Raw genomic sequence first — 57,671 nt, 5'->3', positions numbered from 1 at the left:
GCCCTATCTGGCGCGGGCCAACAGCGATGGCGCAATCCTGATCGGCTTCCTCACCGAGACTCGCGATCCTGTGGGGAACTGGAGCATTGTGGGGCAAGGGTTGCGCAGCAATCAAGTGCGTGTGGCGACCTTTGTGTTGCAACGCTAATGCGCATCCAAGGAACGCTCATCGCGTTCCTCGGAAGCAGTTTTTTTGACGCAAAGGCGCAAAGGCGCAACGTTTTGAGCGGAGATGCGCTCACCCTTCGCGGCTTGGCATGAACTTCTTTGAGTGGTATTGAGCCTAGAGACCTGGAAACACAAAAACGCCAGCTAAGCTGGCGTTTTTGTGTGCAAAGAGCGGCTTTAGGGACGAGCTTCGAGCAACAGTTCAACCTCTTCGGTAGTACCATTGGCACGGACAACCGTCAGCACCGCCGTATCGCCGGCACGGTAATTGAGATCGAGCAAGCCAAGCAATTGATCGCTGTCAGCAACGGGCTGGCCACCAATAGCGATAATAATATCGCCACCGGCCTGGAGCGGCATCATGCCTTCAATCGGTTCACCGGTACCCGCCCGCAAGCCTGCCCGCTGCGCAGGGCTAGGCGAACGCACATCGGTAATCAACACGCCACGATCGACCTCAAGACCAAGCCGTTCAGCCATCAGCGCATCAAGTGAAAGCATTGCGATACCCATCCAGGGATGGTCAAAACGGCCTTCACTGATCAGGCCAGGCACAACCTTGGCCACAGTGCTAGCGGGCACGGCATAGCCAACCCCTTCAAACGAGCTATTGCCCTGACTGACCGCAATCGCCGTATTGACCCCAATGACTTCACCCCGAATATTCAGCAGTGGGCCACCCGAATTACCGGGATTGATCGACGCATCGGTCTGAATAATATTCGGAATGCTATAGGTACCAATCGAACGAGTTGGACCACGAAGCGTACGGCCAAGACCGCTGACCACCCCAACCGTCAAGGTATTTTGCTCACCAAAGGGGCTACCAATCGCGACGGCTGTCTGACCAACCTCAACCACACGTGACTCGCCAAGCGTGAGGGGGCCAACGCCTTCAGGCAGACGACGAACTCTGATCACCGCGAGATCGCTATCAGGATCAGTGCCCACCAGTTCAGCGAGCGCCGTCGTCCCATCAAAAAAGCGCACCTGCAACTGTGACGACCGGGCAACCACGTGATTATTGGTCACAATATGGCCCTGATCATCATAAAGAAACCCAGAGCCCTGACCGGAACGGGCATCAGGCAAGCCAGGAATAGGCGGATGATCGCTAGGCAAACTACTGCCCAGCACATCAATACTCACCACAGCCGGATTAGCGCGACGAAACAACTCAACCAGCAAGCGCTCCTGACTGAGCAATGGTTCAGTCAGTTCAGCGCCAAGGGTCGGCTGAGGCGAGACTGGAGGAAGCGTTGGCAGCACAGGTAATGGCGGGCGAGGGGTCGGGGTTGCCTCAAGCAGCAGCAACTGTTCCTCGGCCATCAACGCAACCTGGGTCTGAATAGCCTCAACCGTCGGATCAGGGCGTTGTCCAAGCGGCATCGACGGGAGAGAACACCCGACGAGCACCAGACACAACCCGCATAGAAGCAAAAAACGCACGATGCAGCCTTCCAGACTATGCAGCATACCCATGGCGGGCGGGGGTCCACATCCCGGGCCAGATCGAGCAGAAGAAGAGACCGGCCGCAAACCCAGCCTGCATGCCATTGAGCAGCAGAAGCCACATCGGGGCAAACCAGACGCCCTGATAATGGCCGACAATTTCAAGGGGCCAGAGCAAAAACGGGAGCGTACAGAGCAACAGACGGACTTGCCAGGGCAGATCCAGGAACCAGCCGACCACGGCTGGAGGCCGGGCACCATCAGCGGTCCAGCGGCCAACGAGCAAGCGTGCCCCCCAGAGACCAATCGTCGCCCCCCAACAGCGCGCACAGACGGCCATCGGCAACCCAAAGAGCAGATACGACCGCTCAGGGGTTGGACAGACATAGATAGAGAGCACATCGCGCGCGAGCACCCCGGCATCGCTGACCAGCGGCAACCCGGTCGCCCGGAAGAGCGGCGAGATAATTGGGCCAAGCAAGAGCACCCACAAAAAGGTATCAAAGAGCCACCGTGGCCAGACCTGGGGAGCCTTGCTACGATTAACGGCAACCATCGTCGTCATAGAATTACTTAAATCTCCTCACACCCCACCAGATCCGGGGCATACGCACCAACTTCTCGTGGAGCTTCAAATAGGCCCGACGGGTATGAGCGTCGTAATGGTTCAAGACAATTTTATCAAGAATGCCCTGATAGACCCGGCTCGCCGCAGCAACAGCAAAACGGCTCTCAGGGGGCAAGAGCGCAATACCGGGCCAACTCTCCTCATAGAGGCGATGGGCGCGGTCAATTTCAAAGCGCATCAGATCGCGGAAGCGGCGATTATAGACCCCGGCCAAGATATCATCGGCGGTCAAACCGAAGCGTTCCAGATCTTCCTGGGGCAGATAAACCCGGCCACGGCGTGCATCATCGCCGACATCGCGCAGAATATTGGTCATCTGGAGGGCGACCCCAAGCTTAATCGCGTAGGGTTCAGCCCCAGGAGCGTGGCCGGTAATACCCATCACCAGCAGACCAACAACCGAAGCCACCCGATAGCAATAGAGCCAGAGGTCAGCAAACGTCTCGTAGCGATTGATGGTCAAATCCATCGCCACCCCGGCGAGCAACTCATCAACCAACTGGGGGGCCAATTGATACCGCACACGGGTATCGTACCAGGCAACAAGCACCGGATTATCGGGAACCGGGCGTGGTGCGCGCACCTGTTGCACCCAGGCAGCGAGCGCACGAGCCGGATCACTCGTTGCCATATCAACCGTATCATCGGTCATACGACAGAACGCATAGAGGGCACGTACCGCCTTGCGCACATCAGGGGCAAGAAACTGCGAACTAAAATAGAAACTCTTGGAATGCTGGCGGATAATGCGTTCACACTCGAGATACGCTGCAGCCGTTGCATCAGGTGGATGGGGCGGCCATTCATCAGAGCCAACCTGGGGAGCAAGATCAGTCAGATGAAACAACAGCGCGAGCTGCTCCTCCGCAGGCAAAGGTTGGGCTCGACGCGTACCGGTTGCGTGAAGCGCCAGTGAGGGCACGGAGTTCAGCGACACGCGGCTCTCCTTCAAACTTGAGATACACACAAAGATCACAAAGTGTTCTCTTTTCATAATACGTGAATCAGTGCCAGAAGGCAACCCACTTCTGGCCCTTGCGTAGGACAATTGCCGCTTCCGTTGGTGGGTGCCGCCCTGGGCTAGGTCTAATACCTTGCAAAGAAGTCGGTTGTTTTGACGCAAAGGCGCAAAGGCGCAAAGGTTTTCGCGTAGGCGAGCTAACCCTTCGCGCCTTCGTCATTGAGCTTCTTGGGGAACGCAGGCGCTACACATGACGGTTTTGCAGGCACAAAAAAGCCAGCGTCGCTGGCTTTTTTCGATCAAACACAACATGTTGGTGCAAGGAAGGCTTAGCGACTGGCACTCAGCAGATCGGCAATTGTATCAACTGCTTCCTGGGCATCGCGACCAAGGAAAGCGCCAGGCATACGCTGGATCAGCATCGGATTCAGATTAAAGGCACGCCCACCATAGCCAAAGTGAGGAGTAGGCGGGGGAAGCGCCGTAATGGCTCGTCCCGCTTCGAGGAGTTGGGTCGCCGACTCGGTGGTCGAGGCTGCAACTGCAACAATATCAGGTTGCAAATGACGCACGGTGTCAATCAGATCACGAACGGGCACTTCAGGGCCAAGATAGATCACCTGCCAGCCGTGACGCACGAGGAAGACCGCGAGCATCAGAACGCCAAGATCGTGCTGCTCGCTCGGCGCACAGGCAAGCAGGACGAGGCCACGCCCATCGGTAATATTGTAGGTATTGAAGAGACTCGAAAGCTTGCGGCGCACAAATTGGGTCGCAAAATGCTCTGCGGTGACGCTGATCCGCCCGGCGTGCCACTGCTCACCGATCTCGACCATCACTGGCTGAACCAGTTTGAGAAAGACCTCTTCCATAGGATAAAGGGCAAACCCTTCACCGAGGATCTGTTCAGCACGCGTTGAGTCAAAATCGGTCAGAGCTGAAAAGAGCCGGCTGTTCAGCCGCTCCCAGGTGTGTGGTTCCGTATCAACCGCTGTACTCAGCCACGAAAGATTTGCCTCGTTGCCGTCGGTCATCAACGCGATCGCCTGGCTAATTGTCAGGCCTTCAGCAGTACGATCACGGAGCCAGCGAATCGTGGCAATATCACGCTCAGAGTAGAGCCGGTGCCCACCTTCAGTACGTTGCGGCCGCGGAACACCGTAGCGCCGTTCCCAGGCACGAAAAGTATCCGCCGGGACACCTGTCTCCTGAGCGACGGCCTTGGTGTTGTAACGTGGCTTGTCAGAGAATTGTGTCAAAAAATGTTGCTGGGCCATGACTGGCTGCCTTCCCGAAAGGTTGAGACCCTGGACAAAAGGTGTTCCTTTGTCTTTGCACATTGTAGCATGATGCACAAACGGTGTCAATGAAATGCACAATAGATTGTATGGCTTCAGAATGCGCCAGACTGGTCAGGAGGGGTGGGATTATATTGTAATCTCGCAACAAAAGTTGTGCATATATCACCTATCCGACACTGTGCGAAGGTTGTGCATCAACTCAAGGCGAAGGATCGGGCGACCGCGGGCCTCCCAGCGCTGGTAGTAATGTGATTTGATCATACCAGTCAGGGCTGGGGACCAATGCTCGGGAGGCAGGGGGCGCAAACCCGGATGGTGAAGCAGCAACGTTTCGCATTCGGCAAAGAGGGCCGGCTGATCAGTCATGATGCTCAAGCGGCCCTCAGGGGCAAGGCAGCGCTCCATCTGGGTGAACAGGATTGGCGAAATGAGGCGCTGATTGCGTTGGCGGTTGCGCAAGAGAGGGGCAGGAAAATACACATAGGCCATGGCGAGACTCACAGCAGGAATCTGGCGATAGGCCAAGCGGGCATCAGCCTGGATAAAACAGACATTGCGCAGATCCGCTGCCACAGCGCGTTCGACAGCGCGCCAGAGCGGCTTGGCCACAATGTCGAGTCCGACATAGTTTCGATCGGGGTAGGCGGCGGCAAGGGCCAGCACGAGATCACCTGTGGCACACCCGATATCGAGGGCGAGCGGCTGCTCGTTGCCAAAAAGACCCGGTGATGAGAGGGGCGGAAACCGTTCAGCGTAGGCATAGAGCGTATGTCCAGGCCAGACGTGCAGATAGCGTGCGGCAAGTTCTTCGGGCGGCGGCACTACTTTTAGCCGCGCCGGATAACGTCCACGTCCCATGTTGCTTTCCTGCTACCGTAGAAGTTGACATTTGCCAATGAAACCACGCGATTATACCCCATGGCTTGCAATTTTGTTATAATAGCCTGCAATGAAGATACGTTGCCGTGAAACGAGGACGAGCCGATGAGTGACATTATCGGCAGAGAGCCAATCCTGATTGTAGGCGGCTTTGGAAGCAACTACTCGTTATACAATCAGTTGCAGCAATTGCTGGGTCAGGTCAGCGGGCGCGTCGTCAAAGTTGCGCCGATTACTCTCTTTGAATGGACTGGCGTCATCGCCAGTGATAGCTATGGAGCGCTGCTGCGCGTGCTCGATCTGGCTGTTCGTGATATCCTGGCCGAACAACACACCCGCAGAGTCATCCTGGTGGCCCACAGTGCAGGTGGGGTTCTTTGTCGGATCTATCTGGGCGATCAGCCGTATGGCCCACGACGCCTCGTGTACAATGGGTTCAACCACGTCAGCGCCCTGGTAACCCTGGGGACGCCCCATACGACGACTCGTCTCGGGCGCCAGGGAGGGCTCAATCAGATCGCGTTTGTGCAGGCACGCTATCCTGGGGCGTACTGGCGTTTCATGCATTATATTAGCGTGATGGGGCGAGGCATCTATGGGGTGCAACAGGGCCAGCCACCAGAACGCGGGGCATGGCAGAGCTATGCAATGATCGATGGGTCGGGTGAACAGTGGGGTGATGGGGTAGTGCCGCTTACAGCCGGGCTGCTTGAGGGCTCACGCAAAGTTATTATCCCAGGACTGCGCCACGATCCACGCCCTGACCTTCCATGGTATGGTACGAATGCCGCGATTGTGCGTGGCTGGTGGGAACAGGTAGAACTGGCTTTACAAGAACCAACTCGGGGCCAGCGTACCTGAACGTGTCTCATGTTCGTCTCCTCTAGATAGGGTCTCCATGCGCATCCTTTTTTATACTGGCAAAGGCGGGGTCGGCAAGACAAGTGTTGCCTCCGCAACCGCGCTGCGCTGCGCCCAGCGTGGCTATCGTACGATTGTCTTGAGTACTGATGCAGCCCACTCACTTGGCGACTCACTCGGGGTCGAGTTGCGCGCCGAGCCGATCCTGGTTCATCCGAATCTCTGGGCGCAAGAGATCAATGCGCTGCACGAGCTCGAGTCAAGTTGGGGGCAGGTGTCACAGTACCTCGCGGATCTGCTGGCATGGCAGGGCGTCGAGACGATTGCCCAGGGTGAGCTGTCAGTCATTCCTGGAACCGAAGAGCTCTTCAGTCTCCTGCAGATCAAACGCCACTATGATGAGCAAAAGTATGATGTGCTGGTCGTTGACGCCGCCCCGACTGGTGAGACCTTGCGCTTGCTGTCACTGCCCGATATTATGCGCTGGTGGATCGGGCGGCTCTTTCCGATTGCCCGTGCGTTGCTCAAAGTCGTGCGCCCGGTCGCCAAACGGGTGACTGATATGCCGATCGCCGCCGATGATGTGCTCGCGTCGGCCCAGCAGGCGATTGATGCCCTTGTTGATGTACGCCATATTCTGACTGATCAGCAGGTGACGACCGCACGCATTGTGATGAACCTCGAAAAGATGGTGATCCGTGAAGCACAGCGGAGCCTGACTTATCTGAGTCTTTTTGGGTATGCTGTTGATGCGGTGGTCGTCAATCGCATTTTGCCGACAGACGTAGATCGTCACTTTACCTCGTGGCGGAATATGCAGCAAGAGTATGCACCGCTCGTGAATGAAATGTTCGAGCCGCTGCCGATCCTGCGTGCGCCTCACTTTGAGCGTGAGATTGTTGGGATCGAGAACCTCAGCCGCCTGGCCGATCATCTGTTTGACCAGCAAGATCCGGCCGAGTTCCTTTATCGTGGGCCAGTGCAACGGGTCGAAAAGATGGCCGGTGGGTTTGATCTGATCATTCCGCTGCCGTTTGCTTCAGAGGATCAGGTACACCTGGCGCAGAGTGCCGACGAGTTGCTGATCTCGGTAGGCTGGCATCGTCACCGCATTATGCTGCCCCAGAGTCTCGCCCGGTTGCGTGCCCAGGATGCTTATTTTGAAAACGATGCACTGCGGATCATCTTCCGTAAAGCGGAAGTAACGGCCCCGCTTGCCGGTGCTGAGAAATAATGCTACAATGGCCGGTAGTGTGCCAGAAGGCGCGTTTTGCTGTGCCAGAGAGGAATTGAGCTATGGCTTCGAAAAAGGGCAATCGGATCGTAATCAAGTTGAAGAGCACCGAGAGTGGTCATTCGTATACAACGATGAAGAATCGGCGGAATGATCCCAGCCGGATCGAACTCCGCAAGTATGACCCCCTGGTGCGGCGTCACGTGACTTACCGCGAAACAAAGTAAGTTGCGACCAGGCGAGGGCAGGCTGATGAGCCTGCCCTCGCTGCTTTTTCCTCTGTATGCATCTCTTTTTTGTGCTGGTACTGCTAGCCCTTGCGACGACGGTGGTGAGCCTGCCGTTGCTGGCGTTGACGACGCTGACAGCCCCGTGGCCACTGCTCTTCCTTGTGGTAGGCCTGGGTTGGCTGAGCGAACATGCTACGCGACAGCGAAGCCTGGGGCTGCGTCGTGGGTTGCTTGCCGTGATCGCCAGTGCCAGTGCGCTGCTGGTGCCACTCTTTGCGGCGGGGAACGTCGCTACGCTTTTCCAGCGCCTCCAGCCAGGTCAACCCGGTTTTGCCGGGGCGTATACGCTCTTGCTGGTTGGCCTCGTGCTCTTCTGGCGCGGGATGCAGATCGATCACCGTGACGGCAATGCCGTCGGGGTGCTCTTCGGGCGTGGTGCCGCGCTGGCCGTAGCAAGTTTGCTGCTGGGCACCTTGATGGGCACGGGCAGACCGTTGAATGCTCCGGTGATGCTGGCCCATATTGTGGCTTTTGGGGCAACCGGATTGCTGGCACTGGCACTGACGCATGCGCAGGCCGCGAACGCTGAGCGCAACACCTTGAACTGGCGCTGGCTGGCAACGATGCTCGGATCTGTGGCGATGGTGCTCGGCCTGGCGATCCTTGGCGTAGGGCTCATCGGTGGCGATGAACTGCTTGGGGCGGTTGAGTTTGGGCTGCGCATCGTGATCTTACCGTTTGCGCTCATCGGCGGAATCCTTGTCTGGCTCGTGTTGACGATCTTTGGTGAACCCCTACGCTGGTTGCTCGAACGTATACTCGACGCCCTCGACGGATTCAACTTACGCCCTCTAGCACCACCCGAGTCCGGTGAACCGGGGGTTGAGGTGCTCGCGCCAGTACCATCGATCGGAGCGCTGGTGGAGGGAGCAAGTCTGCTGCTGGCGGTCATCCCGCTGATCCTGCTGATCATCGCGATTATGCTCTGGCGTCGACGCACCGGCACCAGCACCGAGACAAACGAAGAACGTGAGTCGCTCGGCGTGCTGCAGAGCCTTGGCGAAGACCTGCGAAGCCTGTTGAGCCGCCTACGTCATCCGTTTGCCGCTCATCGCACCGGCTTACGGGCAAGGCTAGCCGATCTAAAGGGTGATGATGCCACCACACGCACGCGGCGAGCCTATGTACGGATGCTCTTGCGCCTCGAAGCGAAGGGGGTTGTGCGAAAGAACGCCCAGACACCCACCGAATTTGCGCACACCACCGCGCCCCACAGCCCGTCCGAACCAGCCCTCACCACGCTAACCCGCCTCTACGAACAGGCACGCTACCACCCCGAGGGAGTTGGGCGTGACGAAGCCGAGCAAGCCGAGGCGACCCTCCGGATCATTGAACATGAGCGCAAACCAGAACCGAGCTAAGACAAGCATGCGCGGGCTCGTCGTTGTGCTTCTGATCAGCCTGCTCAGCACGACCGCGCATAGCTTCAGCCAGCATCAGCCTGGAACCAGCAGTACGGCTTGCCACACGCCCCTGAGCATTGCCGGGATACGGCTCAAAGACCACAGCCTCTTCTTTTTCGACGGCTGGTACTACATTGTTGCGATCCGGGTCGAACCGGCCAGTGGGAGCAGAGCGCAAGGCGCAGCAAGCGCGCCACTGCGCTCAAGCGAGCGGCTTGAAGGGCGCTTTGCGTATGCACGAACCCGCGATTTTTGTACTTGGGAAGAGCTCGCGACGCCGCTTGAGCATGGGGAACCAGGTGAACCCGATGAGTGGGAGATCTGGGCACCTCATGTGATTGAGCGTGACGGAATCTTCTACATGTACTATACCGGGGTGAACAACCAGATCGCCCAGACGATCATGCTGGCCACAAGCACCAATCCAGCCGAACCAGCAAACTGGCAGAAAGAAGGCGTGATCTTTACCCCAGACCATCCTGAGGCCTTTTATCCAGGCCCAGATTACTGGTCAGACTGCCGTGATCCGATGGTAGTCTTCTATCAGGGCCGCTACTATCTCTACTACACCGGGGTGAACACACACGGGCCAATGGTTGGCCTCGCCTTTGCCGAGCAACCCAAAGGCCCGTGGCATGATCTTGGAGCGGTGTATCAATCACCAGAGCGTGACCGCATACCTGAGTCGCCATATGTTGTTGAGCACGAAGGCCTCTTCTATCTCTTCTACAACAGCTCAGGTCGCGATGGAGCACGTCAGGTATGGCGCTGGTCGGTCTCACCTTTTGGGCCGTGGCAGCCCGAGGTACGCGCTGGATATGGGTGGGCTCATGACTTTTACCGTGACGAGCAAGGCTGGCTGGCTTCATACCTGATGGGGTACGGCGAGCGCATTGGGGTGCAACGGGTAGCGTGGCATCCTGAAGGCTTGCATATGATCCCACGCATTGGTACGCAGGTCTATGTACCGATTATGAGCAGGTAGAAGCGTCACGTGAAGAGGATCTGCGTAGGTCTGTGCAGACGACTAGCTTTGCTAGTCGTCTGCACAGACCTACGCCTCACTACGTTCGCATGGTTGCACCAAGCTCGCGTTCGAGGCCCGTGATGATCTTGCGGCGCACGCGGGTCAACGCCTCATCGCTGAGGGTGCGATCGGGGGCACGGAAGGTCAGGTGATACGTAAGACTGCGTTTGCCTTCGCCAACCTGGGGGCCAGTGTAGACATCGAAGAGCGTCAAGTCTTCGAGTAGATCGCCGGCACCCCGCCGGATAAGCGCAGCCACACGGGTTGCCGAAACCTCGAGGGGCGCCACGATCGAGAGATCTTGCACGGTCGCGGGGAAGCGCGAGATCGGGCGAAAGGTTGGCGGTTGCGCTGCCGCAATGAGCGCATCGAGGTCAAGCTCGGCGAAGACCGCCCGCGCCACCCCGAGTTCAAGGCGGACACGGACGGCGGGATGCATCTCACCAAGAGCCCCGACAGCCACCCCTGGAGCCTGACCATTGTCGCGCTGGGGGCTCGCCTTGCCTCCAGCTATGTCCGGCATGAGCATCAGCGTAGCGGAACGACCGGGGTGGAACCGCTCGTCATCAGTCAGCGGCACAAAACTGACCCGGTCGGTCAGCCCGAGGCGGGCAACAAGCAACTCAACCATGCCTTTGAGATCATAAAAATCGTAGAGATCGCGGTGAGCCGGCCCCCAAGCTTCGGCCTCACGCGGGCCAGCGAGCGCAAACGCAAGTCGACGTGGCTCGGCGGGGAGCCAGGCGTCTTTGAGCTTGAGGTAGACACGTCCGATCTCAAAGACAGTCACCCGCTCGCGTTCACGGAGATTCATCGTCAGCGCGGCCCCAAGCGAAGGCAGGAGCGAACGGCGTAAAAAGGTCTTTTCGGGAGTATTTGGATTCGTGAGCTTCAGATAGTGGGCCTCAAGCGCCTCAGAGGGGGCCACAGACGCAACGAGGTTCATATCAATAAGCGAATGGGTAATCAACTCAGTCAACCCCGCGCCAACGAGCACCTCGCGGACGCGCTGTTCAACAGCAAGCTCGGGCGACTGCATGGCCGGGGGCAACTCATCGGCAAGGCGGGTAAGCGGGATCTGGTCATAGCCATAGACGCGAGCGACCTCCTCGCAGAGATCGGCGCGGATGGTCACATCCTGGCGAAATGAAGGCACCTCGACGGCCACATAGGGGGCAGGCACCTCGTGGGGTATACAGCCAAAACCGAGGCGTTGCAGCAGACCGGCGAGCTCGGCAGCCGTCAGATGAATGCCAAGCATACGAGCGACCTCGGCGGTTGGAAGGTCGAGGATCAGTGGCTGCCAAGGGCGGGGATAGACATCAACAAAGCCCTGAGCAATCGTCGCGCCAGCATAGCGGCGCATCAACTCGAGGGCACGTCGCAGCGCGATAGGAGGCAGCGCATAATCCACCCCGCGTTCAAAGCGGCGAGAGGCCTCACTGGGCAACTTCATACCGCGGGCCGTCTTCCGGATCTGCGTTGGTTCCCAGATTGCCGCCTCAAGGAGGACGGACGTTGTGGTCGGACTGACCTCACTGGAAGCGCCGCCCATCACCCCGGCGACCGCAAGCGAACCCGAGGCATCACAGACCATCAGGGGCGTCCGTTCGAGGCCACTGGCCGCGCCAGGGGTCAGATCGCGATCCTTGTCATCGAGAGTAACGAGGCGTTCACCAGGCTGAGCAGGGCGCACGATCAAATGACGGTTCACGACTTTAGCCGCATCGAAGGCGTGGGTTGGCTGGCCCCACTCGAGCATCACATAGTTGGAAATATCGACCACATTGCTAATTGGACGCATCCCGGCATTGACGAGGCGGCGCTGCATCCACTGCGGGGAGGGGCCAATCTGCACCCCTTCAGCGAGGCCGACCGCAAAGCGGGGGCACAACTCGGGGGCCTCGATCGTCACCGCAGCGCGGCCTATGATGGACGCACCTTCGGCGAGCAGTTGGGGATCAGGGATAGTCAAAGGCGCACCGGTCAACGCAGCGACCTCACGGGCAACGCCAACGATCGAGAGTGCGCGGGCATAATTCGGAGTGATCTCAATTTCAAAGATCACCTCACCGAGCAGATCGCGGAGGGGGCGACCGACAGGCAGGTCATCTTCGAGCAACAGAATACCATCGTGCTCTTCAGAGATACCGAGTTCCTTTTCGGAGCAGAGCATGGCATCGCTGAGCACCCCGCGGACGGGGCGCGCCTTGAGCGTCGTAAGCACCCATCCTTCGGCGTGGCCATCGTAGAGGCGAGCGCCCTCACGGGCAAAGACCGCCTTGAGGGGATGGGCGAGGGGCCCAAGGCCGCGATACGGAAAGAGATTAGGCGCACCGGTGACAACCGTATGGGGCTGAGCGGCCCCATAATCAACGGTAGCGAGCACAAGGCGATCCGCATTGGGATGGGGCAACACCTCAAGAATATTGCAGGTCACAATCAGATCAGGATCCCAGGGCAACTCAGCGCCTTCAAGGCCGAGATAGCGCACCTGGGCAACCTCAAGACCACCGAAGGTAAGGCGATGGGCCAACTCATCAGGCGAGCACTCAACCGCGACAAACTCTTTCAGCCAACTCAACGGTACTTTCATGACGACCCCGCAAGGCAAAACAAACCCACGGCGGATTGTAGCCGTGGGTTGAAGCGGTGTCAAGCGGGAGGATCAATCACGCCCAAGGCCAGCTTCAGTCAACAGGCGCACCACGCGTTCGATCTGATTGAGGGAACGGGCAAGGGCAAGCGAAAGATCGGCAATCATCGCATCGCAGAGCGCCGGATTTTTGGTTACTTTTTCACGGAGTGGGGCGAGGCCCCGTTCGCCATCATAAAGAAGGTCAATCGCACGATCAAGGGCTTCTTCAGCTTCTTCGCGCTGGCGGGAAACACCCTGGGGCCAGCGGCCATTGATAGACTTGCTACGGGCGACGGAGAGATAGCGGCGCACGCGTTCGGTACGCGTAAGTGCATCGGCGAGATAGCGCTCGGTATCAGTCACCAGCACCAGAGCAAAGCTCTGATGGGCATTGACCTTTGCCCGAGCGCTATCAAGGGTCGCCTGAGCTTTCTGAAGGATCTGAGCCGCCTCGTTAGCTGAGCGAATTGCCTCCTCGCGCTCGCTCTCCACTTCGATGGGCCAGCGGCGTGGTATCGTAGGCATAGGCATCTGGCCTTTGTAACTCACGTGCCGTCGTGTAATTCAGGAGTTCCATCTGACGGAGCATTGCCTCACCGATCTGCCAGAGAATGATCGGCGTCCCGGACGCAATAAAGCTACGCCAGATAGTCCCTTCATAGACCCGCCAATCCAGATGGGTGGACTTGCGGGCGATCAACGCAACCGGCACCAACGAAATAAGTACTCCTCCAGCTACTTCAGCCCAGATATGGTCAGGCTTAATGGGAAAACGTCGTTCAAGGTAGCTCAGGATAGCTGCATAGGCAGTAGCAATGCCAAAAACTTTGAGCGGCACCGTCACGGCCAACTGCTCCTCCGAAGCCTCATTCTGGGTTTCGTCACGAGACGTAGTCATTACCGGGTTCCTTTCAGGGTCTCGTCGGGTCTTATTCTAGCATATTTCGGGCGATTTGTCTATACCTTATCGGGCTCTTATTGGCGTACATTCAGGACATCCTGATGTCTGGGTGTCGGACAACAACTTTGGGGCTCGTTCCACCTCCTCAGATCTGTCTAGCCCAACGAGCGGCCTTAGAAGCGGATTTGAAGGGTCAAAAGCGGGCGTATAGCTTGCATATGACCCTGGCATACGTTATACTACAACACATCGTACTACTTTGCAAGCGTCAAAACCGGGCAATTCTCCCCGAAAAGAACCCGAAAAGAACCCGCGAGAGGGACTTAACAAAAAACTTACTATGTGCTATAGTATAGTTGATTAGCAACCTGATAAGAAACTCATAAGACGCCAACAAGAATCGAATGGGCTACACTGAGCGTTCTGAAGAGCTGGGAGGTACTGCAATGTTGCGCCTGTCTCGCCCTGTGTATGTTGAACCAGAGGTCGGTAGTGCTACCACGGCCCGTACACGACTGCGCGGTATCCTCCAGGCTGAACGTGGCCTCTGTGCCGAAACGTCGTCCAGCCCGGCTGCCAGGCCGCCCGCCCGAGCGATGTCGTCGGATGAGATGTTGCGCCACCTGCTTGACGAGCAGATCCCGGGCGGGAGGGAACCATAATGAGCGACCTGGCCCGTGCCCTGGCCGCGACGCTGGGGGCCGTTGCGCTGGAACTCGAAGACCAGACCGCAACCGAGGCCACACCTGCAACGCTGCACGAGCGTTTGACGGCCCTCGCGAGCCTCGCTGAACCGCCGTTGATCGCACCATTTGCCCGTGCCGTGACCCGTGCAACCGAACGCCTGGGTCAGGAAGAGGCTGATCCGGCGGTTGCGTTGCTGCTGACGCTGCTCACCGACGAGGCACCCGTGGCCGCCCGGTTTCGGGCGGCTGCGGTGGAAGAATTGTTACTCGCTGGTGAGCCTGATCTGAATCGGCTCGTTGAGTTGTACCGGCGTGAGGTACGACCCTGCATGGCAAACGCCGAGGTGACGTTGCCCCCGTGGCGGGTGGCCGGGCCCGCGCTGATCCGTCTCCTGGGCCAACTCGTGCCACAAGCCCTGGCCGATCACGCCCGCCTGCGACGACTTTTGCCGAGCCCTGATGAGCGCACGGCGATTGATCTGCTGCGCAGTGCCAGAGTCACGCCAGTCGCACCGCTCGCTGAGCAGTTTGCCCAGGGTATTGTGGCGACAAATGGGGCCGCGATCCACCACGTGCAGCAGACGATTGTCCGGGGTAACCTCTATACGGTGCCAGCAGCATCTAGCCCCGATCTTGCGCTGCTCTATGCGCGCTATCGGGCGTTTATCAACGAGAATTTCAATCAACTCGATTTTCGTGGGCTGCTTCAGATCCAGACCATCAGCCGGATCAATCTAGAACAGATCTATATTCCGGTTGAGGCACTTGGGCCACAGGGCAATGGCGTATCGTTACATACCTTTGTCTGTGAACAACCCCTCCTGGTTGTACTCGGCAATCCAGGCAGTGGCAAGAGTACGCTGGTGCGCTATCTGATGCTGGCGCTGACCCGCAACGATGCCCGCGAGCGCCTGGGGCTCGACCCGATCTGGTTGCCAATCTTCTTTCCGGTCGCGGCCTTTGCGGCGGCTCGCCGTCGCCCCGGCAAAGAAGATCTCTCGCCCCTCGCATACCTTGGTGACTACTACTGCGGCCTGTCCCAGCCCGATTATGGCCCACTCTTTCAGCGCGCCCTGACAACCGGGCGGGCCATGGTGCTGCTCGATGGCCTCGATGAGGTGCGAACCGACCGGCAGGCGACGATTCGGGTGCTTGAAGCCTTTGTGCGCGAATGGGATGCGCCAGGGAACCGGTTCCTCGCGACCTCACGGATTGTGGGCTACGATGATGCGCCGCTTGATCCAGCGCTCTTTGCGGTGGTAACGATCCAGCCGCTCAGTGACGCCCAGATTCGTAGTTTTATTCAGCGCTGGAGCCAGGCCTATGCCGCGAGCAGCATGCCCCCGGTTCCTCCGGTTGACGAACTCTTGCATGATCTCGTGCGTGAGTCGGTTGCGGTTGAACACGAACGGCGCGTAGCGGCCTACAGCGCGTCGCTCACCGAAGCGGTCTTTGCGGTTCCACACGTGACTGAACTGGCCCGGAACCCGCTGCTACTCACGATTCTCGCCTTGATCCACAACCAGGGCGCACGCCTGCCTGATCGACGGGTCGAACTCTACCGGCTCTGCGTCGCCGCGCTGGCCGAAACATGGAACCGCGCCCGCTCGCTGAGCGGACGACCCGTCGAGGTCTATCTCGGAGATGAATTGCTCGACGAACGCTTTGTCGTGAATCTGTTGGGGCCGCTGGCCCTCTGGATGCACAGCGAACACGCCGAGGGCTTGATCGAACAGGTTGATCTCGAAAAACGTCTAGCCGAGACGCTCGAACAGGCGGATGGGATGCCACGGCGCCGGGCTCGACGGATGGCCCTGGCCTTTGTCGAGCTAATGCGCCGCGATACGGGGCTGTTACAAGAGCGCGGTTTCGGGAAGTTCGCGTTTTTGCACTTGACCTTTCAGGAGTACCTGGCCGCACGCGGGTTGCTCGAGTCGGTTGCGATCGAAGATCCGGCCCTCTTGCTGCAAAACTATGCCAATGATCCCCGCTGGCGTGAGGTCATCCGTCTCGCGGTCGCCGCAGCACCCCAGCGCGAAGCCGGGCGCCTCTTGCTCGCGCTGCTCGAAGCCCCGCCAGGCGAACGTGCTGGCATCCATCCCGTGGTGCTTGCGGGTGAGTGTCTGCTTGATGTCGGGCGGAATGGTGCCGGCGGGCGAGCCTGGCAAGCCGTGACTGGCGCACTGGTGCAACTGGCAACGGATCCGGCGACTCTGCTTACGGCCCGCGTCAGCGGAGGAATCGTGCTGGGGCAACTCGGCGATCCACGCCTGCTCAACCTGAGCGATGGCCGGGCCACCGGTGGCATTGAAGCCCGGATTGCCGATTACTGGTGTGATGTAGCCGCGGGACACTTCTGGTCGGGCGACGAACGGCTCAAACACGGGCGCAGCAGTGGTCTGCACCAGACCTACCTTGGCTATAGCTTTCGTCTGGCCCGCTATCCAGTAACCAACAGCGAGTATCAGCGGTTTATCGAAGCCGGCGGCTACCGTGACGAGCGCTGGTGGACCCCAGAGGGGCGCACCTTTCTGGACTACGGCGGGCGCATGCCTTCGTCCGACGACATGATCGTCCCGATCACCCAGCCAGCCCTCTGGACGAATGGGCAATACAACAACCCCAACCAACCCGTCGTTGGCGTCTCGTGGTACGAAGCGAGTGCCTACTGCGCCTGGCTCACGGCGCTCGGGCGCACGGCTGGCTGGCTCTACCCGGGCGAAGTCTTGCGGCTGCCAACGGCCATGGAATGGGAACGGGCGGCACGCCATACCGACCAGCGGACGTTTCCGTGGGGCGACGAAGCAGTCACCCCAGAACGAGCCAATTATACCGACACTGGCGTGCGCGCCCCATCGCCAGTCGGCGTCTTTCCCACCGGGGCGGCCTGCTGTGGAGCCCTCGATATGGCCGGCAACATCTGGGAATGGACTGCCAGCGTCGCCGAGCGGATCAACGAACGCACGCCCTGCCACGATGTCTCGCCCGAGCATATGCCCGCGATCAAAGGAGGCGCCTTCAACTGGGACGGCGACGCCCTGCGCTGTGGCACGCATTACTGGTTTCATCCCGCCCAGCGCTATAACCTCCTGGGCTTCCGTATGGTCTGGACAACCGAAGAGGTGACGTCGTGAGCAACGCACTGGAACCAGTAGCCCTGCGACTGATCTTCCTGCCCCGTGGGGCCGGGGCGACGGTACGCTGGGAAGCCGACATCATTGGAGTGCGTCAGAGTCGGATGGTGCCACCGATTCCAGCGAGTGAACTGGCGCTCGTCTTGCGTGCGCTTGATGTGCTGCAAGATCCCGCCTACCCCTATGCGCGTACGGCGATGCAAGAACGGCACTTCAGCTTTGCCCCCGAAGAACGAACACGCCTCGAGACCCTGGGGCTCTGGGAGAGCAACGAGCGGGTGCCACTGGATGCCCCACGACGGATCGGGCGACGGCTCTACACCGCCTTGACGGCCGATCCTGCCGGTCGCGAAGCGCTCGAGAGTACGCGCAATCACGCGACTGCGACGGGGGTGCCGCTGGCGATCGAACTCTGCTTTCCGCCCGACGCCGTACGGCTTGCGGCGCTCCCCTGGGAATTGCTCTGGGATGACGGCTCAGCCCCGTTGCTCCTCGGGCGCGGCGAAGCGGGCAGTCTTACGCGCCGCCTCGATCTTCCGCAGGCCTTGCCGCCGCTACGCCGCAGACACGGCCCGTTGCGCATCCTCGCCGTCTCGCCTGAAGCCGGGATCAGCACCGAACTACGTTATGTCGAGCGAGCCGCTCGCAACGAAGCGCTTGCGCCACTGGTAGAAAAAGGGCAGGCGATCATCGAAGAGTTAGAGCCAGCCGATCGCACAGGACTAGTACGCGCGTTGGAAGGCGAGCCACCTGACATTCTGCACTTTTACGGACACGGGCGATTGCGAGGCGGCCTGGGCGAACTCTTGCTTGATGATACCAACGGCCCAAGCTGGGTACCGGCTGAAGCCTTTGTCGCCCTGCTCGGCAAGGTCGGGTTGGTCGCCCTCTATGCCTGCGAAGGAGCCAGTGTCGGTGGAGGGATGGGTGATCCGCTGCTCGGCGGCGTCGCCCAGGCGCTGGTGGGGGCAGGCATACCAGCAGTGCTTGGCATGCAACTGGCCGTGCGTTCAACCGCAGCGAGCCGGGCCGCTGCGGCGATCTATCGCACCCTTGCCGACGGCAGAAGCCTGCAGGAGGGCGTTGCCCAGGCGCGGCGGGTTCTCTTTGTCGAAGAAGCGGACGGGGCATCGTGGTATGTCCCGGCGCTCTACCTACGGAATCGCACCGGTGGCCCCTTTTACCTGCGCGAACCGGCGCGCACCCTCGCGGCAGAGGCGGCCAAACCCGATGATGTGCGTCAGAGTGTGCTGGCCCGTCGGGGGGCGGTCATTCGCTCACTCAGCATTCAAGGGCGGCCCCACAGCAACCAGCGGGTCATTGCTGATAGTGGGGCTTCGATTCAGGATGTCACGATGCGGGTGGTTGGGTAGGAGCGTTGGGTCGGTTGGCGCAGCGGATCTTGGTTGAACGTAGAGGCACAGAGGCGCTGAGAGGTCAGATGCGGCTCGAACCGTTGTCATGAAATAAAGCGAGAACCAGGGATGTTCAACATTACGTGGGTCGGGATGACCCGTCAACATTTTCAACGTGGCAGCGCCGAGCGGATTCGGGCCGTTGTGATCCACGCCACTGCGGGCCGGGGTCCCGGTGATCTCGGGTGGCTCCGCAAAGGTGGTGACGAACGCAGACCAATCTCGTGCCATTACTACATTGATAAAGCCGGACGGATCAGCCAGTTAGTGAAGGATGAAGACATCGCCTGGCATGCCGGGGTGAGCCGCTGGATGATCGATGGGCAGATGCGCGACAACCTCAACACGGTCTCGGTCGGCATCGAGTTGGAGAATCTCAATACCGGGCGCGATCCCTACCCCGAGGCCCAGGTAGCGGCAACCGTCGCGCTCACCCGGATGCTGGTCGAGCGCTATAATGTGCCGCGCACCCAACTCGTGCGCCACCTCGATATCAGTCCGGGGCGCAAAACTGATCCCGCCGGGTTCCCCTGGCAAACCTTTGTGGCCCGTGTCTATGCCAACAGCGACACCAGCAGCGCGACGCCCCAGGATCAGGTACACAACCTGATGCTCGATCTCGCCTATCGTGCTGCCGGTACCGGTATCGCTGCCGACTGGCCGCTCTTTGCTGCTGCACGCCGCCAGAGCCTCGGGCTGCCAGTGGCAGTCATTACGGCACAACCAGCGGGAACTGGCGGAGGCAATGCCCAGGATGACCGTGATCGCGCCGTGCGTCTGCCAGGCCAAGCCCCCCTGCTGATCGAGGCGTATGCGCGTGACCTGATCTATGCCGAGGCCAGCGGGCCAGACGATGAACCACCGGCCCAGCAGCAGACCAGGCGGCTGCAACAAACCCCTGCGGGCCCCCTGCGTGACGCCTTGCTCGACCTGCTCTTTCGCTCTGCCGACCCGTTGCATGGCTTCAAGTCGACGTGGGCCTTTCACCAGACCTATCTCAAACAACCCGCCCGACTGGGGGTTCCCATCGGGGCCAACCACCGCCTGACGATCAACGGGCGCCAGGCCTTCACCTGCCAGCACTTCAGCCTCGACAGCCTCTGTTCACCGGCTGACGACTGGCAGACCGTCTATCGTCTGAGCGAGATGAACCGGACACTCACCGGACTCGATGCAGACACGACCAGCACCCTGCGCCGCACCCTGCTCGACGACCTCTACCGTTCGCGGACGGGGCGACGCTACGATGCCGAAGCCCTCTTGATCCGCCAGGCGGAACGGCGACGCCTCGGAGCGCCACTCGGGCGCCCCGAAGTCGTCATGGTGCAGACCGAAGCCTATCTGCTGATGCCCTTTGCCCTTGATATCCTGGCCTGCCCGTTGCCCTCGGTCGACTGGCCGCTCGACAAAGCGCTGCCGAACGAAACGAAAGTCATTGGCCTCAACAACAATGCTGCGCGTGTCGGCGGCCTGACCGGAATCCTCCTGGGCGGGCACCCCGATCACCCGCTGACCCGTCTGCGGCAACGTGTCCACCTGGGTCTAACCTGGAACCAGCACGAACCAAACGAACCAACGGCCCTGCTCGGCAGCCCGGCGGCCCAACCGATTATCTTTGATATGGGCACCTCACTCCACCAGCATCAGCAACGCACCCGCCCACAAACCGACACCATCTTGATCACGGCAACGACAGGCCCTGTTGGCAACGACCTCTACCATGAAGCAGCGGCAGGGCGCTGGCACTACTACATTGACGCAACCGGTGCCATCTATCGCCTCTGCGACGAAGCCTGCGTTGCGACTGCAGCACCCGATACCGCGCTTGGTGAACGCTCAATCGTCATTGCCGTTGAGGGAGGACCGTCCGACGCTGATACCATCCAACGTCGTGCGCTTTCGTGGCTGGTACGCTCCCTCTCAGCCACCCTGCAGATCCCCTCTGAACGGATTCGTGTCCTGCGCAACGCAGGCTATGCAAAGGAATACGTCCATGGCTGAGCGATTGATCTACTTTCCAGCACCAACCTCCGATCAGACGCCCTTCCAAACCGACACTGACGTCCTCACGGTAAGTCCGCCCGAATTACGGATCAGGGTCATCGGAGTGGGGGGGGCCGGTGGCAATGTTATCAACTGTCTGGTCAAACATCGGATGGCGGCAATTGATACGCTTGCGGCAAATACGGATCGGCAGGCCTTATCTGGCGGACGAGCAGGCGGCCTCATTTGCCTCGGTGAAAACCTCACCCGAGGACTGGGGGCGGGCGGCAATCCCGAGGTTGGGCGTCATGCGGCTGAAGAGTCGCTCAAAGCCCTGACCGCCGCGCTGCGGGGGGCTGATATGGTCTTTATTGCGGCTGGCATGGGCGGAGGCACCGGCACCGGGGCAGCACCAATTGTGGCGGAAGTCGCCCGCGAACTCGGGGCGCTCACCGTGGCGCTGGTGACCCGTCCCTTCTCATTTGAAGGGCGGAGGCGAGCGCGCACCGCCGAAGAGGGCCTTGAAGCGCTGCGCGCCGTTGCCGACACAGTCATCGTCGTACCCAACGACCGTCTGTTGCAAGTGGCTGGACGCAGCACCACGGTACGCGAATCATTCAGCATGGCTGACGCAGTGCTGCGCCATGGCGTTCAGGGCATTGCCGACCTAGTCACCAACCATGGCCTGATCAATGTTGATTTCGCCGACGTACGGGCCATTATGAGTGAAGCCGGTCCGGCCTTACTGGGCATCGGCTCGGCGCAGGGTGCCGACCGAGCCGTCGAAGCGGCCCGGCGAGCCATGGCCTGCCCCTTGCTCGAAGGGCGCCTCGAAGGGGCCAGCCGCCTCCTCTTGCATGTCTCAGGCAACGAAGACCTGGGGCTCTTCGAAGTGCAACGGGTCGCCGAGATGGTCGCACGCACCATTGATCCCGACGCCAACATCATCCTGGGGGCAACCATCGACCCCACGCTGAGCAACGGCTCGGTCAAAGTTACGCTGGTCGCCACCGGGTTCAGCCTGCAAGAGTCGGTACCATTGGCGCAACCGTATGCGATACCCTCACGCATCAACCAGGTCAAACCACGCCCGGCCCCCGCCGAGCCGGTCAGCATACGCGAACAGGATGCCCTGGATATTCCACCCTTCTTAAAGCGCTTTCGCCAGGCGTAAGGAGCCGTAATGACCATTATTCCCCTCTGTCGTGAAGATCCTCTCACCGGACTGGTGCATGATCTCTTCAACGCGAATATCGTGCGCATCCCCGACGCCCGCGTGGTTCCGTTGACGGTACTAATTCACCACCACAAACGCACATATTTTCGTGGCTCCTTATTGCCAATGCTCGAAGATGCGCGCCCGCTCGGGCTACCAATTGAAGAGTCGTTGCTCACAGATATTTCGGGGCGGCGATCACGGAAAGTCAATCTCGACCTGGGGTTGCACATCCTGCGCGGCTTTCTACGAGGTTTTGGCTTACCGTATGCCGACCTTGAAGCAGGGTTTACAGGAGCGGCCCACCTCACCTTCGCCTTTCCAGAAGCACGTCGGCGCGCCGTCGATCCCAACGCCCTCGGGTGGGCTCTGACCGAACGCCGCATTGATCGGCAAAACCCCGCCGCCTCGATTCTGTTCAACGAGTCAGGATATGAATTGTTGTTAATCGACTCAATCCTCATTAGTCGTCAGATCAGCATCGTGCTCAGTTCGGCCCGCGGGCGACGGCTCAACGTTGATATGAGCGTCCTGCGTGAAACGATGACCGAGCTTGGTGGCAGTGTCGGGGCAAATAGTGACAGTGATCTCGAGTTGACCCTGCAAAGCCAGGCCGAACTCACCTTTGCCTTCACCTGCGTACGGGTCATCTTCAGTCCCGAAGGCGACATCATTGCCCTGCCCCCCGATCCGCAGCAGCGCACGCTGAGTTTAGGTGAACCCCAGCCCCACGTTGTGCTGAGTCAAGGCCCGGGCTTGTTGATCTGGGATCAGACACTTCCGTAATTGGCCTGAACCAACCCGTCACCGAAGTATTCCGCTATCAGTAGGGCTACGCTGAAAATGGGGGAACGTGGTTCCCCCATTTTCAGCGTAGCTCTTGGTCGTCAGCCTCCACCAAATCACTACGACTCAGGCTATAATGGAGCTTGTATCCAGAGCAGGGCTATATCGCCAGGATACGGTACCTCATATGTGCTCTCTGCCATTCTGATGTATGAACGAATGTTCATCGAGAGCAGTAGCAACTGTCAGCAAATCTTTCACTAACCCTGGTACATTGCGAGAAGCAGATGGCAGCATACCTGCACGATCTGGTATTGCTCTAGAGAAACCGATTCGATTGACTGCACAGCAGAGGCTGGTGGCACCATGCGCAAATTGCTGATCGTTCTGGGCGTCCCCATTGACAATCTGACAATGGAGGAGGCTCTTGTGCGCTGTGACGAATTCATTGCCCAAGGGCGGGCCACCGGTAGAACCCATCAGATAGCAACCGTCAACGCTGATTTTGTGGTCAACTCACTGCAAGACCCTGAATTACGCCGTATTCTGCAAGAAGCCGATATGGCAACCGCCGATGGCATGCCTCTTGTCTGGGCCTCGCGCCTGCTGGGAGGGCCACTTCCAGGCCGAGTAACAGGGGCCGACATGGTGCCAGCCCTGGCCCATCGCGCCGCCCACAAAGGCTACTCGGTCTTTCTGCTCGGGGCAGGACCCGGCATCGCAGACCGTGCGGCTGACATCTTGCAGCAACGCAACCCCGGCCTCAAGGTCGCTGGCGTACTCTCACCGCCACCCGCCTCGGTGCTCGACATGGATCAAAGCATTGTTGATGCGATCAAAGCGGCACGCCCCGATATTCTGCTCGTTGCGTTTGGCAATCCAAAACAGGAAAAGTGGATCAGGATGCACGCGCCGACCCTTCATGTGCCGATCTGCATCGGAGTCGGGGGCACCCTCGATATGATCGTCGGGGTCACGCGTCGCGCCCCCGTCTGGATGCAACGCGCCGGTCTCGAGTGGGTCTATCGTCTGGCGCAAGAACCACAGCGCCTCCTCAAGCGGTACCTGCACGATTTTGGCTACTTCGGCTACTTTTTTGCCCGTCAGTGGTGGGCGATGCGTTCCGGCGGTGGGATCAGCATGGTTCCCGTCGCCACCACGATCGAGCCGCCCCCTCCCCCGCCTCCTCCAACCGAACCGGTACTGGTGACGGCAGATGGCGACGAAGCTTCGGTGACAACACCGGCTCTATTCGCAGCAGTCGCAACGCAGACGACACCAATCATGCGCATCCGTGGACGGCTTGATGTCAGCAATCAGGCAACCTTTATGCAGCAGGCCAACCAGCTGTTGCAAAGCAACCCCCACCTGATTATCAGCCTGGCCGAAGCCGAATTTCTCGACAGCAGTGCCCTAGGGGCTCTGGTCGCACTCGCAAACCGTGCCCGTGCCGAAAAAGGTGATGTCTGGCTCGTCGAAGTCCCTCAGCCGATCCGCGAAATTCTGACCCTGGTGAATCTGCACCACTTCTTTGAGATCGTGGCTACCCCGGCTGCCGCCGAAGATCGTCGGTTAAAAACGGGTGAGATGAGCGAGGCTCAACCAGTTGCAGGCGGATGGCACATCATTCGAGGCCCCCGCCTCTTTGATGCAGCCAGTGCCGCGACCATGCTTGAGCTCTGCCTGAAACAACTTGAGCAGCATCCAAAATTGATCCTCGATATGAGCGAAGTCATCTTTCTGGCCAGCATTGGTATGTCAATGCTCATCAAGGTTGACCGGGCAGCCCGCGAGCGTGGGGGCGAACTCCGCATTACCAACTGCTCGAGTGATGTGCTGCGCACCTTGAAACTCGTCAAACTCGAGACGATCCTCAACCTCTATCCGGATCTTGCGACTGCTACCTCCGCCAAGCTGTAGCAAGCCTCCCGCCTACGGTTGTAGCAGATCAACATGGTCAATCGCTTCGCTGGATCGATAGCAGCAGTGCCTGCGATCGATTGGGTAGCGGAAACTCAAGAGTAGCCCATACCACGGGTACACAAACTGACCGAGGGCGACCCGTAGCTTGGCAAGACTCCGCCATTTCAAGATGGACGAGAGGGCCTGACGCCCACCCTGACCAATGATCCATTCGGCCAAGAGGGCTGCACCAACCAGATCGCCACAGCGCATATATTTCCCCGTCGCCGCACCCGCGCCAAGGCCATACTGACGAAACGCGTTGCGCACCGCGTCCCAATCACGCCACTGCCGATGATAGATCACTGCGGCAGGGGTATAGACAATCTGGCCGCCTGCGCGAATGATACGATAGCCGAAATCACGGTCTTCCCACGAACGCAATGGGGCACCGACGCCAAGCAGTTCATCAAAGCCCCCGATGCGCTGCAGCACTTCACGGCGAACACCCATGCTTGCCCCGTGACCAAAACTCAAATCGAGCCGACTGCGCACATAGAGCCGCCGTTCGGTACTCACTTTGGTCGCCAGGATTCCCCCACTCGCAACGACCACCGCTTGATTTAACTCGGTGAGTGTCTCGGGCAGCACGCGCCCAAAGACGGCCCAGATCGCAGGCTTGACGAGTTCGGCCGCCATCATCATCGCCCACGCAGGCTCAACACGACAATCATCATCAGTAAACAGTATCAGCGGGGCCGTACAACGGGCACAGCCTGCATTACGGGCCGCACTGATCCCCCGTGACGCGGTGCGCACATAGTGAATCCGGTCATCTTCGGCGCAATGGCGCAGCACACATTGCTCGGTTCGATCATCATCACTCTGGTCAAGCACCCATAGTTGCCAGTTGACCCCATAACAGGCCCGAATACTGGTAATCGTTGTGTCGACTAAGGCCCCACGATTACGGGTAGGAATGATGATGTCAACCAGGCAGGGTGATGAAGTGGTCATAAGGCTACCTTCATACCAGAACGGAGTTGCCGATCATGCGCATACGTCATCCGATAGGCTCGTGGTGCATCCAGCGCACCCCGTAGCTCGGCCAACGTCAACCAGAACGGGAGGTTGCTCTTGCGCAGCAACGAACGCCCGACTTGAGGCAAGAGATAACGAAATATCCAGGCATAGCTAAAACGTAAGGTCACTGAACGTGGCACTGTCTGCGTTTGCCAGATTTTCAAGAGATACGTCCCAAAGGAACGTCCATTATTCTCGATCTGACGCTGCAAGCTAGGCTGATCATGACGATGTTGATGCCAGACAAGGGCACGTGGTTCGTAACATAGGGTCAACCCTGCGACCATGATCCGGTGAAACATATCAAGATCACCACCCCCGCCAGAGGGTGTCCCCACATCCAGCGCCGTATCAAAACCACCCACATGGGCAAGGGCCGTGCGACGAAAAGCCATATTGGCCCCAACCCCAGTCACATGGGAGGCAATCATCTGTTGATAGCGCAGATCTGTGCGCCGAAAGCAATTCCGCTTGAAGCCTTTGTGCATCCCCCCATAGATCTCAAAAAGGGCCTGCGCTTCGGTTTCGAGTTCGAGGGGCAGAATCGCACCAGTCGTCACAGCAACCTCTGGGTCAGCAAACGAGCGCGCCAACCCACGCAACCAGCCAGGGTCAACCACAACATCATCATCGGTATAGGCAATCAGGTCGTACGTTGCCTCGTTCCAGCCACGGTTCCGCGCCCAATCCAAACCGGGGCGTGGTTCATAGACATACCGTACCCCTGCGCGTTCAACGACCGCAGCCGTCGCCTGGTCACGCGAGGCATTATCAACAACGACGACTTCATACACCGGATAATCCAGGTGCTGCAACGAGGCGAGACAGCGGGCCAGGCTCTCGGGACGATCACGGGTACACACCACGACACTGAAAGGGGGCAAGTGCGGCGTCGGCAAGGCTTGCTGTTCGATTTGCTGACCAAGCACAACTTGCCAGAGATCGCCCCCAAGAGCCGATATGATCACGGCTTGCAATTGCTCCACTGACACTTCACGCTGGTGCAGGGCAAGAGGCACCGATACAAACGCAAGGGGCTGACGTTCAAGCCACACAAGGATCATCAAACGGCGGCAGGACGGCTCTACCGTCACTGGCTGCAGCGGGTGCGCGAGATCGATCCTGGTTATACAGGCCAGCATAGCCGTTGCTCTTTCTGCATCATATACAAAACCACGCCGGGCAAGATCTTATGACGGGAAGCTTCACGCAGAAGGTACCTGATATGCTCAAGACGCAGAGGCTCAGCCGCAGGATGCGGCAGAACTTCATAGACCTTCACACCAGCCAGCGTAACCCGCAACCCTTGCTGCGTACCGGCGGCAAGCAATGCATCAAGGGTGCCCCCCAACGGAGGATCGGCAAGATCAAGCATCGGTGTGTCAGCAGCAAGCACGAACGGCTTGCTCTCATAAAGCCAGGTGTGGACGCGGCTCCCACCCCCAACAGCCCGTGCCACACCACGCCAGTAACTGTAGTCACGCGCCACCCGTAACAACTGGGCGCGTCGGTGACGCAGCGTCAGCGCCTCGGCGAAACGAATGAGGGCAACCAACACCTGTTCAATCTGCGGGCCCTGATCAATCGTCGCCGCCGCCACACGGATCATTACCTTCGTGACCGTATCAGCCACGGCCAGCACATCACCAAAGATCAACGAGCGTAACGCCGGATGCTTGCGCACCATTTGCACCTCGGCCTCACCGTCATACCCGACTCGCCGAACCCAGGTGTCAAGGTCACTCGCCTCATAATGCCTGGTATGCGCCGCTCGTGTAAAAGCAAACCGCGCCCCGGTCTGCAACAAACGAACACCCAGTTCATAGTCTTCCAGGCGTCCGGCAAAGGCCAGATCAAACTCGCCTACCCGAGAAAAGAGTTCCGCGTGGATGGCAAGATTGCCACTAAAGAGATCATGATAACTAAACCGATATCCAGCAACCTCCATCGCCCGGAAACGATCTTCCCACCATTGACGGGCACCCATCTGCCAATGCGTCGGTCGGTCGGGAATGATTGGCTGTGAATAACCAATCGAGACATCATAGGACTGCAAGGCGTGCAGATGCGCACGCAAGCAACCAGGCAAGATCACCATATCATCATCAAGAAAGACCAGTACCGCTCCTCGCGCCATCTGTGCGCCAAGATTGCGCGTTGCCGCCGCACTCCGCGCCGCATGGCTGGCAACACGCAGTTGGAACGGTGCCTCGGCTGCATAGGCCCGAGCCGCCTGCTCACTCGCATCATGGCAACTATCAGCCACAACAATCACTTCAACCTGATCCATCGGCATATCCTGGGCAGCGAGCGCCTCCAGGCAACGAAGCAATGAAGCACGGCGGTTGTGCGTTGGAATAATGACACTCACCAGGAGCATGTGGCTCATCACAGATCCTCATCCAGCATCAGACAAGCGTGTCCAAGCATTCGTTCGACCCTGAACCCTGAAGTATCTGCGCTGTCCGCTGGTCAAGTTGTCGGGCACGCAGATAGGCCCCGGGGCCGTGAAAGACCCCCTGAAATTCCGCCCACGCCAGATCAAGTGGCATCACCCCAGGACGACGAAGCAAGGCTCGCACGAGATTACGCAGATGCCATTGGCGAAACCAGCGCACTCCCACGATCAACGTCTGCCACTCGCGTTCCACCAGGAGGGCACGTGTCCACCAGGCATAGAGCCCAACCCCGTAGCCATAGAGGGTACGGCGCAACGAGGGCCAATCACGGCGGTGCCGATGCCAGACGAGTGCCCCTGGCTCATAGACCACGCGATAGCCACGGCGAAGCACCCGAAAGAAAAACTCCTGATCGCCGCCACTCAGCGAAACGGAGCCTCCATCCAGTGCTTCATCAAAGAGGCCGATTGTGCGAAGAGCCTGCCGGCGGATCGCCATATTGACCCCGGCCCCCATCTGCCCAGAACTCAAGGGATTGATCGTGGCAAGTTCAAAGGTTCGGCGCTCAAACCCACGCTGAAAACCGTGGGCCTGTTCAAACCAGATCTGGGCCGGGGTTTCAAGTTCCAACGGCATCGTAATCCCCGTCACCAGCGCCACCATCGGATCAGCAAAGTTGCGCAACAACGCCTCAAGCCATCCATCATCAACGACAGCATCATCATCAGTAAAGGCAACAATCTCACCACGAGCACTCAACAACCCCCGGTTCCGCGCTCGATCCAGCCCCGGCAGCGGTTCGCAGAGATACCGAATCAGCGGATACTGAGCCACCAGTTGCGCGGTGGCCTCACTACTCGGGTTATTATCAACGACCAGTACCTCGTAGCCAGCCTCGGCAAGCCGCGCCAATCCGGGGAGACAACGACGCATGTCGTCAGTACGATCGCGTGTACAGACGACAACTGTGGCAGATGGCAAAACCGTTCGAGGTAACGACTCGGCAAGCATGTGTTGCCAGATAGACCAACTGGATCGCTGTACCAGTTCCTTGATGCGTGCCACCGGAACCCGTCCCTGGTTCACCTCAACCCAGGCCTGTCCCACCACAACTGAACCCATCCGCAGCACCAGCAGAGCGCGTGCATAGGTTTCAAGGCCAACAAGATCGGTCGTCAGGTGCTCAAGACGAACATCACAGACGGCTACTGGCCCCCCCTGATGCTGGCTGGACATTGTTTCTTTCCCCTACTCAGGCTCAGAACCACGTTCAACATGCCAGTTGAACGGAGGAACAAGCATACCTTTGCTCTGAGCAACACCCTCAATGATAAGCGGGTAGACATGCCAGTGGTAATCATAGGTATAGGCCCATTCCTGAGCATAGACACCGACATCAACGAAGTATTCCCCACTGGCGAGATCGAGGCGTTCAAACGTCAACTGAATGATCCCCTCACCGGTCAGGGGAGGAAACACAACCCCCGTGCTCACATTATTGATATCAAGGCAAAGTGCGCCATCAGGCTTCGTCATCGAAACACTCACGAGCGGGTCAACGATGGTCTGGGTTGTGCGATAGGTCAACTCAACCGTCAAGGGCACCCCACTTCTCAGCGTCGTGACCGGCCTGTTATATTGATTGAGCAGGCGCACCTGGCTGATTTCCACCTCTTGCGAGCCAAAACGATTGTCACGAATGCGCAGTTCCTGTCCATTCGCCAGCACGACAATCGGCACATGCTCAGGGGTACGTTGCCGCGTCACCGTATCCATGGCCGAGACATAGTCATCCATGACCAGATCGGTGGGGCCATGCGCAACCACTTCGCCATGCCGTAGCCAGATCACCTCATCACACAACCCCCGCATCTGGCCGGGATCGTGCGACACAAGCAAAATCGTGCATCCCTGCGTCTTGAACTGGGCAATGCGATCAAGGCATTTGCGCTGAAAGGCGATGTCTCCCACGGCGAGAACTTCATCAACGAGCAGAATCTGCGGGTCAATATGCACGGCTACAGCAAACGCAAGGCGCATCTGCATCCCCGTGCTATACGTACGCAACGGGCTATCAATGAAATCATCCAACTCGGCAAAGTCCACAATCTCGTCAAAGCGCTGCTCAACTTCGCTGCGCAGCATGCCACTGATGACCCCCGAGATGAAAATGCTTTCGCGCCCGGTCAATTCGGGATGCTGTCCAGCCCCCAGATCCAACAGTGCGCCAATCCGCCCCCGGGTCTGAACCCAACCGGTATCAGGGCGGCCAACGCCACCGACCAGACGCAGCAACGTTGATTTCCCCGCCCCATTGGGGCCCACAATGCCCACAGTTCGCCCTGGCTCGATGCTAAAACTAACGTCACGCAGGCCCCAGAACGTCTCATCACGCATGCCACGCATGCCTCTGAGGATCGCTTCTTTCAACGTCGAGGGCCGATTACCCCCGCGCCGACGAAACCGTTTCCCAAGCTGCGTAACGACAATGGCAGGATCCATCACAGTTCCTCGACAAAACTCAGACTCACATGTTGGAACACCGCATAGCCAATTCCTAGTAGGATCAGGGCCATCACAAAGAGCAGGGCCATCGTGCCTGTTGCCGGCCATACCCCTTGGACCAGAATCGCGCGATAGGCAGTCAGCAGATGAGCCATCGGATTGAGCGCATAAATCAAACGGTATTCCTCGGGGACGTTGTCGGCACGATAAAAGACGGGCGTCAGATAAAACATCAACATGAGCCCGAGCGTAATCAGGTGTTGAGTATCACGAAAAATAACATGGGCCGCAGCAATCAGGTAAGCCAGGCCAAGCGTCAAAAGGAACTGCACAAGCATAATCAGTGGCAAAAACAACGTGGCAAGACCAATGTGCCCCCCGCCAAAGATCAGGAAGAAGGCTAAAACGGGCAGCGCCAGCGTAAAGTGGATCATGCTGGTCGTCACCGTGACCACAGGCAAGACCGCCACCGGAAAACCGGGCCGTCGTACCAGTTCACGGTTATCAACGATTGCCCCCGAAGCCATGCTCAGCGAGGTCTGAAACCAGGTCCATGCCAGCACGCCACTGAAAACAAAAACGGTGTAGTTGGGAATATTGAGCGGCAAGACGCGACTAAAAAGAAAGGTGAAGATCAAAATCTGGACAAGTGGATTCACTAGTGACCAGAGGATGCCAATAACTGAGCGTTTATAGCGTAATTTCAGGTCACGCAGCACCAGTTCACGCAAAAGGTCACGCACATAGACGAGACGGATGGTGGGCATAGCATGTTTACGTGACGTTATTGAAGCCACCTGTTCCTTCCTTTGGTCTTATCAAGCGCTGCCCAAAGGCTTTGCTCTTGCACGAGGCGCGTGCGATGGCTTTGCATGCGGCTAGTATACCACGGACTTCATCAACCCAAAGGTAAAGTGGTGCATAGCTTCGCCCGCGTACATATGAACGCATAAAACCTGCTAATTGCCTTAGTTTTTGCCTGGGAGTATCGACGCCCATTTGATACACGACGCGCAGATCGCGTCGCTCGATCAGGCATGTCAGGTACCAGAGCAGGGTGGTCGACGTGCGTTGCGCAACATCCTGACGTAAGACGGGCAAGCGCTGATCATAACGTCGCCACCCATACGCTTGTGGAACATAGACCAGGGTATGCCCGGCACATAAAGCTCGGTACACACGCTCATAGTCACGAGTAGGAGCCTGGATCACCTCAGCAGCAAAGACCTCTTGGTCACGCCCGCCCAGAGGCTCGGCGAGCAGCGCTGTTCGCCATGCACGATTGGCCGGCGAGCCGAGTTCGTCCATCGGTGGCATCTGGCGGCGAAAACTCGCCAACCAGTGCTGGTCAAAGCTCCGTTGTGCATACCCCTGCCCTATCTCATCATAGGTGGCAAAGATCTGCTCAACCCGCGTATCAAGGCGCGACGGCACAACCTTGCCGGTTGTTATCATAACCTCATCACGCAGAAAGGGCCGCAGCAATTGTTCAAGCCAGTCGATCGCCGGGATGATCCTGGCATCAAGCACGGCCACAAGCTCGCCCTGGCTCGCCATCAAACCTGCGTAAGCTGCATACGAAGATGCGCCATCCGGCACATTGAACAGACGGGTTCCCGGAAACACGGCCACGATCTCAGCCACCACGCCTGAACCAACAGCACTGGTCACGACGCTGACGGTATAGTCACGCCCGGTTTGCTGGGCATACAGCGCCGTCAAACACGCACGCAGATCCTCAGGCGTGCCATGATCAATGACGACGACTGCCACGGCACGATCGTCTGGCAAGGTGGCTGTGGGTTGCTCTGATGCAACGTACTTAGCGCGAGGCAACGGCTCCACTAGGCCATAACGGGATGCCACGAGGCGCTGCGCGGCCTCACGCACCTCGGGATACGCCGGGTCTCGTCCTTCAACCAGCACAGCCAGGCCCAGTTCAGCAACAATTGCCGCAACCAACCGCTCACGCCCAACGGGTTGATACGCATTCGCAAGCTCAACCCGCCCGAGCATCATTCCACCCTGCCGAAGTTCGACCCGGACGGCAGGATAGGCCGTCACATCGGTGAGAGCATGCAACGGTTCCGCCAGATCGATCACCCGCACGGCAAGACCATCGGGATAGATCGGCTCTGGCAAGGGCGCAAAGGATGCGATCCGGTCGGGCAGATCGTCGGGTTGGGCCATCTGGTGCGCCTCGCGAACCGCACGCTGATATCTTCCCAGACCAAGCAAACCACCTCGCATCTCGGCAACAATCAAGCGAGGGGTCGTATTGACGCGTTCAACATAGGAACGCAACAAACGATAGAGATACCACGAGCAAAACCACCAGATCGCGAAACGGAGCAGGTGGCGGCGTTCGTCGGCATAGTGCAGAAAAAGCCGCACCAGATACGCATAGAACCCGACGCCATTATTCGCAATCTGCTGATGAAACTGGCCCGCTTCGCGCCGATGACAATGCCAGACCAGCGCACGCGGCTCATAGACCAGGATATGTCCTGCCTTGATCACGCGAAAGAACATCTCAAGATCACCGCCCCCATTCGAGAGGGTTCCCACATCAAGCGCGGGATCAAAGCCTCCGAGCGAAGCAAAAACCTCACGACGATAGGCCATATTCGCACCCGTGCCAAACTTGCCGGTTGCGGCATAGATCGTTGCTGGTTGACCAGCCGGTCGATTGATCGCGTACCAGCGCTGCTCGTACCCCTGTCCAAAGCCACCGTACTGCTCAAACGCCAACTGAGCCTCGGTCTCCAATTCATATGGCTCGACCAGGCCTGTCACCGCCATCACCGCCGGATGCTGGGTAAAGACCTGCGCCAGGCTACGAACCCAGAGCCGATCAACCACCACATCATCATCAGTGTAGGCCAGAATATCGCCACGAGCCTCACGAAGAGCGCGATTGCGTGCCCAATCGAGGCCGGGGCGTGGCTCACGGACATAACGCACGTGGGGCGCGTATGGTTCAAGCACACGCTGCACACGGTCGTCGGATGGAGCATTATCAACGACGATCAATTCCAGCGCACCAGGGTAATCAAGGGGAAGGAGAGCCTGCACACAGCGCAGAATTGCCTCTGGCCGATCCCTCGTGCAGACGGCCACCGTCACCGAAGGCCAGGGGCCATCATACACCGGAGGCAGGGGCGATACGGCAAGATCATCGAGTGTCCAAGGCTGTGTCGGCAGAGTGTCCAACAACCCTTGCAGATGCTGACCTACAAGCATCCAGGCACATTCGCGCAACAGCGCCTCACGCAGCGCGGCGGCAGCAATCCGACCGTGTTGCACCTCCAGGCTGATGGCACCAAGCGGCCTTCCCTGCAAGCGGACGAGGATGCGCGCTCGGCGATAGCCCCCCAGATTGATCAGATCAACGAGCGGGAGGGTAAGTTCAAGTTCCAGGACTTTGATGGCATGAAACACCCGGTAGCTCCGGTTTCCAACTGCACTGCCGCCATACATGGATGAATCTGAAGGTCGATGCACGCAGGAGGGTATAGATTAGTGCGCTTGAACTACTTCTGTTGGTTGTACTCCCGTCCGATACAGGCAATGCGTACGATCGACGGGATAGCGGAACCCCTGGACAAACCCATACCAGGGATAGACAAACTGTTCGAGGGCAACCTGTAGCTTGGGCCAACTGCGCCATTTCAGGATCGCCGAGAAAGCCTGGCGCAGACCTTGACTGAACATCCACTCAGTAAAGATCGCGACCCCCACGGGATCGCCACAACGCACATATTTGCTTGCCGACGCCCCCGCCCCAATGGCATACCCACGAAAGACCCGCCGAATCGCGTCCCAATCACGCCACTGCCGATGATAAATCACGGCGGCGGGGGTATAAGCAATCTGACCGCCTGCAGCCAAGATACGATAACCAACATCACGGTCTTCCCATGAATGCAATGGGCCACCCGCCCCCAGCAACTCATCAAAGCCCCCCAACTGCACCATCCGTTCACGCCGTACTCCCATGCTCGCACCATGGCCAAAGCTGAGATCAAGGCGATTGCCCCGATACACCTGTGCCTCTTGAACTGGTTTGATGGCGACCGTCCCACCGCGAAGCACGGTCGCATTCTCGCCACCATGCGTGGCCGGCAACACACGCCCAAAGACCGCCCAGATCGATGGTTTGCGCAACTCGGCAAGCATCGAGCTGGCCCAGGCGGGATGCACGTAACAATCATCATCGGTGAACAGAATGAAAGGAGCCTGCCCAAGCGACACGCCAAGATTACGTGCCGTGCTAGCCCCAACGGTGGGAGTCCGTCGATAGCAAATCCGCGGATCTTCCAGCGCATGGCGACGCACACACTGCTCGGTGCGATCATCATCACTTTGATCAATCACCCAGAGCGTAAAGTGGACGTCACGCAGGGTACGGATGCTGGCAATAGTGGTGGTGATCAACTCACCACGACCGCGGGTAGGGACAATAATATCGACGGGGGGCGAGGATGACAGGCTAGATTGGTTCATATCAGGAAACACCCCCACAAGTGTGACCGGTTAGATAGCCATCACTTGACTGAAAGAGAAAGCACATATGCACTACAATTCCGAAGCATAACGTCTACGTCTACCATCATTCGCCAGGATACTTGAGGCCCCAGGCTGCCCTGACCGTATCCATTGTCTCCATAATCTGCAAGGTCTCATCAAGGGGCATCAACGGACTCTCGGTCAAACCGAGGCGGAGGCAACGCATGACTTCAGCGGCCTCGTAGTTATAGCCATTGCCCTTGATGCGCATCGTTACATCGCGTGAACGCGGGCGTACCAGCGAGCGCACCGCAGGGTAGACCCGTTTGAGCACCGGATTCTGTTTAACAGCCTCCACAAGACGATGTTTGAGCGTGAGATCACTACCAACCGGATCGAGCGCCGGCTGATAGCGTTCGATTGTCATCCGCTGAGGGCAAAAGAAAGGCGCATGGATCTGAATTTTGCCGTGGGTTCCCGACAGGATGGCACCATTCGAGCCAAAGCTACTCAGTGACGAAGCAAGCACCGCAAGGCGTCCCTTGGGAAAACGCAGCACCAGCGCTGAGTGCTCATCAACCCCCTCCCGCGTCATCCCAGCCAAGCCTACCACCTCGTCTGGTTTGCCAAAGAGCATATGCGCCAGCGAGATCGGATAGACGCCGCGGTCGAGCAGCGCACCGCCTGCTAGCGCCGGATTGTAGAAACGGCTCTGCGGCTGATATGCATTGGCCACCCCGAAATCAGCCATGAGCATCCGCAGATCACCAAGTTGATCACTGGCCGCAAGCTCGGCAACCCGGCGGATCAACGGAATGAAGCGCATCCACATCGCTTCCATACAAAAGAGCCGTCGGGCCCGGGCGAGTTCAATCACCTGACGCGCCTGACGAGCATTGACAGTAAACGGTTTTTCACACAACACCGCTTTGCCATGCTCAAGGCAAAGCGTCACATCATGCACATGGCGGTTGTGCGGTGTCGCAACATAGATCACATCAAGCGACGGATCGCGCACCATCTCTTCATATGAGGCATAGACCAGCTCAACCGGATGCATCCGGGTAAACTGGCGCGCCGTTTCGGACGTACGCGACGCGATCCCTACCAACCTGGCATCGGGCAGTGTCCGTAACCCTTGCGCAAAACCACGTGCAATGCGGCCTGCGCCCAGAATTCCCCAGCGAATCTGCTTAGCCATACACCCACTCCCAACTACAACGACGGCAGCGCTCGCCCCTTGCCTTATGCCCAGGGCATCGGTTCAAGCGGATCAAACGTCGTTGTCATCTTATAGATCGCACCGCCCTGCAATTCATTTTGTACCGCCAGCACGAGCTCATTGACATGCAACGAATAACGCGGCGAGAGGCGTGCAGGGCGACCCTCGCGCACAGCTGCGGCCAGTTCAGCGGGACCACGCGCAAAATCCATCTGCTGGGTACCGCGATACTTGTAGCGGGTACCTTTACCAACCAGCGGATAGGTGCGGCGCGGCCATTCGAGATGGCGGCGGCGCAGATTGAACCAGCGGCGCACATAGACCGGCGACGTGTAGTACCACGTATCGTCGGTATACATAACCCCTTTATCGCCAATAATCCGTAGCGAGTGATCGTGGGGCGCCAGCAAACTACAGGTCAAACGGGCCACCACACCTGACGCAAAATGCAGCGAAGCTGAGGCATAATCGGGGGCAAGCACATCCAGCGGCGTGCCCTTATCGGGTACCAGGCACGCCGAAAACCCCGCAATAGACTGCACGGGGCCAAAAAACGCTGGTAGCCAGGTAGCCACATAGCCCGCGTGTTCAAGGGTGGTACCAATCTCAAACTCATCTTTATACGGCCAGGGTGCCCCAGAGGCGCTGATCCACTTTTTGTAGGGCATCTTGAAGACCATGCCCTCATCCATTTCTGCGTACACCAGGCGCACCGAACCGATGACCTGCTTACGAATGGCTTTCCAAATCGTCTGGGCGGTCTCTCCCAGCAAGCTACACGGTGCCGAGATAATGAGCAACCCACGGCGTTCAGCCACTTCGACCAACTCGCGCGCCTCGGACAAGGTCATCGCCAGTGGCTTCTCAGAATAGACATGCTTGCCTGCCTCAAGGCACGCCCGCGACACTTCATAGTGACTGCGCGGATTCGTCAGGTTCAACACCATCTCAACCTGACGATCAGCCAACAGCGCCTGCAACGAAGGGTAGGTAGGCACCTTATGGTACGCCGAAAACGTCCTGGCACGCGCCTGATTACGGTCATAGACCCCGAGCAACGTGAGTTCAGGATGTTCTGGCAAGGTCTTAAGATAATAGTCAGCGACAAAACCGCAACCAACCAGGGCAATCTTCATTGGGTGACTCTCCTAGCGAGCAGGGACTGCCCGGAGTGTTCCTGGCAGGCTTGCAAGCAGACGAAGCTTCCTACGCAGAGGAGGAAGAAGGCGTATGCGCCGAACGAGCAAGCGTCGCCTGCACAAAGCCATGCAAGCGCTCGGCATACCGATCCAGATTCATCGCTTGCATCACCAGCAGATGACCGTTACGTCCCATTGTAGCAGTTTGATCAGGGTTCGCAAGCAACGTTTCAATCGCGCGGCGTAGCGCAACTGGATCACCAGGAGCGACATAGAGGCCATGTTCCTGGTCACGAATCGCATCCGTCTGACCAGCCACACGCGAGCAGATCACGGCACGTTGCATCGCCATTGCTTCAAGGATGGCCGTGATCCCGGCCTGGAATTCAACCGGTTCAAGCGGCATCACAAGAAACGCGCTATCAGCATAAAGTTGGCGCAACTCGTACTGCGTAAACCGACGCACCGTCACATTGGCGGGGATACGCTGACCAGCGGTGCTATCCTGTCGCTTTGACCAGGGGCTCGCTGCAGCAATCACCACATCGACCGGCAACCCATCAACGGCCTGCAACAACGTCGGGTAATCACGGCGTTCGAGGCCCACGGCACAGATCTGTGGGCGCGCCAAGTGCGCCGGTTCCACATGTTCCAGCGCAAAAAAACGGCTGTCCACCATAAATGGCGTGAACAAAACCCGTTCGGGCGCAAGCTTCCAGCGTTGTTCAATGAAATGTTTTTGACGGGTTGCATAGACAAGAAACCGATCAATCTGGCTTTGCACCCGCAACACGTCAAGAAAAAACATCTTCTTTGGAACCGAAATGACATGGGTAATCATCAAATGTTGCGGTCGTTTGCCGAAAGCGAATAGCTTAAATAGCGCCGCCAGGGGGAGGCCGACCTGTTCGCCATCAGTGATGATCGCCTGATAGCTGTGGCGACGCCGAAAACAGGCCCAGGCAAGGGTCAGATCAGCACCACCAAGCCTGGCGAGAAGGCGCCCAAACCAGCCAGTTTCTTGATGCGCACGGGCATAATCGATCAGATCAGCACCACAATGGCGCGCCAATTCAAGATAGTCAGCACGCGGACGCTGGCCGCGTTCAATCTGGGCCACAAGATCAGCGGGAATGGTTCCAGCAACGGTCAAGAGGACGTGATTTGTCATGCCACCCTCACTTGCCCACGGGCCGCAGCCGCTTCGTGCTTCAACAGCGCAAGGAGCCGGCGGGAATTCACCTGCAGATCATAGGCCTGCCGAATATGCGCGACAGCGGCATGGGCCAGCCTCAGCCGCAACGCGGGATTGAGTACCAACTGTTGCAAGGCCAGCGTCAACCCGGCAACATCACCAGGCTCAACCAGCAAGCCCGTCTCATCATGGCGTACCACCTCAGGAATAGCCCCCACGCGCGTCGAAACCGTTGCCATGCCAGCGGCACCCGCTTCCGAAAGCACCATCGGCAAACAATCGCCATAGGTTGGTAAAGCAAAGATATCGCAGCTATGGTACAACGCCTTGAGGCGGTCACTGTTGGGTTGCATATCATGGTACACAAAAACACCCGGTTCAGGGGCAACGGGATCGCGGGTGACGAGGTGCAACTCGATCCCGAGGTGGCGCAACGAACGAAACGCCTCGAGTAACAAGAGGCCGCCCTTCCGTTCGAGGTTGCCACCCACAAACAGGATTTTCACCTGATGTCCATCGGGCTTGAGGGGGGTAGGCCGGAGCCATGCGCGCACATTGACCCCTGGTGGAATAACCGTGATTTTCTCGGCAGGGACAGCATACTCATCGATCAAGCCCTGCTTGGCCCAGTTACTCCAGACAACAAGATGGCGCGCCAGCTCAAAACAGACCCGACTCAGACGCCACTTCAAGAGTTCACTCGTCAATGAACCCGTCTGATGCGCATAGAACTCACCAAGCCGATCATACTGCAAAGGCGTTGCATCAAGCGAGATAATACTTGGGAAGCGGCGCAGCCAATCCACCGCCAGCATCGCCGGAACCTGAGTATGAAAGAAGAGCACATCAGGGCGAACCTCACGAACCATATGCGCAAGCCCACGGCGAGCCCCCAGGCCAGCGCGCACGGTCCAGTTCGTTGCGTACACCGGCAGATGACGAGCCAGGCCAGTGACCTCATACGGTACCAGAACCCACTCGGTGCGCACGTCAGGATCATCACACACATTGGCCCGCAAATTCTGTGTATGGGTAATATGGCCCAGTACTTGTTCGATGACAAACCCGATGGTATACACAGTGTTCGTTCCTCCTGAACGGTTAGGCGCGAGTGGAGTGAACGTCTGGAACAGTCGATCTTGACCCTAAGGCACGTTCAAGATAGGCACGCAACTGGATGGCAACGTTCCGCCACGAATAATGTTCCTCGACAAAACTTCGTCCGGCCACACTCAAGTGCTTCTGCAACGCGGGATCAGTCAACGCCTGCACCACGTGCGTCGCAAACGCCTCAGGCGTATCAGCAATCAGCAGATGCTCATCAGGAACAAGGTTCAGACCTTCCGCGCCAACCGACGTCGAAACCGTCGGCACGCCAAACGCAAGGCCTTCCAGAATCTTCAACCGCGTCCCTCCACCACTGCGCAGCGGCACAACCAGGACCGTTGCTTGATCCATATAGGTGCGCACATCTGGCACAAAGCCGGTGACTTCGACATTTGGTCGTTGCCCAAAAGCCACAATCTCGGAAGGTGGATCACCACCAACAATTGACACGCGGACATCAGGGACGTGCTGTTCAATCAGGGGCAAGATCTGCGTCACAAAATAGCGCAAGCCATCGCGATTGGCATCAACTTGCGTGGCCCCAATAAAGGTAATCTGATTGGTCATTGGACGCTGGGGGTGGAAGGCAAAATAATCAACATCAATCGTATTCGGCAACGTCTCAACGGGGGGCATCTGCTGGAAGCGTTGCAGAATCAGACGTTCACGGTCAGAAGGGGTAAAGATCAGATCATACGAACGACAGATCGCGATTTCATCGCGGTAACACTTCTGGGCTTCGAGCCAGAAGGCCGCCCGTTTCAGGGGATGGGCAACCATCTCGGCCCGACGGAACAACAACTCATACTCGATATTCTGCATATCGAGGACACGCAAAGCCCCTGGCTGGTGGTAGTGAAAATAGCCCATCTGGGTCATTTCGACCACAATGACATCGAATTGCTCGGCAGCGAGCAGATCATCAATGATCAATTGAAAATGCAGGCTGTAGTGTACATCGTACTGAAAAGAGCGCATCCGCAAAACTGACCGTACCCGATCAAGATCAGTCACCGCCGGCTTGCCATCAACGAGCATAACGCGGTGACAAATCGTCTCAAGGTAGTCTTGCACCGCTTCCGCCTCGACATCCGCCCAGGAACGATAGGCGAGCAAGGTGACCTCAGAAAAGGAAGCCAGCATTTTCATCAGGTGATGAACCCGAATGGCACCACCAAAGACGAGCGGGAAGGGGGTAAACGGAGCGACTAAGAGGGTCTTCATACAGGCTTTCCCTAACTCCTGGGACGCTTAACGGTCATAATCCCCCGAGGTATGCGGGTCAATCGCTGAACCCAACGCCGTAGCAAGCGGATACCACGCTTGGTTCGCGACGACTTGATCGCGTCGTGGAAGGTCAATAAAGCTCGGAGAAGGTTTCGCAGCACCCTGGAACGAGTAAGCAACAGTGAACCACGCTGCCAATTGTGGCGAGGATGCGCCATATGTCCAGTACGGATAATCCGTGGCAGATCTGACCATTGATAGGGCCGTGCCAGAGAAGAGAAAAAGACTTCCTTGCCCCAGCCATCATCAAAAGGAAACGCTCCCCAGGCTAGCGCTTCTTCGTGGGTAGGATGACGCCAAAAGTGCCTGATGACCTCAATTGACGAGGGTCGCAAATCAACCCGTACATTGACCAGATCAGGGCTGAGTTCAAGAACCTCGGCAAAATGACAGATCGTTTCGCGCACAAACGCATAGCCCCAGGCATAGGCTGCCGTATTAAATTGCTCCTGCAAGCTTGGCACAACCTGCTCACCATCGTGCTGAAAACCCAGCACCGTGCCATGATCAGCCGTGCAGATCATCTCAACGATTTGCACTAACCCCATGACATGAGGGAAGCCCATTCCCGTATGATGAGCAAAGAGATAGGGCCAGAGCATACCTGTATGGTTCGTTGGCTCATTTGTAAACCCAAGATAAAAACTTGTCAAGGGAGCGACACCAACTGTTGCGAGGACAATCTCAAGGGCACTGTGAAGGGTTCCACCGGTGCCAAGATCAACCAGCGCAAAAGGCGTCCCATCCAGCATCCTCTCCTGCTGCAAATATGTCAACATCAAAGCCCGTGCTTCAGAAGCCCGTTCCACAATCAAGGCATTGATCAAAGGATCGTTGAACAAGGCTTTCTGAACAGCGAGGCGCTCGGCCACAGTTAGATTGCGTTGCCAATCATCTGGGTGCAATTGCAAAGCGCCCAGGCGGGCAGCTATTTCCTCTGGTCGAAGATTCACGCGATGCAGAATACCTTCGACTGATAAAACCTCAAGTGACTTCAATTCATACGTACTAAACATCCGTTGCAGTAACCGCTGTTCGTCAGCAGTGATCGCGGGAAGACACCACGCCTGGCGACTACTATACAAATAACAGAGATCAATGTCCAGACCGAGTTTAGGGGCAAGGCGCTTCGCTAGTTCGAGCACCAACTGCCCATCACGTGCCGCAAAATAGAGTCGGCGCAAACCCAGACGCTGTGCTTCAGACAAGACCCAGAGGGTAAAACCCACAAGCAGAGGCGCCGCTACCCCAGCACTGACATCACGCAAGGCTCGTTGATGCGCATTAGCTACGGGAACCGCTAAACGTGTCAGCCGTGAAGCACCTGCCAAAAGTGACGCCAGACCGTCAGTCGCATACGTAAAAGCACTCAGCGCATCTTCATAGCGATTCAGATTGCCGTCGGTCACAAGCTCAGCCCGCAGGCCTGCCATTTTTGCCCCGCGAAAATCAGCACGCGCATTGTTGCCAATATGGAGCACCTCTTTTGGCGCAACTCCTTCACGTTGCACGAGCAGATCAAACAAAGCTCCAGAAACCTTTGATGCGCCGTACTCGCTCGAGACATAGCATGTATCATCTGGCGTGGCAAGACCATGTGCTGCAAGCCATTCAAGAATGGTCTGAGCTGAAAGGTACATATCAGAGGTAAAGACGACCCGTTGCCCGGTTGCACGCAGACGAACCAGACGTTCAGCCATCGCTGGGTTCGGACGAAGAAACCGCGTTTCGAGTTCCAACTCAGCCTTCATCATCATCTGACGCTGTGATGCATCGAGGCCCAGAACAACGCCGAGTTCTTCATAAATTCGCGCAAGATCTACATGTGAGTCAAGTCCGCCAGCATTTTCGAAAGCACGCTGTTCAGCCTCTGAGCGCAGACGGGCAAAAACCTCGGGTGAACACGGAAGTTCGCCCTCCTGTGCCAACTGACGTCCCAGAAAGAGAAAGATTGCGCCTGGTTGGCCAGTAACTCTGGTCAGCAGCGTATCAAAAACATCAAATGACGTAACCTTCATATGCTGGACTGATCCTCATCTGTGGGAAATTCCCACTATTGTTCAAGAAATCCCCTCTATTCTAAACGAAAAAGCTGACGGTTGTGTGACAACAGCCGACCTTGCGTGTGTAAGAATTTTTATGTAACGCCACCCGACTGTCACTCGGCTGTAATACGCTGCCAGTACGAATAAAACATCCCCGCTTGCAGAGCATGTTCACTCCTATTTTCGTCTTACATATCGTAGCCCTCAATCATTCATAAAGCGACGAATGGCTGCTCGCGGATATGCCACGAGCAGCCACTTACCTGCCTTTATAAACCTGTTGGGTTGTTATCGTATCATTGAAACTTACGCAGCCACGCCTGCGGCTTCTTCGGGGACCATCTTGACCATTTCGAGCTCAATCTCAATCGTGATCTCTTCACCCACCAGCACACCACCGGTCTCAAGCGCGACGTTCCAGTTGAGGCCCCAGTCTTTGCGGTTGATCTTCGTGCTTGCCGTGAAACCAGCGCTCGTCGTCCCCCAGGGCGACTTCGCCTGACCATTGTATTCGGTTTCGAGCGTCACCTCGCGGGTAACACCACGCATGGTCAAGTCACCAATGATCTTGCCGTGCATCCCGTCCACCATCTCAATTCGCTTGCTCACAAAGGTCATGGAGGGATAATTGGCCGCATCAAGAAAGTCAGGCGAGGTCAAATGCCCATCGCGCTTCTCGTCACGCGTATCAATACTGGCGACCTCGATCTCGACGCTCACCGACGAATTGGCCGGGTTCTGCTCATCAAACTCAACCTTGCCCGTAAAGGTCTGGAAACGCCCACGCACCTTCGCGATCATCATATGGCGAGCGCTAAACTGAATGTGCGAATGGCCAGCATCAATTGTCCAGGTCATGTTTGGTTTCCTTTGTCTTTTCACTTGATTGTATGCGGTTCCTGAAACCCAGCATACCTGGTCAGTGTCAACACAAGCGTGAACACGTGCGTTAGCACCTTTCGTTAACGCTCGCCAAACAGGGCCCGCCCGACCCGCACCAGCGTGGCTCCTTCACTGATGGCAACCTCAAAGTCATCCGTCATCCCCATCGAGAGTTCGTTCCAGTGCACGGTGGGCACCTGACGAGCAAGTTCGTCACGGAGTTCGTGGAGCATGCGAAACGTGGGGCGCGCCAGTTCTGGATCTTCAACCAGCGGAGCAATCGTCATCAGGCCACGCACTTCGAGCCCTGGCAAGGCAACCATGCGCTCGATCTCACCCAGCAAGGCCTCCAGTCCTGGTTTGTTGGCGCATCCACCCGGTAAGGCAAAACCCTCTTTGCTAGCCTCGCCACTCACATTGATCTGCAACAAGATCGGTAAGCGTGAGTCTGGCGCACGCTCTGCAGACAGCGCGGCTTCACGCACCTGGCGATCCAGGGTCTCGGCAAGGCGCAGGCTATCAACCGAATGGACAACATCAAAGAGGCCAAGCGCGACCCGAGCTTTGTTCCGCTGCAAATGTCCAATCAAGTGCCAGCGCACATCGTGCCCACTTTGACGGAATGTTTCGACTTTCGAGGCGGCCTCCTGCACGCGATTTTCACCAAGGTCAGCAACGCCCGTCGCCAGCACTTGCTCAATCAACGCAGGTGGATGCGTCTTGGTCACCGCCACAAGCGTCACCGAAGCCGGATCACGTCCGGCGTGACGGGAGGCACGCTCAATGCGCTCACGCACAAGCGCAACACGGTCAGCAATCGTTTCAGGGGAAACTGGCATACACGTTACTCTACTACGATCAATCGTTGTTGGACTGGCGGATCAGGGGGCAGATTGGTGATCAAGAGCAAACCACGGCCTTCAGGTAGCGGCACCGTCAACTCAAGTGACGTACTCTCACCGGAGCGCAGCGTGGCACTTGCCCCACCTCCGGCGAGATAGGTTGTACCCGTGCTATCGTGCAATTCAAATGCACTGATCGGCACAAGCAGATCGTCGGAACTCAGATTGGTGATCGAGCCAAGCACTTCAATGCCATCGGCAACCGGCCGCAATTCCTTGACTTCGACACGCAGACGGGGCGTAATCGCAATCGGCTCAACCGGACGCCCACTTGAACCTGTGCCAAGGCGCGTCAATAGATCCCGTGCGCCCTGCTGCAACTCGGTCGGGAGCGAGCCAAGTTCAAAAGAAGGGAGCCAGTCGACCCCATCAGCACCGGCACCAACCCCTGTTCCAGGGGGTTGCGCCGCAAAGATTTGGCGGAGGGCAGCATTGTCACCGGGCATCATACGACCGCCGGTGCTGATCACAATCAGCATCAGGCCAAGTAAAGCCCCCCAGATCCAGATGGGCATGCCGCGCGGAGATTGATCAAACATGTATCTAGCATACCACTTTTATGCGCTACCGATAACAGCAAGCAACTGATTGTACCGCTATCGCCCGATTACGGTAAAGCGTGTCGCGGAAAAGAGCCTCGGGCACACAGGCTAGCCTGCATCAGGATCAAGCCCAAGCGCACGCAAGCGTTCAGTCAGGAGCATCGCCCGCTGCTGCGCCTCGTCTGCCCGCTGCTGCGCCTCGTCTGCCCGCTGCTGCGCCTCGTCTGCCCGCTGCTGCGCCTCGTCTGCCCGCTGGTACACCTCAACAAAACTCAGAAACGGACGACCATCTGGACGAATAATCTGAAGCTCTTGAGGATCAAGGGCAAAACGAACCCCCAAACGCGGGCTAAGCCAGCCATCAACCGTTCCCAACTGGTGCAAACGCTCGCCCTGGCGCAACCAACCACTCAGATGATTGCGTTCAGGATCATAGAGATAATACTCTTCGACCCCATACAGATCATAAAATTCCAACTTACGCGCCATTTCAGACAGGGTATTCTTGGGCGAAAGCACTTCAAAGACAACCTGCGGGGCAATCTGATCCTCGCGCCACTGCATATATGAACCCCGATAGCCCTTGGGCCGCCCAAAGACAACGAGCGCATCAGGGGCACGTCGAATATCAGGCCGACCTTCGACCGGATACCAGAGCAAATCCCCGGCCACAAAAACATCCGGACGATCAGCAAAGAGCGCATCAAAATTGCCTTTGAGACGCATAATCCATTCAAACTGGAGGGTATTATCCGACAATGGTTGTCCATCGCTATCTGGATAGATCAGAGAAGACGCAACTGGTGTCTCAAACTCAGTGCTCATGGTGACCTCCGGGTAGTCCAAGCAGAACCATCGTTCGTCCTATTGTATACCAAACCTGACCCGGATGGAAAGTCCATTTAGCCCTTGTATGCTGGCCTTTTACGCCAGCACACGCGAGTCTCCTGGGGGCCGCAGGTCTACTCGCTTCGCCGCGGGCGATACTGGATGGCTTCGGCAAGATGGGCCGGGCCAATCATGTCGGCACCGGCAAGGTCAGCGATGGTACGGGCCACTTTGAGTACCCGGTGATAGCCACGTGCCGAAAGGTTGAGTTGACGCACAGCGGCTTTCATCAGGGCATGTCCCGCCGTATCAAGACGACAATCGTCTCGCATCTGACCAGGGCCAAGATCGGCATTGGTAAAACCGGAACCATCAGGACCCAAGCGAGAACGCTGGCGTACCCGCGCAGCGGCGACACGGGCACGAATCGCTTCTGATGGTTCACCAAGACGATTCGAACTGAGTTTTTCGTAGTTGATGCGAGGAACTTCCACATGAATATCAATCCGATCAAGCAGTGGCCCCGAGATCCGTTTTTGATAGCGCGTCACCAGCGCCGGGCTACAGGTACACTCACGCTCGGGATCGCCATGCCAGCCACAGGGACAGGGATTCATGGCCGCAATCAACATAAAAGCCGCCGGATAGGTGACACTCACCGCTGAACGGCTCAGGGTGACGACCCGATCTTCCAGCGGCTGACGCAAAACCTCAAGCTTGGGGCCAAATTCGGGTAGTTCATCCAGGAAGAGCAGGCCACGGTGAGCCATGCTGATCATCCCCGGGCGCGCACGACCGGCACCTCCGCCTACCAGACCCGCCAGCGAGGTCGTATGGTGCGGCGCACAGAAAGGACGTCGCTGCACCAGTGGGGTGTCTTTGGGTAACTGGCCGCACACACTATAGATCTTGGTCACCTCGAGCGCCTCCTCAAGACTCATCGGGGGCAAGATCGAGAGCATCGCCCGCGCCAGCATCGTTTTGCCCGAACCGGGAGTTCCCCAGAGCAAGGCATTATGTCCACCAGCAGCCGCAACTTCCAGGGCACGTTTGACGTGTTCCTGGCCCTTGATATGTTGAAAATCAACGGGGAAATGCGTTGCCAGCGAAGAGGCAGGCGGTCGTGGCGCATAGGGTGACAGGCGGCGCTCACCACTGATGTGAGCGGCCAGATCGCTGAGCGAGGGCACCGGAATAATCGTCAGGCCATTGACGAGCGCCGCTTCGGCGGCATCCTCAGCGGGCACATAGACGGTCGTCATCCCGCCGGCGCGGGCAATGGCCGCCATAGGCAGAATGCCATCGGTATGGCGTAGGCCGCCATCAAGACTCAATTCACCAATAAAGACCGTCTTGTCAAAACTCTCGGTCACCTGCCCTGAGGCGAGCAACAGACCGACCGCAATGGGCAGATCATAGGATGGGCCAGCCTTACGCAGATCAGCCGGTGCAAGGTTGACGGTCAGGCGTTTCATGGGAAAGTTGAGGCCCGAATTGCGAATCGCCGCGCGCACCCGTTCGCGACTCTCTTGCACTGAAGCGTCGCCCAGACCAACGACCGCAAACATCGGCATCCCGTTGGCAATATCCACCTCAACTTCAACCAGCACCCCTTCGAGCCCAATGACCGCACAGCTATAGACTTTGGCAATCATACCCTTACCCCGTGACTAGAATTACTTGATATACCGCACGGGAAGGGTGAAAAGATACGCCACTTAGCGCAACAGATTCTCGTTTGTGCGCCCTTCTTCGAAGTCGGTCAGATTGCGAATGGTCGTCTCGGCAATGGTCGTCATTGCTTCGTGGGTAAAGAAGGCCTGGTGGCTCGTCAACAACACGTTGGGGAAGGTCATCAGGCGAGCAAGCACATCATCGTCGATGACCACATCCGAGAGATCGCGAAAGAACTTGCCCTCTTCCTCTTCGTAGACATCGAGGCCAACGGCAGCTATATGACCATGCTCAATCGACGCGATCAACGCCTCGGTATCAATCAAGCCTCCCCGGCTCGTATTGATAATCATCACCCCGCGCTTCATCGAAGCCAGACTCTGGGCATTGATCATGTGATAGGTCTGGGGCATCAACGGAACATGGAGGCTGATAATATCAGCACGACTGAGCAACTCTTCCAGAGAGACATAGGTTGCACCAAGCGCAAGGCAATCAGGGTTTTCCTGGACATCATAGGCCAAAATAGGGCATCCGAAGCCATGCATAATGCGGGCAAAAATGGCCCCGATCTTGCCCGTTCCCACCACACCGACGGTACGCCCATGAATGTCGTGCCCAAGCAGACCCGCCAGACGGAAATTGAATTCACGGGTACGGTTGTAGGCACGGTGAATGCGCCGATTGAGCGTCTGCAGCAGACCAACAGCAAACTCAGCGACCGCATAGGGCGAATAGTACCCAACGCGCATACAGGTCAAACCATACCTGGATGCAGCTTCAAGGTCAAGATTGTTGAACCCGGTCGAGCGCTGCGCAATCATGCGCACCCCAGCGTCAGCCAGACGTTCCATCACTGGTGCCGGAGCATAGTCGCTTACAAAGAGGCAGACGGCATCATAGCCCTCGGCCAGAGCCGCCGTCTGGAGATCAAGCTGGGCCGAGGTATAGTCAATCTGATGCCGCCCAGCATTCGCGACATCCAGAAAGGTTCGATCATAGGAATGGGTATCATAGACTAACACACGCATACGTGATATGCCTTTCATGATGTGAGGCCAACGTCCTCATTATACCGTGCTAACCCGGCTCAAGACAGATGTAGGGCAAACTAGCTAGTTTGAGGTGCTTCATGTTCGGGCAAATCACCTATAGACAGGAGAAAAAGAAACGGTACTATGCAGGATGTGCTACCGTTCTCGGCGAAAGCAAATCCATGCGCCTTTCTTTAACTTCTCCAAGTCGAGGTACCTGGCGGCTCTGGCGTGCTATAGCGCTTGATGCATGTATGCCACTGCTTGCTGTTGTCGTAGCGCTTTGTCTTGGAGCGCTCGTCTTGCTTGGGTTGGGGAAAGATCCGATTCTCGCCTATGGGGCGATGTTTGGCGGTGCATTTGGCACGGTATCTGGGTTAACGCAGACGCTTGCCAAGGCAACACCACTGATTCTGGTCGGACTTGGGGTAACAATTGCCTTTCGGGCACGAGTGATCAATATTGGGGCGGAAGGACAGATTATTGTCGGGGCATTAGGCGCAACCGCCTTTGCCCTTAGTTTTGCCGAATGGCCCGGCTGGTTCTTATTGCCGCTCACCGCCCTAATGGGGGCCCTAGCCGGTGGACTCTGGGGCCTGGTGCCAGGGATACTGAAGGCACGCCTCGCCGTCAATGAGATCCTCAGCACGGTGATGATGAATGCAATTGCCTTTCAGTTGATGAATTTTCTCTTGCGCGGGCCGATGCTCGATCCGGCGCAGGTTGCAGCAGGAACCAATATTCCTCAATCAGCGGCACTACCCGCTCAAGTCTGGATCGAGCGAGTCGTGCCACGCACACTCTTTCACTGGGGATTCTTTCTGGCGCTTGCACTGGCAATCGCGGTCACGATCCTGCTCTGGCGAACGACGCTGGGCTATCGAATTCGTGCCGTCGGCTTCAATCCTGCTGCCGCACGCTATGCCGGGATACCAGTAGCGACCGTCATTACGCTTGCCATGGTGCTCGGGGGAAGCTTTGCTGGCCTGGCCGGCGCAATTGAGGTGATGGGGGTGCATCGGCGCATTGTCGAGGGCATCTCGGGTGGATACGGCTTCAATGGCATTGTTGTGGCACTCTTTGGGCGCCTGCATCCACTCGGGGTGATCCCGTCCGCCTTCTTATTTGGCGGGCTACTTGTCGGGGCAGACCAGATGCAACGGACAGTGCAGGTGCCAGCAGCGCTCATTACGGCCTTGAACGGATTAGTGGTGTTGATGGTGGTAAGTAGTACGTATTGGAGTCAACAGCGTATTGCGCGACGACAGAGTGAGGCTGCGCGGCCAAGCGAAACCCATGCGAAGGACGAGCAGCCACTTGATGCACGTTTGACGCCGGATCTCTAAACTATGGAACAACTCTTTACCCTGACGACCCTGACCGGGATTTTGCATTCAACCATCCGCCTGGCAACACCGTACCTCTTTGCTTCACTGGGTGAGACAATCAGCCAGCGTTCGGGGGTACTGAACTTGGGCGTCGAGGGCCAGATGCTTATGGGTGCTTTTGCCGCCTTTTTTGTCGTTGTTACCACGGGCAGCCTACTCGGTGGAGTTGTCGCTGCTATCTTTGTGGGGGCCTTGCTCGGACTGCTGATGGCGCTCGTGAGTGTCAGTTTTCGCGCTGAACAGGGCATCAGTGGCATTGGCATGTATCTGCTCGGGTTGGGTCTGTCAAGTCTGCTCTTTCGATTGACCCTGGGTTCGGTACAGAGTGTACGTGGTTTTGCCGAGCTTGCTCTTCCAGGGCTAAGCAGCATTCCAGTGCTGGGACCGGCGCTCTTCAAGCATTCGCTGCTCGTCTATGTTGCGTTTGCCCTGGTACCGCTGGTGGCTTATCTGCTCAATCGTACGACCTGGGGGCTCAATATTCGGGCGGTCGGCGATAATCCCCAGGCAGCCGACACCCTCGGAGTGCCAGTGATCGCTATCCGTTATGCCACAGTTACCGTAGGCGGAGCAATGGCCGCGATGGGTGGCGCTTCACTGTCGATCTCGGCAGTCAATATTTTTCAGGAAAATATGACCGGCGGCATTGGCTTCATCGCCGTGGCACTCGTCTATTTTGGGGGCTGGCGTCCAGTTGGGGTAATGCTCGGCATCCTGCTCTTCAGCCTGGTCAGCGCCCTTCAGATCTGGCTTCAACTCGTTGGGATCGGCATTCCTTCTGACCTAGCGGTGATGCTGCCCTATATTTTAACTATCATCGCCCTGGCCCTCGCCCCACAGCGCACGGGACAGCCGGCAGCCTTGACCCGTCCCTTCAACCGGGGCATGGTGTAGCGTGGTCTCTGCGCGATCCGTCAGTGTCGCCGGCGCGCCCGGTATAAGCGCGGATGAGGAGGAAGTTGTATGTTCAAGCATGGAACGACAGTCGCGGTAGCTTTTGTCCTGGCAGTGCTTTTAACCGCCTGTGGAGGTGCGCCAGCAACCCCTGCTGCCCCTGCAAACACAGATGCCCCGGTTGCCACTGAGCCCTTCAAGGTTGCAGTGGTCATGCCGAGTGCCGAAACAGATCTAGCCTGGAGCCAGGCGATGATTGATGCATTGCGTAGCATTCAGGCCGAGATGGGCGGCGAAGAGGCGATGCAGATTTCGATTTCCGAGAATATGTTCAATGTGACTGATGCGGCAGCGGCACTCCGCGATTATGCATCGGCAGGCAACCAACTGGTGATTGCCCACGGTACGCAGTACGGAACATCAATGTTTGAGGTAGCCCGCGATTTCCCCGAGGTTTCGTTTGCCTGGGGCACTGCGACTGATACCGGTGAAGCCGAGGGCTTTACCAATGTCTTTTCGTATAATGCCAGTGCCGAAGAGGGTGGCTATGTCAATGGCGTGATCGCGGCAATGCTTTCAACATCAAATATTGTCGGCATTGTCGGGCCAGTTGAGGCGGGTGATGCCAAAGCCTATATTGATGGCTTTGAGCAAGGCGTGCTCTCGATGAAGCCAGACGCAACGGTCAACAAGACGTATACCGGTTCGTTCGGCGATACAGCTGCTGCGGCCGAAGCAGCAAATACGCACATTGCCGCCGGTGCCGATGTGTTGACCGGTTCAGCACAACAGGTCGTCGGTGCGATCGGGGTTGCCAAAGAGCGTGGTGCACTTTGGCTCGGGACGCAATCTAGCCAGGCTTCACTTGCCCCTGACATTGTTGTAGCAACGCAACTCTACGACTGGACTGGGGTGCTCAAGGATATCATTGCGAAGATTCAGGCAGGTACGCTTGGCGGTACAGCATATGACCTAACCCTTGAGAATGGCGGGTTGAAGATCGTATTCAACAGCGAATTCCCAGGTGTGACACCCGAGATGCAGGCTGCCGTTGATACGGCAATTCAGGGAATTAGCTCAGGCACCATAACGGTGTTGCCATAAAGGGGTGGGGCTAAAAACCCTTGCGTATGCTGGCGAAAACATCCAGCTTCGCTGGATGTTTTCGCCAGCATACGCAAGATTTCTGCGGGCCTATAGACTCGATCTGTAAGAAAGCGATCTATGCAGGCTTTTCCACCGAGACGCACCACCTCAACGATCACATCACTTGAGTTGCGCGGCATTACGAAACGTTTCCCCGGCGTGATTGCCAATGATACGGTCAATCTGTCGGTACACGGAGGCGAGATCCATGCGCTGCTTGGTGAAAACGGAGCTGGCAAGAGCACGTTGATGAAGATCCTCTATGGGCTCTATCAGCCGGATGCAGGCGAAGTGAGGATTAATGATCAGCCAGTGACGATTAGCTCGCCGCAAGATGCGATTGCGCGTGGTATCGGGATGATTCACCAGCATTTTATGCTGGTGCCCTCGCTGACAGTCGCCGAAAACATTGCTCTTGGTCTGCGCTCATCACGTGGTTTACGCCTTGACCTTGACCGCGTTTCGGCTGAGGTGCAACGCCTGGCTGAGCTCTATGGGCTACGGGTTGATCCAAAGGCCTCTATCTGGCAACTGAGTGTTGGTGAACAGCAACGTGTTGAAATCCTCAAAGCGCTCTATCGAGGCGCTGAATTGCTGGTGCTAGACGAGCCAACGGCGGTTATTACCCCGCAAGAAGTTGATGATCTGTTTGCGATGCTCCGTCAGATGCGCACCGAGGGACGGGCGCTGATCTTTATTTCACACAAACTGCGCGAAGTCATTGCACTGAGCGACCGAGTGAGTGTCTTACGCGATGGACGCCTGGTCGGCACCTTTGCCACCGCAGGCAAAAGCCGGAGTGATCTAGCCCGATTGATGGTCGGGCGCGAAGTGGTTGCTGCCCGAGCGGACAATAGTCACCCTACTGAGCATGCAGGTTCGGTTGCATTAGAGTTGCACGGCATATCAGCGCAGAGCGACCGCAATACACCGGCATTGCACGGCGTGACACTACAAGTGCGGGCAGGCGAAATTCTCGGACTGGCTGGTGTATCGGGCAATGGGCAACGCGAACTGGCCGAGGTTATTGCCGGGCTACGCCCTACGAGTGCGGGCACAATCAAGCTGGCGGGGAAAGAACTGATGGGCAATCCCGCCGAGCGTGCCAATGCAGGCATCAGTTATATTCCCGAAGAGCGGATGCGCGACGGGGCAGTGCTGGAATTTAGCGTAGCCGAGAACTTGATTCTGCGCAACCATACCGAGGCCCCGTTTGCACGTGGCCCGCTGCTCGACCGATCGGCAGTTGATCAGGCCGGTCGCGATTTGATCCAGCGTTTTAACATCAAAACCCCCGGCCCACACACGCCCCTCAAAAGTCTTTCTGGTGGTAATATTCAAAAGGTGATTATGGCGCGCGAGCTTTCGCGTGAGCCAGCGGTGCTGGTTGCAGCGCAACCCACCCGAGGCGTTGACATTGGCGCAACCGCAGCCATTCACCAGTTGCTGATCGAATTGCGGCAACGGGGGGGGGCAATACTGCTCATCTCAGAGGATCTCGACGAAATTCTTGCCCTCGCTGACCGTATTGCGGTCATTCACGCGGGGAACATTGCCGCCATCCTGCCCCACGCCGAGGCGACTCCAGAGCGGCTCGGGTTGTTGATGGCAGGGGTGGCATCTGAAGTGACATGATTTTTGTTCCCGATCTGCTGGCGGCTGGCGCACGTCTTGCAGGCCCACCCGGGGCGACAGCCTTTACCGACTGGTGCTACGACTCGCGTTTAATGATCCCTGGAGCCTGTTTTGTGGCTCTGCGCACCTCGCGGGCCGATGGGCATGATTTCATCGCTGCGGCGATTGCCGCCGGGGCCAGCGGCGTGCTCTGTCGGTGGGCACCGGCAAGCACCGAGGTGACGGTGCTGCTCGCCGATGATCCACAGGCAGTTTTGCAACGCTGGGCCGCAGCGCACCTCACTGCCACCGCACCACAGGTCATCGGGGTCACTGGTAGCGTGGGGAAAACGACCACCCGTCGTGCCATTGCCGCCGTGCTCACCACTGCCCAGCCAACCTTTCAGAGTCGGCGCAGTTTCAATTCATTGCTAGGCTTGCCGGTTGCGCTTGCCCGCCTGCACGATGAGCATCGTTTTGCGGTGCTCGAATATGGCAGCGATCACCCTGGCGAAATCAAAGCACTGGCCGCACTCTTCCCTCCACAGATCGCGGTTGTCACCTCGGTTGGGGCCGTCCATCTGCACCGCTTTGGCACGCTCGATCAAGTAGCCACCGAATTTGCAACCCTTCTCGCCGCGTTGCCTCCCAATGGCATTGCCATCATGAATGGCGACGATCAGAACGGATTGTTGGAGCAAGGCATAGCGCCCCAGCTGCTACGCTATGGGCTTGGCCCCGACTGTGACGTGCGCGCAGATGCGATCAGCTATAGCCTTGAAGGCACCCGTTTCCAGTTGCACTGGCAAGGAGCGATAGAAAGCGCCTCGATCTCCCTTATTGGCCTCCCTGCGGTCTATGCAGCGCTTGCCGCCATTGCAACCGGTCTCGTCTGTGGCTTGCCGTTGGCATCTTGTGTGGCGGCGCTGCCAACGATCGAGCCAGTGGCAGGGCGCCTGCGACCATTGCGGTTGCCCAGTGGGGCCGTGCTGCTCGACGATACCTTCAATGCGTCGCCGCCCTCGGTGGAGGCAGCGCTGAAAACGCTGGCTGCCCTGCCAGCGCGGCGCCGCATTGCAGTGCTTGGGCCTTTCACCGAACTGAGAACCGACGAGGCAACCGTTGCTGCCCGTGAGATCGGCCAACTCGCCGCGCACTGCAGTGATGCCTTGATCCTCAAAGGTGACTGGGGCGTCACTGCGGCGCGCGCCGCCCGCACGGTACGCAACGATCTGCCGATCACTATCGTTGATACCACCGATGCAGCCTTGCGAGCGATGCCCGTGAGCCGTACCGGCGATCTTGTGCTCGTGAGCGGATCAGCCGGGGCACGCATGGAACGGTTCGTGGCCCGTGTGTTGATGGCGCATCCTTCAGATGCGCCGGGAGGTACGCCGATCGCGGGGTACCAGGCCACACCCCGGCTCGATCACCTGTTAGTGCGGCAAGAAACGGCCTGGCGTAGTGTGCGGATCGGGGCACCTGACCGTCCCACATGGCTCCGGGTTGATCTTGATGCGATTGCCACGAATATTCGCTGGCTACAACAGTTGCGTGGCGTGCCATTGATGGTCGTGCTCAAAGGCGATGGCTATGGACACGGGGCCGTCCGCGTTGCCCGGGCAGCACTTGGGGCCGGCGCGAGTGCCGTAGCCGTAGCAACGCTCGGTGAGGGGCGCACCCTGCGCGAACAGGGCATTCTTGCGCCGATCCTGGTGCTTGGCTATACCCCACCGTGGCAAGCCGAAGCGATCGTTGGACTCGGCCTGGACTGCACGCTCTTTGACGACGATACAGCCCAGGCACTGAGTGCGGCAGCCTCATCAGACCGTCGCGTCCGGGTTCACATCAAAGTAGACACCGGCATGGCGCGTCTCGGGTTGGCCCCCGATGAAGTTGGGCCGTTTCTCAGCCGCTTACGTCAACTCCCCGGGCTAGAAGTAGTCGGGATCTACACCCATTTTGCCAGTGCCGATGCCGAAGATCTTGCGCAGACAACCATGCAGATCGAGCGTTTCCGTCGTTTGCTCGACGAACTCGCGACTGCCGAGCTACGGCCACCGCTGGCCCACGCCGCCAATAGCGCCGCAACATTGCGCTTCCCAACGGCCTGCTTTGACATGATTCGTCCTGGCATTGCGTGTTACGGCCTGGCCCCGGCGCCAACGGTACCGCTGCCAACTGCGCTCCGCCCCGCCTTAAGCTTTCACAGCGAAATCGCCCAGATCCGCGACCACCCAGAGGGCACGCCGATCTCGTATGGGGGCAGCTACATCACCAGGCGCAGCAGTCGCATCGCGACCATTCCGGTTGGCTATGCCGATGGTCTACGCCGTAGCCCGGCGTGGCGTGAAGTGCTCGTGCGGGGGCAACGCACCCCGCTGGTAGGGCGCATCTGCATGGACTATGCGATGCTTGACGTCACCGACCTTGCCGAGGTACGGCGCGGTGATCCAGTGGTGCTCATCGGACAACAGGGCGACGACGTCATTACCGCCGACGAAGTGGCAAGCTGGCTCAACACCATCAGCTACGATGTCGTCACCGGCATTTTGCCACGGGTACCGCGGGAAGTTGGGGAATAGAAAAAGAGACAATGCGAGCTTTGCTCGCATTGTTAGGGGATAGATCAAGCCTTATTCGAGGCCGAGGTACGACTTCTGTACCGTCTCATTTTCACGCAGCGCTTTGGCTTCATCCTCAAGAATAATCCGGCCACTCTGCAGCACATAGCCACGGTGGGCAATGCCGAGCGCCTGGAGCGCATTTTGCTCAACGAGCAGCACGGTCATCCCCTGGGCATTGATCGTCTCGATAATCTCAAAAATCTGTTCAACCAGCACCGGGGCGAGACCCATGGAAGGTTCATCGAGCAACAGCACCTGGGGACGGGTCATCAAGGCACGTCCAATCGCCAGCATCTGCTGTTCGCCACCCGAGAGAGTACCGCCCTTCTGGGAAACGCGCTCGCGGAGGCGCGGGAAGAGCGTAAAGACGCGCTCAAGATCCTCTTGATAGATCGCGCTGCGTGTACTATGGAGATACGCGCCCATCTCAAGATTTTCGAGCACCGTCAGACGGGGAAAGATCCGACGGCCCTCGGGCGACTGCGCAATCCCGCGTTTAACAATCTCGTGTGACGGAATGCGATCGATGCGCTCATCATTCAGCACCACCTGCCCCTGGCGAGGCACAAGCAACCCTGAGATCGTCCGCAGGGTCGTACTCTTCCCAGCACCATTAGAGCCAATCAGGGTAACAATCTCACCTTTATTGACAGTAATGGAAACACCCTTTAAGGCATGAATTTTACCGTAGTATGTATGAACATCTTCGAGCTTGAGTAGAGCCATATATTCCTCTATGTAGCCGATCGTTTATCTACAATGCACAGCGCACGACCGGTATCCT

General features: G+C 58.0%; 47 protein-coding genes (1 of these 47 only partly in view). 18 read left to right on the top strand and 29 right to left on the bottom strand.

The genetic code is table 11. The features are described from left to right. Nucleotides 1-148, top strand: partial view of an LGFP repeat-containing protein gene (locus EYB53_RS10610; RefSeq protein ID WP_135478158.1) — the 3' end only. 812 nt of this gene lie to the left of the window's left edge; only the last 148 of its 960 coding nucleotides appear in the window; its start codon lies off the left edge, out of view; the stop codon is at nt 146-148. A 197-nt stretch (nt 149-345) separates the two neighbouring features. Here the strand turns inward: EYB53_RS10610 and EYB53_RS10605 are convergent, their stop codons facing one another. From EYB53_RS10605 to trmB, 5 genes are all read right to left on the bottom strand, one after another. Next, a complete protein-coding gene (locus tag EYB53_RS10605) occupies nt 346-1,617 on the bottom strand; it encodes a S1C family serine protease (protein ID WP_371879097.1) in 1,272 nt (423 codons plus the stop codon). A gap of 16 nt (nt 1,618-1,633) precedes the next feature. Beyond that, nucleotides 1,634-2,185 (bottom strand): DUF2085 domain-containing protein, encoded by a 552-nt coding sequence (locus EYB53_RS10600; protein WP_254151011.1) that lies wholly within the window; start codon nt 2,183-2,185, stop codon nt 1,634-1,636. 4 nt (nt 2,186-2,189) lie between these two features. Next, the gene (locus tag EYB53_RS10595) at nt 2,190-3,185 is read right to left on the bottom strand and encodes a phytoene/squalene synthase family protein (RefSeq protein WP_371879096.1); all 996 of its coding nucleotides are present in this window, start codon (nt 3,183-3,185) and stop codon (nt 2,190-2,192) included. Between the two features lie 353 nt (nt 3,186-3,538). After that, nucleotides 3,539-4,486 carry a MerR family transcriptional regulator gene (locus tag EYB53_RS10590; RefSeq protein ID WP_135478156.1) on the bottom strand — a complete coding sequence of 316 codons (948 nt, stop codon included), beginning with the start codon at nt 4,484-4,486 and terminating at the stop codon, nt 3,539-3,541. A gap of 186 nt (nt 4,487-4,672) precedes the next feature. Next, a complete protein-coding gene (gene trmB, locus EYB53_RS10585; protein WP_135478155.1) occupies nt 4,673-5,368 on the bottom strand; it encodes a tRNA (guanine(46)-N(7))-methyltransferase TrmB in 696 nt (231 codons plus the stop codon). A gap of 126 nt (nt 5,369-5,494) precedes the next feature. Between trmB and EYB53_RS10580 the strand changes: the two genes are divergently transcribed. From EYB53_RS10580 to EYB53_RS10560, 5 genes are all read left to right on the top strand, one after another. Continuing rightward, complete coding sequence (locus tag EYB53_RS10580; protein ID WP_135478154.1) at nt 5,495-6,250, top strand: esterase/lipase family protein; 756 nt, start codon at nt 5,495-5,497, stop codon at nt 6,248-6,250. Nucleotides 6,251-6,287: 37 nt separating this feature from the next. Beyond that, nucleotides 6,288-7,484: an ArsA family ATPase gene (locus EYB53_RS10575; RefSeq protein WP_135478153.1), complete on the top strand. Its 1,197-nt coding sequence runs from the start codon at nt 6,288-6,290 to the stop codon at nt 7,482-7,484. 62 nt (nt 7,485-7,546) lie between these two features. Further along, the gene (rpmG, locus tag EYB53_RS10570; protein ID WP_097654272.1) at nt 7,547-7,711 is read left to right on the top strand and encodes a 50S ribosomal protein L33; all 165 of its coding nucleotides are present in this window, start codon (nt 7,547-7,549) and stop codon (nt 7,709-7,711) included. A 56-nt stretch (nt 7,712-7,767) separates the two neighbouring features. After that, a complete protein-coding gene (locus EYB53_RS10565; protein ID WP_135478152.1) occupies nt 7,768-9,135 on the top strand; it encodes a DUF4129 domain-containing protein in 1,368 nt (455 codons plus the stop codon). Beyond that, nucleotides 9,110-10,162 (top strand): family 43 glycosylhydrolase, encoded by a 1,053-nt coding sequence (locus EYB53_RS10560; protein ID WP_135478151.1) that lies wholly within the window; start codon nt 9,110-9,112, stop codon nt 10,160-10,162. Before EYB53_RS10565 ends, EYB53_RS10560 begins: the two co-directional genes overlap by 26 nt. 79 nt (nt 10,163-10,241) lie before the next feature. Here EYB53_RS10560 and pheT read toward each other — a convergent pair whose 3' ends face one another. The 3 genes from pheT to EYB53_RS10545 all read right to left on the bottom strand — a co-directional run bounded on the left by pheT (nt 10,242) and on the right by EYB53_RS10545 (nt 13,740). Further along, nucleotides 10,242-12,800, bottom strand: a complete 2,559-nt coding sequence (gene pheT, locus EYB53_RS10555) for a phenylalanine--tRNA ligase subunit beta (protein ID WP_135478150.1) — start codon at nt 12,798-12,800, stop codon at nt 10,242-10,244. A gap of 72 nt (nt 12,801-12,872) precedes the next feature. Beyond that, a complete protein-coding gene (locus tag EYB53_RS10550) occupies nt 12,873-13,367 on the bottom strand; it encodes a hypothetical protein (protein ID WP_135478149.1) in 495 nt (164 codons plus the stop codon). Further along, entirely contained in the window at nt 13,297-13,740 is a 444-nt protein-coding gene (locus EYB53_RS10545) for a hypothetical protein (RefSeq protein WP_135478148.1), read from the bottom strand. Before EYB53_RS10545 ends, EYB53_RS10550 begins: the two co-directional genes overlap by 71 nt. A gap of 449 nt (nt 13,741-14,189) precedes the next feature. Between EYB53_RS10545 and EYB53_RS10540 the strand changes: the two genes are divergently transcribed. The 7 genes from EYB53_RS10540 (at nt 14,190) to EYB53_RS10510 (ending at nt 24,883) form a co-directional block, all read left to right on the top strand. Next, nucleotides 14,190-14,405 (top strand): hypothetical protein, encoded by a 216-nt coding sequence (locus EYB53_RS10540; RefSeq protein ID WP_135478147.1) that lies wholly within the window; start codon nt 14,190-14,192, stop codon nt 14,403-14,405. After that, on the top strand, nt 14,405-17,563 hold the full coding sequence (locus EYB53_RS10535) for an SUMF1/EgtB/PvdO family nonheme iron enzyme (RefSeq protein WP_135478146.1): 3,159 nt from the start codon (nt 14,405-14,407) through the stop codon (nt 17,561-17,563). Before EYB53_RS10540 ends, EYB53_RS10535 begins: the two co-directional genes overlap by 1 nt. Continuing rightward, complete coding sequence (locus tag EYB53_RS10530) at nt 17,560-18,936, top strand: CHAT domain-containing protein (RefSeq protein ID WP_135478145.1); 1,377 nt, start codon at nt 17,560-17,562, stop codon at nt 18,934-18,936. The genes EYB53_RS10535 and EYB53_RS10530 overlap by 4 nt, the downstream gene beginning before the upstream one ends. A 111-nt stretch (nt 18,937-19,047) precedes the next feature. Further along, nucleotides 19,048-20,979, top strand: a complete 1,932-nt coding sequence (locus tag EYB53_RS10525) for an N-acetylmuramoyl-L-alanine amidase (RefSeq protein ID WP_135478144.1) — start codon at nt 19,048-19,050, stop codon at nt 20,977-20,979. Beyond that, nucleotides 20,972-22,135, top strand: a complete 1,164-nt coding sequence (gene ftsZ, locus EYB53_RS10520) for a cell division protein FtsZ (RefSeq protein ID WP_167857339.1) — start codon at nt 20,972-20,974, stop codon at nt 22,133-22,135. Before EYB53_RS10525 ends, ftsZ begins: the two co-directional genes overlap by 8 nt. A 9-nt stretch (nt 22,136-22,144) precedes the next feature. After that, on the top strand, nt 22,145-22,963 hold the full coding sequence (locus EYB53_RS10515) for a gasdermin (RefSeq protein WP_135478142.1): 819 nt from the start codon (nt 22,145-22,147) through the stop codon (nt 22,961-22,963). 366 nt (nt 22,964-23,329) lie between these two features. Then, on the top strand, nt 23,330-24,883 hold the full coding sequence (locus tag EYB53_RS10510; RefSeq protein ID WP_135478141.1) for a WecB/TagA/CpsF family glycosyltransferase: 1,554 nt from the start codon (nt 23,330-23,332) through the stop codon (nt 24,881-24,883). A gap of 12 nt (nt 24,884-24,895) precedes the next feature. Here EYB53_RS10510 and EYB53_RS10505 read toward each other — a convergent pair whose 3' ends face one another. The 20 genes from EYB53_RS10505 to EYB53_RS10410 all read right to left on the bottom strand — a co-directional run bounded on the left by EYB53_RS10505 (nt 24,896) and on the right by EYB53_RS10410 (nt 49,215). After that, a complete protein-coding gene (locus tag EYB53_RS10505) occupies nt 24,896-25,882 on the bottom strand; it encodes a glycosyltransferase family 2 protein (RefSeq protein WP_135478140.1) in 987 nt (328 codons plus the stop codon). Further along, nucleotides 25,879-27,090 carry a glycosyltransferase family 2 protein gene (locus EYB53_RS10500; RefSeq protein ID WP_135478139.1) on the bottom strand — a complete coding sequence of 404 codons (1,212 nt, stop codon included), beginning with the start codon at nt 27,088-27,090 and terminating at the stop codon, nt 25,879-25,881. Before EYB53_RS10500 ends, EYB53_RS10505 begins: the two co-directional genes overlap by 4 nt. Further along, the gene (locus EYB53_RS10495; RefSeq protein ID WP_135478138.1) at nt 27,075-28,337 is read right to left on the bottom strand and encodes a glycosyltransferase family 2 protein; all 1,263 of its coding nucleotides are present in this window, start codon (nt 28,335-28,337) and stop codon (nt 27,075-27,077) included. Before EYB53_RS10495 ends, EYB53_RS10500 begins: the two co-directional genes overlap by 16 nt. A gap of 19 nt (nt 28,338-28,356) precedes the next feature. After that, nucleotides 28,357-29,583 (bottom strand): glycosyltransferase family 2 protein, encoded by a 1,227-nt coding sequence (locus EYB53_RS10490; RefSeq protein ID WP_135478137.1) that lies wholly within the window; start codon nt 29,581-29,583, stop codon nt 28,357-28,359. A gap of 12 nt (nt 29,584-29,595) precedes the next feature. Continuing rightward, nucleotides 29,596-30,849, bottom strand: a complete 1,254-nt coding sequence (locus tag EYB53_RS10485) for an ABC transporter ATP-binding protein (RefSeq protein ID WP_135478136.1) — start codon at nt 30,847-30,849, stop codon at nt 29,596-29,598. Continuing rightward, nucleotides 30,849-31,649 carry an ABC transporter permease gene (locus EYB53_RS10480; protein WP_371879095.1) on the bottom strand — a complete coding sequence of 267 codons (801 nt, stop codon included), beginning with the start codon at nt 31,647-31,649 and terminating at the stop codon, nt 30,849-30,851. The genes EYB53_RS10485 and EYB53_RS10480 overlap by 1 nt, the downstream gene beginning before the upstream one ends. Then, entirely contained in the window at nt 31,627-34,293 is a 2,667-nt protein-coding gene (locus EYB53_RS10475) for a glycosyltransferase (protein ID WP_167857338.1), read from the bottom strand. Before EYB53_RS10475 ends, EYB53_RS10480 begins: the two co-directional genes overlap by 23 nt. Nucleotides 34,294-34,371: 78 nt before the next feature. Continuing rightward, nucleotides 34,372-35,358 (bottom strand): glycosyltransferase family 2 protein, encoded by a 987-nt coding sequence (locus tag EYB53_RS10470; RefSeq protein ID WP_135478134.1) that lies wholly within the window; start codon nt 35,356-35,358, stop codon nt 34,372-34,374. Between the two features lie 106 nt (nt 35,359-35,464). After that, entirely contained in the window at nt 35,465-36,562 is a 1,098-nt protein-coding gene (locus EYB53_RS10465; protein WP_135478133.1) for a Gfo/Idh/MocA family protein, read from the bottom strand. 44 nt (nt 36,563-36,606) lie between these two features. Then, the gene (locus EYB53_RS10460) at nt 36,607-37,719 is read right to left on the bottom strand and encodes a Gfo/Idh/MocA family protein (protein ID WP_135478132.1); all 1,113 of its coding nucleotides are present in this window, start codon (nt 37,717-37,719) and stop codon (nt 36,607-36,609) included. A gap of 70 nt (nt 37,720-37,789) precedes the next feature. After that, nucleotides 37,790-38,893: a glycosyltransferase family 4 protein gene (locus EYB53_RS10455; RefSeq protein WP_135478131.1), complete on the bottom strand. Its 1,104-nt coding sequence runs from the start codon at nt 38,891-38,893 to the stop codon at nt 37,790-37,792. Then, nucleotides 38,890-39,996 (bottom strand): glycosyltransferase family 4 protein, encoded by a 1,107-nt coding sequence (locus EYB53_RS10450; protein WP_371879094.1) that lies wholly within the window; start codon nt 39,994-39,996, stop codon nt 38,890-38,892. Before EYB53_RS10450 ends, EYB53_RS10455 begins: the two co-directional genes overlap by 4 nt. Before the next feature lie 22 nt (nt 39,997-40,018). Beyond that, nucleotides 40,019-41,248: a glycosyltransferase family 4 protein gene (locus EYB53_RS10445; RefSeq protein ID WP_135478129.1), complete on the bottom strand. Its 1,230-nt coding sequence runs from the start codon at nt 41,246-41,248 to the stop codon at nt 40,019-40,021. 11 nt (nt 41,249-41,259) lie between these two features. Beyond that, nucleotides 41,260-43,329: an HAD family hydrolase gene (locus EYB53_RS10440; RefSeq protein WP_135478128.1), complete on the bottom strand. Its 2,070-nt coding sequence runs from the start codon at nt 43,327-43,329 to the stop codon at nt 41,260-41,262. Between the two features lie 333 nt (nt 43,330-43,662). Beyond that, a complete protein-coding gene (locus EYB53_RS10435; protein WP_097654246.1) occupies nt 43,663-44,214 on the bottom strand; it encodes a YceI family protein in 552 nt (183 codons plus the stop codon). A 104-nt stretch (nt 44,215-44,318) separates the two neighbouring features. Continuing rightward, nucleotides 44,319-45,077 (bottom strand): YggS family pyridoxal phosphate-dependent enzyme, encoded by a 759-nt coding sequence (locus EYB53_RS10430; protein ID WP_135478127.1) that lies wholly within the window; start codon nt 45,075-45,077, stop codon nt 44,319-44,321. 5 nt (nt 45,078-45,082) lie between these two features. After that, a complete protein-coding gene (locus EYB53_RS10425; protein WP_135478126.1) occupies nt 45,083-45,679 on the bottom strand; it encodes a hypothetical protein in 597 nt (198 codons plus the stop codon). A gap of 111 nt (nt 45,680-45,790) precedes the next feature. After that, the gene (locus EYB53_RS10420) at nt 45,791-46,507 is read right to left on the bottom strand and encodes a Uma2 family endonuclease (RefSeq protein WP_135478125.1); all 717 of its coding nucleotides are present in this window, start codon (nt 46,505-46,507) and stop codon (nt 45,791-45,793) included. A gap of 137 nt (nt 46,508-46,644) precedes the next feature. After that, nucleotides 46,645-48,165, bottom strand: a complete 1,521-nt coding sequence (locus tag EYB53_RS10415; RefSeq protein WP_135478124.1) for a YifB family Mg chelatase-like AAA ATPase — start codon at nt 48,163-48,165, stop codon at nt 46,645-46,647. Nucleotides 48,166-48,228: 63 nt separating this feature from the next. Beyond that, nucleotides 48,229-49,215, bottom strand: coding sequence for a 2-hydroxyacid dehydrogenase (locus EYB53_RS10410; protein WP_135478123.1), 987 nt, complete (start codon nt 49,213-49,215; stop codon nt 48,229-48,231). Nucleotides 49,216-49,472: 257 nt separating this feature from the next. On the opposite strand from EYB53_RS10410, the gene EYB53_RS10405 reads away from it, so the two are divergent. The 5 genes from EYB53_RS10405 (at nt 49,473) to alr (ending at nt 56,845) form a co-directional block, all read left to right on the top strand. Next, nucleotides 49,473-50,564: an ABC transporter permease gene (locus EYB53_RS10405; RefSeq protein WP_167857337.1), complete on the top strand. Its 1,092-nt coding sequence runs from the start codon at nt 49,473-49,475 to the stop codon at nt 50,562-50,564. Between the two features lie 3 nt (nt 50,565-50,567). Further along, entirely contained in the window at nt 50,568-51,500 is a 933-nt protein-coding gene (locus tag EYB53_RS10400; RefSeq protein ID WP_135478121.1) for an ABC transporter permease, read from the top strand. Between the two features lie 69 nt (nt 51,501-51,569). Then, nucleotides 51,570-52,604 carry a BMP family lipoprotein gene (locus tag EYB53_RS10395; RefSeq protein ID WP_135478120.1) on the top strand — a complete coding sequence of 345 codons (1,035 nt, stop codon included), beginning with the start codon at nt 51,570-51,572 and terminating at the stop codon, nt 52,602-52,604. 120 nt (nt 52,605-52,724) lie between these two features. Beyond that, the gene (locus EYB53_RS10390; protein ID WP_135478119.1) at nt 52,725-54,281 is read left to right on the top strand and encodes an ABC transporter ATP-binding protein; all 1,557 of its coding nucleotides are present in this window, start codon (nt 52,725-52,727) and stop codon (nt 54,279-54,281) included. Next, nucleotides 54,278-56,845: an alanine racemase gene (alr, locus tag EYB53_RS10385; RefSeq protein WP_135478118.1), complete on the top strand. Its 2,568-nt coding sequence runs from the start codon at nt 54,278-54,280 to the stop codon at nt 56,843-56,845. Before EYB53_RS10390 ends, alr begins: the two co-directional genes overlap by 4 nt. Nucleotides 56,846-56,896: 51 nt before the next feature. Here the strand turns inward: alr and EYB53_RS10380 are convergent, their stop codons facing one another. Further along, the gene (locus EYB53_RS10380; RefSeq protein ID WP_135478117.1) at nt 56,897-57,613 is read right to left on the bottom strand and encodes an ABC transporter ATP-binding protein; all 717 of its coding nucleotides are present in this window, start codon (nt 57,611-57,613) and stop codon (nt 56,897-56,899) included. Nucleotides 57,614-57,671: the final 58 nt, after the last annotated feature.

Origin of the sequence: Candidatus Chloroploca mongolica (assembly GCF_004762035.2) — a bacterium.
Taxonomy (GTDB): Bacteria; Chloroflexota; Chloroflexia; order Chloroflexales; family Chloroflexaceae; genus Chloroploca; species Chloroploca mongolica.
This window is presented reverse-complemented; position numbering and strand designations above follow the sequence as displayed.

Excerpts from the sequence above, each read along its gene's own strand:
- EYB53_RS10600 (WP_254151011.1), bottom strand. The coding sequence starts at position 2,185 with ATGACGACGATGGTTGCCGTTAATCGTAGCAAGGCTCCCCAGGTCTGG.
- EYB53_RS10590 (WP_135478156.1), bottom strand. The coding sequence starts at position 4,486 with ATGGCCCAGCAACATTTTTTGACACAATTCTCTGACAAGCCACGTTAC.
- trmB (WP_135478155.1), bottom strand. The coding sequence starts at position 5,368 with ATGGGACGTGGACGTTATCCGGCGCGGCTAAAAGTAGTGCCGCCGCCC.
- EYB53_RS10580 (WP_135478154.1), top strand. The coding sequence starts at position 5,495 with ATGAGTGACATTATCGGCAGAGAGCCAATCCTGATTGTAGGCGGCTTT.
- EYB53_RS10575 (WP_135478153.1), top strand. The coding sequence starts at position 6,288 with ATGCGCATCCTTTTTTATACTGGCAAAGGCGGGGTCGGCAAGACAAGT.
- rpmG (WP_097654272.1), top strand. The coding sequence starts at position 7,547 with ATGGCTTCGAAAAAGGGCAATCGGATCGTAATCAAGTTGAAGAGCACC.
- EYB53_RS10565 (WP_135478152.1), top strand. The coding sequence starts at position 7,768 with ATGCATCTCTTTTTTGTGCTGGTACTGCTAGCCCTTGCGACGACGGTG.
- EYB53_RS10560 (WP_135478151.1), top strand. The coding sequence starts at position 9,110 with ATGAGCGCAAACCAGAACCGAGCTAAGACAAGCATGCGCGGGCTCGTC.
- pheT (WP_135478150.1), bottom strand. The coding sequence starts at position 12,800 with ATGAAAGTACCGTTGAGTTGGCTGAAAGAGTTTGTCGCGGTTGAGTGC.
- EYB53_RS10550 (WP_135478149.1), bottom strand. The coding sequence starts at position 13,367 with ATGCCTACGATACCACGCCGCTGGCCCATCGAAGTGGAGAGCGAGCGC.
- EYB53_RS10545 (WP_135478148.1), bottom strand. The coding sequence starts at position 13,740 with ATGACTACGTCTCGTGACGAAACCCAGAATGAGGCTTCGGAGGAGCAG.
- EYB53_RS10540 (WP_135478147.1), top strand. The coding sequence starts at position 14,190 with ATGTTGCGCCTGTCTCGCCCTGTGTATGTTGAACCAGAGGTCGGTAGT.
- EYB53_RS10535 (WP_135478146.1), top strand. The coding sequence starts at position 14,405 with ATGAGCGACCTGGCCCGTGCCCTGGCCGCGACGCTGGGGGCCGTTGCG.
- EYB53_RS10525 (WP_135478144.1), top strand. The coding sequence starts at position 19,048 with ATGTTCAACATTACGTGGGTCGGGATGACCCGTCAACATTTTCAACGT.
- ftsZ (WP_167857339.1), top strand. The coding sequence starts at position 20,972 with ATGGCTGAGCGATTGATCTACTTTCCAGCACCAACCTCCGATCAGACG.
- EYB53_RS10515 (WP_135478142.1), top strand. The coding sequence starts at position 22,145 with ATGACCATTATTCCCCTCTGTCGTGAAGATCCTCTCACCGGACTGGTG.
- EYB53_RS10510 (WP_135478141.1), top strand. The coding sequence starts at position 23,330 with ATGCGCAAATTGCTGATCGTTCTGGGCGTCCCCATTGACAATCTGACA.
- EYB53_RS10505 (WP_135478140.1), bottom strand. The coding sequence starts at position 25,882 with ATGACCACTTCATCACCCTGCCTGGTTGACATCATCATTCCTACCCGT.
- EYB53_RS10500 (WP_135478139.1), bottom strand. The coding sequence starts at position 27,090 with ATGCTGGCCTGTATAACCAGGATCGATCTCGCGCACCCGCTGCAGCCA.
- EYB53_RS10495 (WP_135478138.1), bottom strand. The coding sequence starts at position 28,337 with ATGAGCCACATGCTCCTGGTGAGTGTCATTATTCCAACGCACAACCGC.
- EYB53_RS10490 (WP_135478137.1), bottom strand. The coding sequence starts at position 29,583 with ATGTCCAGCCAGCATCAGGGGGGGCCAGTAGCCGTCTGTGATGTTCGT.
- EYB53_RS10485 (WP_135478136.1), bottom strand. The coding sequence starts at position 30,849 with ATGGATCCTGCCATTGTCGTTACGCAGCTTGGGAAACGGTTTCGTCGG.
- EYB53_RS10470 (WP_135478134.1), bottom strand. The coding sequence starts at position 35,358 with ATGAACCAATCTAGCCTGTCATCCTCGCCCCCCGTCGATATTATTGTC.
- EYB53_RS10465 (WP_135478133.1), bottom strand. The coding sequence starts at position 36,562 with ATGGCTAAGCAGATTCGCTGGGGAATTCTGGGCGCAGGCCGCATTGCA.
- EYB53_RS10460 (WP_135478132.1), bottom strand. The coding sequence starts at position 37,719 with ATGAAGATTGCCCTGGTTGGTTGCGGTTTTGTCGCTGACTATTATCTT.
- EYB53_RS10455 (WP_135478131.1), bottom strand. The coding sequence starts at position 38,893 with ATGACAAATCACGTCCTCTTGACCGTTGCTGGAACCATTCCCGCTGAT.
- EYB53_RS10445 (WP_135478129.1), bottom strand. The coding sequence starts at position 41,248 with ATGAAGACCCTCTTAGTCGCTCCGTTTACCCCCTTCCCGCTCGTCTTT.
- EYB53_RS10440 (WP_135478128.1), bottom strand. The coding sequence starts at position 43,329 with ATGAAGGTTACGTCATTTGATGTTTTTGATACGCTGCTGACCAGAGTT.
- EYB53_RS10435 (WP_097654246.1), bottom strand. The coding sequence starts at position 44,214 with ATGACCTGGACAATTGATGCTGGCCATTCGCACATTCAGTTTAGCGCT.
- EYB53_RS10430 (WP_135478127.1), bottom strand. The coding sequence starts at position 45,077 with ATGCCAGTTTCCCCTGAAACGATTGCTGACCGTGTTGCGCTTGTGCGT.
- EYB53_RS10425 (WP_135478126.1), bottom strand. The coding sequence starts at position 45,679 with ATGTTTGATCAATCTCCGCGCGGCATGCCCATCTGGATCTGGGGGGCT.
- EYB53_RS10420 (WP_135478125.1), bottom strand. The coding sequence starts at position 46,507 with ATGAGCACTGAGTTTGAGACACCAGTTGCGTCTTCTCTGATCTATCCA.
- EYB53_RS10415 (WP_135478124.1), bottom strand. The coding sequence starts at position 48,165 with ATGATTGCCAAAGTCTATAGCTGTGCGGTCATTGGGCTCGAAGGGGTG.
- EYB53_RS10410 (WP_135478123.1), bottom strand. The coding sequence starts at position 49,215 with ATGCGTGTGTTAGTCTATGATACCCATTCCTATGATCGAACCTTTCTG.
- EYB53_RS10405 (WP_167857337.1), top strand. The coding sequence starts at position 49,473 with ATGCCACTGCTTGCTGTTGTCGTAGCGCTTTGTCTTGGAGCGCTCGTC.
- EYB53_RS10400 (WP_135478121.1), top strand. The coding sequence starts at position 50,568 with ATGGAACAACTCTTTACCCTGACGACCCTGACCGGGATTTTGCATTCA.
- EYB53_RS10395 (WP_135478120.1), top strand. The coding sequence starts at position 51,570 with ATGTTCAAGCATGGAACGACAGTCGCGGTAGCTTTTGTCCTGGCAGTG.
- EYB53_RS10390 (WP_135478119.1), top strand. The coding sequence starts at position 52,725 with ATGCAGGCTTTTCCACCGAGACGCACCACCTCAACGATCACATCACTT.
- alr (WP_135478118.1), top strand. The coding sequence starts at position 54,278 with ATGATTTTTGTTCCCGATCTGCTGGCGGCTGGCGCACGTCTTGCAGGC.
- EYB53_RS10380 (WP_135478117.1), bottom strand. The coding sequence starts at position 57,613 with ATGGCTCTACTCAAGCTCGAAGATGTTCATACATACTACGGTAAAATT.